Origin of the sequence: Archangium sp. (assembly GCF_036277355.1) — a bacterium.
In the GTDB taxonomy this organism is placed as follows: Bacteria; Myxococcota; Myxococcia; order Myxococcales; family Myxococcaceae; genus Archangium.
In genome coordinates this window covers 1-45,821 of the sequence record NZ_DASUNC010000183.1, presented here as the reverse complement: position 1 = coordinate 45,821, position 45,821 = coordinate 1, and the positions used below count along the sequence as shown (strand labels likewise).

At 68.6% G+C, this 45,821-nt stretch carries 43 protein-coding genes; 25 read left to right on the top strand and 18 right to left on the bottom strand.

Annotated elements, in window-relative coordinates:
- Positions 1-136: 136 nt before the first annotated feature.
- Positions 137-901 carry a viroplasmin family protein gene (locus tag VFZ09_RS45835; RefSeq protein ID WP_329734165.1) on the bottom strand — a complete coding sequence of 255 codons (765 nt, stop codon included), beginning with the start codon at positions 899-901 and terminating at the stop codon, positions 137-139.
- Between the two features lie 217 nt (positions 902-1,118).
- On the opposite strand from VFZ09_RS45835, the gene VFZ09_RS45830 reads away from it, so the two are divergent.
- From VFZ09_RS45830 to VFZ09_RS45820, 3 genes are all read left to right on the top strand, one after another.
- A complete protein-coding gene (locus VFZ09_RS45830) occupies positions 1,119-2,462 on the top strand; it encodes an AHH domain-containing protein (protein ID WP_329734164.1) in 1,344 nt (447 codons plus the stop codon).
- Positions 2,462-3,040 (top strand): imm11 family protein, encoded by a 579-nt coding sequence (locus VFZ09_RS45825; RefSeq protein WP_329734163.1) that lies wholly within the window; start codon positions 2,462-2,464, stop codon positions 3,038-3,040. Before VFZ09_RS45830 ends, VFZ09_RS45825 begins: the two co-directional genes overlap by 1 nt.
- A gap of 114 nt (positions 3,041-3,154) precedes the next feature.
- The gene (locus tag VFZ09_RS45820; protein WP_329734162.1) at positions 3,155-4,471 is read left to right on the top strand and encodes a hypothetical protein; all 1,317 of its coding nucleotides are present in this window, start codon (positions 3,155-3,157) and stop codon (positions 4,469-4,471) included.
- A gap of 58 nt (positions 4,472-4,529) precedes the next feature.
- Here VFZ09_RS45820 and VFZ09_RS45815 read toward each other — a convergent pair whose 3' ends face one another.
- Together VFZ09_RS45815 and VFZ09_RS45810 are read right to left on the bottom strand one after the other, a co-directional pair.
- Complete coding sequence (locus VFZ09_RS45815) at positions 4,530-6,335, bottom strand: choice-of-anchor X domain-containing protein (RefSeq protein ID WP_329734161.1); 1,806 nt, start codon at positions 6,333-6,335, stop codon at positions 4,530-4,532.
- 247 nt (positions 6,336-6,582) lie between these two features.
- Positions 6,583-7,503 (bottom strand): hypothetical protein, encoded by a 921-nt coding sequence (locus VFZ09_RS45810; protein WP_329734160.1) that lies wholly within the window; start codon positions 7,501-7,503, stop codon positions 6,583-6,585.
- 223 nt (positions 7,504-7,726) lie between these two features.
- Between VFZ09_RS45810 and VFZ09_RS45805 the strand changes: the two genes are divergently transcribed.
- Positions 7,727-8,689 (top strand): LysM peptidoglycan-binding domain-containing protein, encoded by a 963-nt coding sequence (locus VFZ09_RS45805; RefSeq protein WP_329734159.1) that lies wholly within the window; start codon positions 7,727-7,729, stop codon positions 8,687-8,689.
- 3 nt (positions 8,690-8,692) lie between these two features.
- Here VFZ09_RS45805 and VFZ09_RS45800 read toward each other — a convergent pair whose 3' ends face one another.
- The 3 genes from VFZ09_RS45800 to VFZ09_RS45790 are packed head-to-tail and all read right to left on the bottom strand — an operon-like array spanning position 8,693 to position 11,618.
- Positions 8,693-9,472, bottom strand: a complete 780-nt coding sequence (locus tag VFZ09_RS45800) for an alpha/beta fold hydrolase (RefSeq protein WP_329734158.1) — start codon at positions 9,470-9,472, stop codon at positions 8,693-8,695.
- Positions 9,473-9,489: 17 nt separating this feature from the next.
- Positions 9,490-10,434, bottom strand: coding sequence for a magnesium/cobalt transporter CorA (gene corA, locus VFZ09_RS45795; protein ID WP_329734157.1), 945 nt, complete (start codon positions 10,432-10,434; stop codon positions 9,490-9,492).
- Positions 10,431-11,618, bottom strand: a complete 1,188-nt coding sequence (locus VFZ09_RS45790; protein WP_329734156.1) for a triacylglycerol lipase — start codon at positions 11,616-11,618, stop codon at positions 10,431-10,433. The genes corA and VFZ09_RS45790 overlap by 4 nt, the downstream gene beginning before the upstream one ends.
- 112 nt (positions 11,619-11,730) lie before the next feature.
- Between VFZ09_RS45790 and VFZ09_RS45785 the strand changes: the two genes are divergently transcribed.
- Positions 11,731-12,894: a hypothetical protein gene (locus VFZ09_RS45785; RefSeq protein WP_329734155.1), complete on the top strand. Its 1,164-nt coding sequence runs from the start codon at positions 11,731-11,733 to the stop codon at positions 12,892-12,894.
- Between the two features lies 1 nt (position 12,895).
- Here the strand turns inward: VFZ09_RS45785 and VFZ09_RS45780 are convergent, their stop codons facing one another.
- Positions 12,896-15,193, bottom strand: coding sequence for a hypothetical protein (locus tag VFZ09_RS45780; protein ID WP_329734154.1), 2,298 nt, complete (start codon positions 15,191-15,193; stop codon positions 12,896-12,898).
- Positions 15,194-15,593: 400 nt separating this feature from the next.
- On the opposite strand from VFZ09_RS45780, the gene VFZ09_RS45775 reads away from it, so the two are divergent.
- The 3 genes from VFZ09_RS45775 (at position 15,594) to VFZ09_RS45765 (ending at position 19,608) form a co-directional block, all read left to right on the top strand.
- Entirely contained in the window at positions 15,594-17,465 is a 1,872-nt protein-coding gene (locus tag VFZ09_RS45775) for a M4 family metallopeptidase (protein WP_329734153.1), read from the top strand.
- A gap of 128 nt (positions 17,466-17,593) precedes the next feature.
- Positions 17,594-18,415: an HAD-IIB family hydrolase gene (locus VFZ09_RS45770; protein ID WP_329734152.1), complete on the top strand. Its 822-nt coding sequence runs from the start codon at positions 17,594-17,596 to the stop codon at positions 18,413-18,415.
- A complete protein-coding gene (locus VFZ09_RS45765; RefSeq protein WP_329734151.1) occupies positions 18,412-19,608 on the top strand; it encodes a class I SAM-dependent rRNA methyltransferase in 1,197 nt (398 codons plus the stop codon). Before VFZ09_RS45770 ends, VFZ09_RS45765 begins: the two co-directional genes overlap by 4 nt.
- Before the next feature lie 28 nt (positions 19,609-19,636).
- Here VFZ09_RS45765 and VFZ09_RS45760 read toward each other — a convergent pair whose 3' ends face one another.
- Complete coding sequence (locus tag VFZ09_RS45760; protein ID WP_329734150.1) at positions 19,637-20,494, bottom strand: fibrinogen-like YCDxxxxGGGW domain-containing protein; 858 nt, start codon at positions 20,492-20,494, stop codon at positions 19,637-19,639.
- A 45-nt stretch (positions 20,495-20,539) separates the two neighbouring features.
- Positions 20,540-21,340 (bottom strand): DUF4261 domain-containing protein, encoded by an 801-nt coding sequence (locus tag VFZ09_RS45755; protein WP_329734149.1) that lies wholly within the window; start codon positions 21,338-21,340, stop codon positions 20,540-20,542.
- A gap of 183 nt (positions 21,341-21,523) precedes the next feature.
- Here VFZ09_RS45755 and VFZ09_RS45750 point away from each other — a divergent pair, with 183 nt between their 5' ends.
- Both VFZ09_RS45750 and VFZ09_RS45745 read left to right on the top strand, forming a co-directional pair.
- Positions 21,524-21,901 carry a hypothetical protein gene (locus tag VFZ09_RS45750; protein ID WP_329734148.1) on the top strand — a complete coding sequence of 126 codons (378 nt, stop codon included), beginning with the start codon at positions 21,524-21,526 and terminating at the stop codon, positions 21,899-21,901.
- Entirely contained in the window at positions 21,895-22,215 is a 321-nt protein-coding gene (locus VFZ09_RS45745) for a hypothetical protein (protein WP_329734147.1), read from the top strand. Before VFZ09_RS45750 ends, VFZ09_RS45745 begins: the two co-directional genes overlap by 7 nt.
- A 21-nt stretch (positions 22,216-22,236) precedes the next feature.
- Here the strand turns inward: VFZ09_RS45745 and VFZ09_RS45740 are convergent, their stop codons facing one another.
- Positions 22,237-22,656, bottom strand: coding sequence for a hypothetical protein (locus tag VFZ09_RS45740; RefSeq protein WP_329734146.1), 420 nt, complete (start codon positions 22,654-22,656; stop codon positions 22,237-22,239).
- A 182-nt stretch (positions 22,657-22,838) separates the two neighbouring features.
- Between VFZ09_RS45740 and VFZ09_RS45735 the strand changes: the two genes are divergently transcribed.
- The 6 genes from VFZ09_RS45735 (at position 22,839) to VFZ09_RS45710 (ending at position 26,907) form a co-directional block, all read left to right on the top strand.
- Complete coding sequence (locus VFZ09_RS45735) at positions 22,839-23,216, top strand: HEPN domain-containing protein (protein WP_329734145.1); 378 nt, start codon at positions 22,839-22,841, stop codon at positions 23,214-23,216.
- Complete coding sequence (locus tag VFZ09_RS45730) at positions 23,210-23,515, top strand: hypothetical protein (protein WP_329734144.1); 306 nt, start codon at positions 23,210-23,212, stop codon at positions 23,513-23,515. The genes VFZ09_RS45735 and VFZ09_RS45730 overlap by 7 nt, the downstream gene beginning before the upstream one ends.
- A 1-nt stretch (position 23,516) precedes the next feature.
- The gene (locus VFZ09_RS45725) at positions 23,517-24,035 is read left to right on the top strand and encodes a hypothetical protein (protein ID WP_329734143.1); all 519 of its coding nucleotides are present in this window, start codon (positions 23,517-23,519) and stop codon (positions 24,033-24,035) included.
- A gap of 39 nt (positions 24,036-24,074) precedes the next feature.
- On the top strand, positions 24,075-24,707 hold the full coding sequence (locus tag VFZ09_RS45720) for an alpha/beta hydrolase (RefSeq protein ID WP_329734142.1): 633 nt from the start codon (positions 24,075-24,077) through the stop codon (positions 24,705-24,707).
- 140 nt (positions 24,708-24,847) lie between these two features.
- The gene (locus tag VFZ09_RS45715; RefSeq protein ID WP_329734141.1) at positions 24,848-26,695 is read left to right on the top strand and encodes a S8 family serine peptidase; all 1,848 of its coding nucleotides are present in this window, start codon (positions 24,848-24,850) and stop codon (positions 26,693-26,695) included.
- Positions 26,692-26,907 (top strand): DUF5818 domain-containing protein, encoded by a 216-nt coding sequence (locus VFZ09_RS45710; protein WP_073563525.1) that lies wholly within the window; start codon positions 26,692-26,694, stop codon positions 26,905-26,907. Before VFZ09_RS45715 ends, VFZ09_RS45710 begins: the two co-directional genes overlap by 4 nt.
- A 39-nt stretch (positions 26,908-26,946) precedes the next feature.
- Here the strand turns inward: VFZ09_RS45710 and VFZ09_RS45705 are convergent, their stop codons facing one another.
- From VFZ09_RS45705 to VFZ09_RS45695, 3 genes are read right to left on the bottom strand one after another with little or no spacing between them, the layout of a single operon-like run.
- Entirely contained in the window at positions 26,947-27,345 is a 399-nt protein-coding gene (locus VFZ09_RS45705) for a DUF3037 domain-containing protein (RefSeq protein ID WP_329734140.1), read from the bottom strand.
- Positions 27,323-28,108, bottom strand: a complete 786-nt coding sequence (locus VFZ09_RS45700; RefSeq protein WP_329734139.1) for a HipA family kinase — start codon at positions 28,106-28,108, stop codon at positions 27,323-27,325. Before VFZ09_RS45700 ends, VFZ09_RS45705 begins: the two co-directional genes overlap by 23 nt.
- An 18-nt stretch (positions 28,109-28,126) precedes the next feature.
- Complete coding sequence (locus tag VFZ09_RS45695) at positions 28,127-29,284, bottom strand: type II CAAX endopeptidase family protein (RefSeq protein ID WP_329734138.1); 1,158 nt, start codon at positions 29,282-29,284, stop codon at positions 28,127-28,129.
- A gap of 130 nt (positions 29,285-29,414) precedes the next feature.
- On the opposite strand from VFZ09_RS45695, the gene VFZ09_RS45690 reads away from it, so the two are divergent.
- From VFZ09_RS45690 to VFZ09_RS45680, 3 genes are read left to right on the top strand one after another with little or no spacing between them, the layout of a single operon-like run.
- Entirely contained in the window at positions 29,415-30,794 is a 1,380-nt protein-coding gene (locus VFZ09_RS45690; protein WP_329734137.1) for a hypothetical protein, read from the top strand.
- Positions 30,795-31,970 (top strand): cytochrome c3 family protein, encoded by a 1,176-nt coding sequence (locus VFZ09_RS45685; protein ID WP_329734136.1) that lies wholly within the window; start codon positions 30,795-30,797, stop codon positions 31,968-31,970.
- Positions 31,970-32,404 carry an Ig-like domain-containing protein gene (locus tag VFZ09_RS45680; protein WP_329734135.1) on the top strand — a complete coding sequence of 145 codons (435 nt, stop codon included), beginning with the start codon at positions 31,970-31,972 and terminating at the stop codon, positions 32,402-32,404. The genes VFZ09_RS45685 and VFZ09_RS45680 overlap by 1 nt, the downstream gene beginning before the upstream one ends.
- A 4-nt stretch (positions 32,405-32,408) precedes the next feature.
- On the opposite strand, the gene VFZ09_RS45675 is transcribed toward VFZ09_RS45680, so the two are convergent.
- The 5 genes from VFZ09_RS45675 to dnaJ all read right to left on the bottom strand — a co-directional run bounded on the left by VFZ09_RS45675 (position 32,409) and on the right by dnaJ (position 40,772).
- On the bottom strand, positions 32,409-34,961 hold the full coding sequence (locus tag VFZ09_RS45675) for a 1-acyl-sn-glycerol-3-phosphate acyltransferase (RefSeq protein WP_329734134.1): 2,553 nt from the start codon (positions 34,959-34,961) through the stop codon (positions 32,409-32,411).
- Between the two features lie 31 nt (positions 34,962-34,992).
- Positions 34,993-36,711 carry an arginine--tRNA ligase gene (argS, locus tag VFZ09_RS45670; RefSeq protein ID WP_329734133.1) on the bottom strand — a complete coding sequence of 573 codons (1,719 nt, stop codon included), beginning with the start codon at positions 36,709-36,711 and terminating at the stop codon, positions 34,993-34,995.
- A gap of 76 nt (positions 36,712-36,787) precedes the next feature.
- A complete protein-coding gene (locus VFZ09_RS45665) occupies positions 36,788-38,467 on the bottom strand; it encodes an ATP-binding protein (protein WP_414640809.1) in 1,680 nt (559 codons plus the stop codon).
- 291 nt (positions 38,468-38,758) lie between these two features.
- On the bottom strand, positions 38,759-39,484 hold the full coding sequence (locus VFZ09_RS45660; RefSeq protein WP_329734131.1) for a HEAT repeat domain-containing protein: 726 nt from the start codon (positions 39,482-39,484) through the stop codon (positions 38,759-38,761).
- 103 nt (positions 39,485-39,587) lie between these two features.
- On the bottom strand, positions 39,588-40,772 hold the full coding sequence (gene dnaJ, locus VFZ09_RS45655; protein WP_329734130.1) for a molecular chaperone DnaJ: 1,185 nt from the start codon (positions 40,770-40,772) through the stop codon (positions 39,588-39,590).
- A 113-nt stretch (positions 40,773-40,885) separates the two neighbouring features.
- Between dnaJ and VFZ09_RS45650 the strand changes: the two genes are divergently transcribed.
- From VFZ09_RS45650 to VFZ09_RS45625, 6 genes are all read left to right on the top strand, one after another.
- Entirely contained in the window at positions 40,886-41,623 is a 738-nt protein-coding gene (locus VFZ09_RS45650; protein WP_329734129.1) for a hypothetical protein, read from the top strand.
- A complete protein-coding gene (gene rimI / locus VFZ09_RS45645) occupies positions 41,620-42,135 on the top strand; it encodes a ribosomal protein S18-alanine N-acetyltransferase (RefSeq protein ID WP_329734128.1) in 516 nt (171 codons plus the stop codon). Before VFZ09_RS45650 ends, rimI begins: the two co-directional genes overlap by 4 nt.
- Positions 42,136-42,340: 205 nt before the next feature.
- Positions 42,341-42,712 (top strand): 30S ribosomal protein S12, encoded by a 372-nt coding sequence (gene rpsL, locus VFZ09_RS45640; protein WP_043408969.1) that lies wholly within the window; start codon positions 42,341-42,343, stop codon positions 42,710-42,712.
- A 144-nt stretch (positions 42,713-42,856) separates the two neighbouring features.
- Positions 42,857-43,327 carry a 30S ribosomal protein S7 gene (gene rpsG, locus VFZ09_RS45635; protein WP_071900193.1) on the top strand — a complete coding sequence of 157 codons (471 nt, stop codon included), beginning with the start codon at positions 42,857-42,859 and terminating at the stop codon, positions 43,325-43,327.
- Positions 43,328-43,467: 140 nt separating this feature from the next.
- On the top strand, positions 43,468-45,543 hold the full coding sequence (gene fusA / locus VFZ09_RS45630) for an elongation factor G (RefSeq protein WP_329734127.1): 2,076 nt from the start codon (positions 43,468-43,470) through the stop codon (positions 45,541-45,543).
- A 116-nt stretch (positions 45,544-45,659) separates the two neighbouring features.
- Positions 45,660-45,821: GTP-binding protein (locus VFZ09_RS45625; protein ID WP_329734166.1), on the top strand; the 162-nt coding region annotated here is incomplete at its 3' end.

Here is a 45,821-nt window from a genome sequence, read left to right as displayed (position 1 = left end):
TGCCTCTGCCAGAAGAACACCGGCCTGGCTCTGCTTCGCACTACCGCATGAGCGCTGGGTTCGCTCCTTCCCCCCGGCGGCTCCTGATCCAGCCCCCTCTGGCTCCACCGCTGGCGAGCGATTTATCGACTGCCCTTCAGTCCTCGGACTGGACGTCCTGGGCCTTGAAGCCCCACTCCTCGAGCACCTTGGCCTCGTCCTGGGCGCTGCGCGTCTTCTTGAAGCGGGCGCCGGGGACGCCCTTCACCCGCCGCTCACACGCGGCCCAGGTGGTGTGACGCTTCACGGTGCGGCCCACCTCGCTCAGGTAGGAGTACGCCTTGGCCTTGGCGGAGCCGTCGCGGGGCTTCTCCTCGGGCAGGGACATGTCCTCGGGGAGCTCGTGCACGGCGATGCCGTATCCGGTCAGCGGACCCACGTAGAGCTTCACGCTCCGGCCCTTGGAGAAGCAGACGGCGATCTCGTCCACCCGCTCGTTGCCCGGCACGCCCACGTGTCCGCGCACGTACTTCCACTCCACGGCGGCGGCCTCGCCCGGGTGCTCCTGCTTGCGCTGGGCGAGCAGCGCCATCAGCCGCTTCCAGTAGAGGGTATTGGCCACCTCGCCGCCGTCGGCCGTCTTCCACCCGCGCCGGGCCCACCCGAACGCCCAGCGGGTGATGCCCTGGATGACGTAGGTGGAGTCCGTGTGGATGTGCAGGGGCCCCGGGGTGCGCTCCAGGTGGCGCAGCGCCTTGCCCACGGCCGTCAGCTCCATGCGGTTGTTGGTGGTGTCCGGCTCGTGGCCTCCGAGCTCCGTCACCTGTCCATCGGGCGTGACGATGAGGGTGCCCCAGCCTCCCGGGCCGGGGTTGCCGGAACATGCACCATCAGCGAAGACCAGGGTGGGGCGGTTCTCCATGCCGCCCCCCTATAGCCCTCACGGCCTCCACCCGCCAGGACGGCGAATGGCACGGCGGATGCCTAACGAGGGCGGAGAGGTGACGTCCGAGACGCTGCACTGGAACGGCGAGGCCTACGAGTAGAGTGCCGCTGTGCCCCCCCGGTATCCAATGAACCCATTCCACTCGTTTCCACGAAATCTGGCCACTGCCCACCGGCATCGTCATGTCGCTGCCGTGTGCCTGCTGCTGGTGCCGTTCTTGGTTCGAGCAACCCCAATGGAGAGTCCATCGAGATCCATTCTCGAGACCGTCACGGTGCGCGAGTACCACGATCGTCACGAGCGATCTGGTCTCGAACTCTCTTTTCCTTCGCTTGGGCCAGATCCGAAGTTGGTGACGCTGACCGTGGAAGAGGCACGGGCGCTGGTGGTGAGCCTGGAGAAGGAGTTCGATGCCCCGAAGCCGAGGCGAAAACCCTCGACCCTCGCGACGTGGTCCCTGGGCACGGTGGCAACGGGCCTGCCGGTCACGGCCCTCACGGGTTCGGAACTGATGGGCCTGGAAAGGCGTGTGCGTGCGGAGTACCTGAAGTTCTACGGGTCGCCCATGCAAGGCTTCCCGTTACCGGACAACCTCGAGAGCGCCAGATGGTTTCAGGCTCTCAAGCTATCGCCGCGGTACATGGGGGAGGGCGTGCACGACGCAGCTGTGGAGTTGTTCTCCTCGCCCACGTTCAGCCTCTCCGTGGGCTTCTCCCTCATGCTGTACGGTCTTGCATGGGCAGCACCCGAGCCGCTGTTCTCCAAGGCATTCGCGGCGGCAGTCACGGTGACCTTGCTGATGACCTATACCATCGCGGAGGTCGTCAATGTGGGCAGGGCCTGTCTGCAACTGTACCGTGAGGCGGAAGCCGCTCGGAGCATCCCGGAGTTGGAGGAAGCCGCCCGGCACTTCGCGAGGAGCATGAGCGGAGTCGGATTGAGGGTGCTGGTGACCATGGCGGGAGCAAAGCTGGCGAAAGCGCTTCCGGAGGTGCCCAAGGGAGGCATGGGGGGACTGCTCTCGACGCCTCGCTATTCCCTCGGCGGACCCGCGCGCGGGCGGCTCTCCTTCAGCCCCGGTTCCAGCGCACAGGTCTCCGTGGCCAATGGGACCGTCACGCTCATGAGCGTCACGGCGAACACGGCGGCCGCAGCGGCCAGTTCGGCCCTGAATGCCCGCACGAGCGGGGCCTGCGCCGAGTCCAAGAAGGACGACAACCAGGCACATCACCTCGCCACAGATAAGAATGACATATTGGATGCCAGGGGAGGCCCCTGGACCCCACGGTTCAAGAAGCTCTTCGATCAGGTCGGGATGAGCCTCGACGATCCCGCGAACATCGTCTATCTCCAGGGCCACAAAGGTCCGCACCCCGAGGATTATCATGTGGAGGTCTTCAAGCGGCTCCAGGCGGCGCTCATGGATTGTCAGGACCAGCGGGAGTGCCAACGCAAATTCCTGAATGCCCTGGATGAGATTGCAGGTGATGTCTGTACACCCGGGTCGAAGCTCAACAAGCTCGCCACGAAGACGTGATGAAATCTCGAAACAGATACTTCGAGCTGCGGGACGACATGAGCTTTCCTGGCCGTTGGGTCTTGGAGCAGACCGGCCTCGATCATCAGGGCCGCCAGCAGGATCTCTGGCAGTTCACGCGGGGAACCCCTCTCGTCCTGGAGGGAAGACCCGTTCTCGACATCACCCACCCCGGACAGGCGCTCGAGTTCAGCCTGACCGCGATGGGTACGCCCGTGGTCGCTCAGCGCGTGGTCTCGCTTCTCGAGCCTCTGGGCCTCCAACAAGAGGTGCAGTTCATCCCAGCGCAGGTGGAGGGGCGTCCGGAGCCTTACTTCATCCTCAACGCATTGCGGCTCATCCGGTGCATCGACGATGAGCGGTGCGAGGAGGTCCGATTCTGGGAACCCAGGCATGGAGATCCCAAGAAAGTGGGCCAGTACCGCAATGTCGTCGGACTGAAAGTCGACCCGGCGAAGGTGGGGGACACCCACGTCCTGCGCCCCTGGGGCTGGAGGGGAACGCTCATCGTCTCCGAGCGGATCAAGCAGCTCATGGAGCAGGCGGGTATTGCCGGGACGAAGTTCGTCGAGGTCTGAGGCGTATCGCCTGCTGCTGTGGACGAGTCCCCGAAAGGGGCTGCAGCGGCCCTGCGCTGACACCCGTTTGCTTCTGCAACGCAGGTCATGGAATCGTGATGACAGGAGGCCGTCATGACGAACCCCATTGGCCGTGCCCTGTTCCAGATCGCGCAAGTGGCTCGCAACGTGGTGGAGAAGAACCTGCCGAGGGTCGAGAACCCGCAGGTGCGCAACACCGCCCAGGCGGCGGTGGATACCTTCGATCGCTTCCAGAAGCCGCTGATGGATCTGAGCGGCGGCAACGTGCCCTCCGCGGTGGTGGGGGCCATGGTGGGGGTGGCCCGGTCCCTCGTCCCCCAGCTCCCCGCGACCACGGGCGTGGTGATGACCACGAGCGCCTCGGCCAACGTGCGCGCGGAGACGACGACGGGTTCCGAGAAGCTCACCCCCACGGCCCTGCCCTCGGGCACGCAGGTGCTCGTCACCGGCCCCGCCCAGACGGGAGAAAGGGTCGAGGGCCTCGGCGATCAGTGGGTGCCCGTCACCCTTCAGCTCCCGGGGGAGGAGCCGCGGGCGGGCTTCATCAACGCGGGCCTGCTCAACCCCCTCCCCGAGGGCCAGCAGCCCCTGCCTGGCAGGCTGAACCCGGACGGCTCCGTCTCCACGGTGCCCACCCTCACCAAGGACGGGCTCCCCACGCCGGAGCACGTCGGCGCGCGCACGCCTCCCTACCTCCAGGGGGACTCGCGGTGGGCCAACCTGCCGCTCAACAACAACCAGGCGCAGCTGACGCAGACGGACGAGCAGGGCAATGTGAGCCCCCGGTTCAACGCCGATGGCACCCCCATGTACGCCAACGACATCGGCGCGGTGGGCTGCCTCATCACGTCCTCGGCGATGTCCATGTCCAACACGCTCCAGGCCTATGGCTACCCGCCCGTGACGCCCGCGGACCTGGATGCCCGGGTGGATCAGGCCAACGGGTACAACGAGTACAGCGGCCTGGCCACCACCGAGCAGGCCAACGCGGGCGCCGTGCCGCTGGAGGTCCGCCAGAACGTCATGGACACCGGCCTCATCGACGAGGCGCTGGCCGCGGGCCTCACCGTGACGCTCGAGGTCCGGGTGGGCCGCACGGAGGACAACCCCGGCTCGATGCACTTCGTCACCCTCACCGGGCGCACCGAGAATCCGGATGGCAGCGTCAGCTACACCGCCCTGGATCCGGGCTACCGCACCGGCGATCAGGCGCGGGAGATCTCCTTCTCCGTCGATGCCGAGGGCCAGCTCCACTCGGAGTTCCCCGAGAACCCCGGGGTCGAGAACAGCGGCCTGGTGACCTATGACACGGCCCCCAGGGTGGACGGGGGGGACCGGGGCACCGGGATGCGCGTGTACTGGCCCACGCAGGAGATGATCGACAACGCGCGGGCCGCCTCGGGGGGCTGAGTCCCGGGCCGTCCAGGGAGCCGGCCCGGAGGTCCAGGCCGGCTCCGCGGAAGGTGAATCAGTGCGGGAAGAACACCGGCCGGTCGAAGCGGCGGATCACGCACGACTGGTTGGCGGCGCTGTCCAGGTGCTGGGCGCGCTCACGGATCTCGAAGAAGCTGCGCACCTGGCCGCTCACCGGGTCCGTGACGTTGTAGGGCGTGTTCATGTTGGTCATGCCCGTGGCCAGGAAGGGCGAGAGGCCGCCGGTGACGCCCACGTGCGTGAACTGGGTGGCCGTCTCGCCCGCGTGGCAGCCGGTGCAGGTATTGAGCGAGAACTTGTGACGCGCGGTGAAGCCGTTGGGCACCGTGCTCAGGTTGGGCGCGTTCCAGATGAAGCTGGGGGTGGGCATCTGCGGGAAGGCTCCCAGGAAGTTGAGCGTGGCGCCGAAGTCCAGCGGCACGTCATGGGTGCCGGCGAGGATGGCCGCGTTGTTGGCCGTCAGGAAGTTGGTGAGCGTGGCGGAGTTGTTGAACATGTCGAAGGGCGTGCGCACGGTGACGTGCTCGACCAGGTGGCCTGGCGCCGGAGAGGAGACGGTGAAGTTGCGCGGGTTGGCCGCCGTGGAGAAGAGGCGGAACTCCCGCATCTCCCACCACGGGCTGCTGAGCATGATCTCGTTGGTGCGCACCTGGTTGATGGCGCTGCCGTTGGGCTTGTTCGGCGCCGCGTTGCGCAGCACCACCTGCTGGGTGAGGCTCTGCAGCTGCGTGTTGTAGGCGGAGCTGCCCAGGGCCAGCAGCGGGTTGGACAGGGCCATCCACGACTGGGCCCACGACTTCACCTGCGCGCACTGGGGCTTGGGCACGCCGTACTCGAAGATGACCAGGAAGCCGTTGTAGGGGCGCAGGCAGGTCTGCGAGGTCATCACCGAGAAGACGAAGCGCAGCTCGCCCGCGCCGCTGGTGCCGTACGGGCCCCCGTTGCCGCGGCCCAGATCCGCCCGGTTGACGATGGCCACCAGCTTGAAGGGCGAGCGGTTCAGGTCCAGCTCCCCCGTGCTCAGGCGAGGCCAGGCGTTGAGGATCTGCGTGGCCATGGCCCCGCGCGCCGGCACGGTCCGCCCGTTCACCGTCTGGTTGGCCAACCACTGCTGCAGCCAGCGCTCGGTGAAGAACGGGGCGGGGGCCGTGGTGTTGGCCATCTCCGTCATCAGGTGCTTGAACGTCCACACGCCATTCGGGTTGCCGGTGCCGGTGCAGGGATCCCAGGTGCGGGTGGGATCTCCGACCACGGAGGGGTGGGTGATGATGAGGGACTTGCTGGGATTGACGGCCCGGGCGATGCCCGTGATGGGCAGGGGGATGATCCGGCCCGGCGCGAAGATGTCCGCCGGCAGCGGGGAGAGCGGGCTCTCGCGCACCAGCACGCGGTCATCGAACGTGGCGACGGTGAGCGGCTCGGTCGTCTCCTTCTGGAAGGTGGCGATGCGCTCCTGCGTCTTGCGGTGCTCGTCGAGGTCCACGACACCGAAGCCGGAGAAGAGGCCGTCTCCGGCCTTCTCGTCGCCATTGAGGCCGTCGTCGCGCAGCGCCAGCGGCTTGCCATCGTCGCCCGTGAGATCGATCTGGGTGGCCTGCTCACCCTGGGCCAGCCGCGCCCTCAAGAGGCCGGGAGTGAAGGCCGAGGGAGTCTGGGACGGGATGAACTCCAGGTTCTCCAGCACGGGGGCGCTCGGAGCCGGCGCCTCCGCCGATTGCCGCACCTGTCCCGCGACCTGCTCCGGAGCCGGTTCCGCACCGCACCCCGCCATCAGGCTGCCCAGCAGCAGGCTCCCCGCCAGTGTTCCAAAGCGCTTCTTCATGTCCTTGCCGTTTCTCATAGGTGCCCCCAGGTTCGTGAGAACGGCTCAATTCATATCAAGAACAGATGTGCTCTGAAAGAAGGATTAATCCGTATAGTTTGTTGTTCCTGTGGCTACGAATGACAGGGAATGGCCGGGTGGATGTGTCATTCATTGACAGTAAGTGGCCGGAAATCCAGGCGGGAGGCCGTGCGTGTTGCCTGGCGGGCTACGAGCGGGGGCGGATGTGGCCCTCGCCTGTAGCCTGTCAGGCAATGCTTCCGCGTCACCGCAGGTCGTCGAGCGACAGCGGATTCTGGAGATCGACGGGGTTGGTCAACTGCTGTCCCAGCCCGGCGGGGGGACGCTGCAGCTCGGGACGCCCTCCCGGGGCGCCGCCGTTCTTCCAGTCGTTGAGCTGGGCCACCAGGTTCCACTTCTCCGAGGCCTTGTCGTAGTGGGCGAACGCCGTGGCGCCCGTCTCGATTCCGTGCTTGCCCGTGGGGTGCGAGTAGTCGTTCGGCGTGAGGCTCTGTACCAGCTGGAGGTTGTTCTGCTTCAGGAAGTTGTCCAGCTGCTGCTTGCCCGTCTGGGAGCCGTGCTTCGTGAAGTCCGCCTGGTGGACGAAGGACAGGGTGTCATTGGCCGGGTTGTGCAGGGCGTGCACGGCACAGCCATTGAGGGGCCCCGTCACGATCATGTCCGGCTGCCCGTGGCCGGGGCGGAGGGGCACGTCGGAGATGCCCGCGAACGAGCCCTGGCTCTGCGTGCCCTGTCCCGACGAGAGGTAGTGCAGGTAGTTCACCTGCGGCCCGTTTCCGCCGGGGGAGGACAGCGAGAGGTTCGCGTTGCCATGCTGCTGCTGGACGTTCAGGGTCGCGGTGGACTGGTGGGCCGGCACGAACGGCTTGTTGGGCGTCGGGAGCGCCACGCCCTGCGGAGGCTTCCCCTCGGGGAACAGCTTGTACCCGTTCAGGATGTTCTGCCCCGAGAACTTCGCGGGGTTGGCGGCGAACGAGTCGGCCTGCGACGGGCCGAACAGCCCGCGGACCGACGAGCTGATCCTGGAGCCCACCGTGTCGAATCCATCCTGGGACGCGCCCGGCTTGGAGGCCGGGGCCGTTGGCGTGCTCGGCCGCGGAGCATCGGCCTGCGGTGCGCGGGGAGGGGAGAAGCTCTTGGGGCCGCTGATCTTGAAGCTCTTCATGGGGGGTCTCGTTCTGGAAGGGATGTGAACCGCTCGCGAGACTCCCTATTGCGCCTTCCGTGCCAACGTCCCGGCCACGTGATTTCAGGGGGATGGAGGCACTCGTTGGGCACGGGGGGTGACCGCCGCCTGGTGACTGCTGTCACCACTGGTGACTGGAGTCACCAGGTCCCGAGGTGGGGTTTGACGCTCCGTCGCGGCGTGTGGTCAGCTTTCCGGTCATATGTTCCAACGGAACCGGCTGCGAGACGGGCTCGGCGAGTATGCCCTTCTCGGGTTCCACGAGCCGCTGCCTTCGGGGCACGAGCTCGTGGCAACAGGGGGAGCGGCACAACTGGAGGGTCGGCTGCGCGCGCTGGCGCAGGACTTCTTCAACCTGCAGACGTTGCGCGAGGTGGCTCAGGGCCACGGCTCGGCGGCGGAGTTCGGACCGCGCTCCACGGAGCAGCTCGTGCGGCAGGTGGCCTCGCTGGTGTTGCTCGGGAGCCTGCGGCTCGTGCGCGTGCCTCGGGCCCCGGAGCCCACCGGGCGGTTCCTGCGCCACAAGCCGGAGGAACTGACGCTCGAGGACGTCGTCGAGGAGACGCAGTGGCTGCGGCTGCAGGTCGTCGACGATGTCTCGGACGAGCCGATCTCCGGTCTGAAGCTGAGCATCGGGCTCCCCGATGGCACCCAGAAGCAGGCCACGACGGATTCCTCGGGCCGCATCGAGCTGTCGGGCGTTCCGCCCGGTTACGCCCAGGTGGACGCGCCGCTCGATGGGGCGACGCTGAAGGAGACGCTGACCTTCGTGAAGGCGGGAATCCTGGCGTCCAAGCAGCCGGCGGGCCGGAGCCGCAAGCGGAAGGGCCCCTCGGGGCGCTTCGTGGCGCGGGTGGTCGAGCACCGGGTCGCCGATGGCGAGACGCTGGAGGGCCTCGCCGAGCAGTACGGGCTCACGGTGGACGACATCGCCCGGTTCAACTGGGACACGACCGACCCGGACGAGATCCAGCGCCACCTGTACATCGACGTGGGCTGCACCGCGAAGGACGAGGGCGGGAAGTTCGTCTTCACGCGTGACGACGACCCGGGCGTGCTCTCCATCCCGCGCCCGTTGGCGATGAGCGGGCTGGCCGTGGAGCAGAGCCACATCCTTCGGGTGCGCAAGCCCGCGCGCTCGGCGGGGTTCCTGTTCTCGGTCTGAGCGCTACAGCCCGGACAGGAAGCGGTCGAGCACCGCGTTGAACCTGTCCGGCTGCTCCTGGTTGGGCAGGTGGGCCGCGTCTGGAATCACCTCCAGGCGCGCCCCGGTGATGAGGTCCGCCATCTGCTTCGCCTTCTCCAGGGGCGTCACCGGATCCTTCTCGCCCACCACCACCAGCGCGGGCCCGGCGTAGCGCGCGAGCATGTCCTTGCTGTCCGGCCGCAGCGCCATGCCCCGCTGCGCCGCCGCGAGGCCCGCCGGTGTGGCCGTCCGCATCATCGCCGCCACCTCGCGTCCCGCCTCCGAGTCCGGCGCGGCCACCACCTTGGGCAGCAGCGCCCGCACCACGGCCTCGGGCCCCTCGCGCAGGGCCTCCTGGGCCGAGGCCTCCCGTCGTGCGCGTCCCGCCTCGTCATCCGCCGTGGCCTGCGTGTCCACCAGCACGAGTCCCCGCACGCGCCCCGCGTCCTCGCGCAGCAGCGCCATGCTGGCGTAGCCGCCCATGGACACTCCGCCCACCACGGCCGAGTCCACCTTCAGCGCGTCCAGCAGCGCCAGCGCGTCCTGGGCGATACGGGCCATCTCCGTGGGGCCCTCGCCGAGCCCGCTCCGCCCGAAGCCCCGGATGTCCGGGATGATGAAGCGGTAGCGCCCCGACAAGGCCTTCCATTGCTTCTCATATGCCTCCCCATTCAGCGGGAAGGCGTGCAACAGCAGCACGGGCAGTCCGTGACCTTCGTCGCGGTAGTGCAGGGGAACGCCGTCGACGGTGATGTGGGGCATGGGGTCCTCCAGGGACGTCAGAGCCACCGGTTGCGCCTGAACCAGAACACCAGGGCGACGGGCAGGCCGAAGACGGACACGAGCATCACCCAGAAGAACTCCCGCTGGGACAGGATGTCGAAGTTCTGTCCGAAGAAGCCCGTGATGAACGACAGCGGCAGGAAGATGGTCGCGATGATGGTGAGCTGCTTGCTGATCTCACTCGTCCGGTTGGCCATCATGGACAGGTAGCCGTCCATCACGTTGCCCACGAGATCGCGTCCCGCGTCGATCTGCTCGTACAGCCGCACCAGGTGGTCATACACGTCGCGGAAGTACAGCGCCGCGCGCTCCTGGACGTTGGGGATGCCCCTCCGGGCCAGGAAGCCCAGCACGTCCCGCTGGGGCGACAACACCCGCCGCAGCGTCACCAACGCCCGCTTCAGCTCGAAGATGCGCTGGAGCTGCTCCGGCTGGGGGTTCTCGAAGACCGCCGACTCCAGGTCCTCCAGCTCCTCGTTGAACTCGTCCAGCACGGGGAAGTTGCGGTCCACCAGCGCGTCCGCCAGCAGGTACAGCATGAAGTCCACCCCGCGCTCCATCGTCGCCTGGGGCTCGTCGTGCACGCGCTGCCGCACCTGCTCCAGCCCGTCGAAGGGCAGCTCGTGGACGCTGATGAGCCAGTCCGGCCCCAGGAAGAAGTGGTGCTCGTGCAGCGTCAGCTCGCACACGTTCTCCCGGCTGGCGGTGAAGCCCTGCAGCACGATGAACTGGTGGTTCGGGTACTCCTCCAGCTTGGGCCGCTGGTCCACGTGGAGGCAGTCCTCGATGGCCAGCTTGTGCAGCCCGTAGCGGTCCCCGAGCCGCTTCATCTCCTCCTCCGTGGGGTGGAGGACGTCGATCCACTTGGGGCCGGGCAGCTCGAGCAGATCCTCTCCCCCGATGAGGGTCTTGCCTCCATTCGACACGACGACCTGGATCATGGGCCCACCTGGCTTCCGTCCACCATGAAGTCGAGCACCCGGTCCCACAGCCCGTTGAGCTGGGGCGCCCGGAAGTGCGAGCCGGATTTGAGCCAGCCCACGTGCTCGGGGGGCTCGTCGAAGTGGCCCAGCACGTCCAGGTGGTCGGCGGAGACGGCGGTGATGAGCTCGCCCCACAGCTGGGTGCGCGTGGGGACCACGCCATCGCTCCGCTGCCGGTACTCCTCGCCGAAGACGTCTCGCAGCAGCCGGTCGTGGGTGGGGGAGGGCTCGGGCGTCCGCAGTGCCCGCGCGTCCGGCCCGCTCTTCTTGTAGAGGAAGGAGTAGGCGCCGTACATGACCTCGGGCTGGGGATCCAGCATCCGGAACGACACCAGGTCCCCCATGCCCGGGTCCTGCTTGCCGGTGATGGCCCGGAGCATGCCCAGGAAGCTCGGAGGCGGCGCGCCGGTGATGACCGAGCCGTAGCGCACGCCCGGCCGGTCCGGGTTGGCCTGGTTGAAGCCCACCATCTTCTCGGGGGTGAGATCCCCGATGATGGATTGATCCTTCCCCACCTGCTCCAGGAACTCCTCGAGCGTGGCCTGCTCGGTGGGCGAGAGGTGGGCCATCAACCGGGTGATCTGATCCAGCAGCGTGGCCTGGAAGCCGAGCTGATGGCCCTTCTCGCTGAGCGCGTAGAACAGGCGGAAGGCCAGGAACATCATCGGCCGAGGGCCTCGCCGCAGGGCGAACACGGTGAAGAGCCACAGCAGCCGCAGGAGCATCTCGCCCCGGCGATCCTGCTGGAAGAAGCTGGCCATGGGCGCGCCGTGGTGCGGCGTGGCCACGCACACCACCGAGCGCACGCGCTCCATCAGGTGGGGGGCTCGCTTGGGAATCCAGGTGGACACCAGGCCCCGCGCGTCCACGCCTCCGGTGGAGTGCCCGATCAGGTGGATGGCCGCGTCATCTCCCGAGGCCGTCTCCTCGAGCGTCCGGAGGATGAGCCGGGCCCGGACCTCGAGGCTGGCCGTGGGGTGCCCCGTCACGGACTCCACCTCGGCGGTGTGGCCGCGCTTGCGGAAGCCCTCCAGGAGCACATCGCGGACATGCCCGAAGTAGACGATCCGCTCGGCTGGCTTCTCTCCCATATGGGTGAAACCGAAGAAGCCGGGAATGAGGTACACGCGGTGCTTCGCCATCCGGGCAGTCTAGGAGGGCGTGCGACCCTCGCAAGGGAAATGCCCGGATCCACACGCTCCGGGAGCCGAAGTCCGCGACGGGGCGCATGGGAACCGATAGAGTGGGTACGCCGTGGCCGCCGATACCCCTCCGCTCGCACTGCCTCCCAAGCTCGAAGAGCTGCTCCAGTCCCTGTCCGATCGCGCCTTCGCCGAGCGCTTGCGCCTGGTGTACGCCGCGGCGGGACAGGCCATCACCCGGCTGAGCGACCTGGACCTGCTGAAGTACGAGACGGCCCATGTGGAGGACAGCCCGGACCTGTCGCTGTGGGAGGAGATGGCCCCCGTCATCCGCGACACGGTGATGGACGTGAACCTCCTGCTCAACGTGGTGCGCGAACAGTTCGCGTCCAGACCCACGGGAGGCGCGGGCTCCGGGGCGCCGCTGGCGGCCACCGTGGAGGCGCGGCGGACCAAGGACGCCTCCGAGCTGCTCCTGGGGTGGATGCAGCAGCTGGCCCAGGGCATCACCCAGCTGGGCGAGACGATGCGCAACCCCTCGGTGGTGTCGGACCGGTGGACGCTGCTGGCGGAGATCCAGCGCCTGCGCGAGCGCTTCCGCGAGCAGATGGGCAACCTCGTCTTCGAGTCCGCCAGTGCCTTCGGGCCGGTGACGCGGCAGCAGGTGGTGCCCGGCCACGAGGCGGAGGTGAAGGCGGCGGTGATGGTGCGGGCCATCGTGGCGGATTTGTCGCGCATCGTCTCGGCGCGGCTCACCAAGGTGCGCGAGGCCGAGCCCGAGGACGTGCAGTGGAACGCCCAGCAGCTGCAGACGGAGCTGGACGCCTTCGGCCGCACCGCCGCGTACAGGCACCTGCGCGCGCAGGACAAGCGGCACATCATCGAGCTGCGCGTCCGGGCCGGGCGCATGGCCATCCAGGACAACCCCAGCAAGCAGGAGGTGTTGTCCGTGGTGGAGGAGCTGGACACCATCGTGCGCTCGCTCAGCCACGTGAACCAGCGGCAGCTCCTCATCGCCCATGACCGCGAGGTCTGGGCCGGTTGTGGGGTGCGGCTGGAGCGGTCCATGGGGTTGCTGAACACGGATCCTCCAGGTGCCGCGCGGGCCCTGGCCGAGGCGGCCGCCAGTGCCCAGTCCCTCTACGGGCGGGAGCCGCGGCTGGATGCCTTCCTGCGCAAGGCGCGCAAGACGCAGCTGTCCCAGCTCGCCGGCGCCGAGCTGCGCGCCAACGTGGAGACCCTCCAGTCCCTGCTGGCCGGACTGGAGATCGGCTGAGTCACCGCCGCGTCGTGTGACGGGCCACCTTCCGGGCCCCTCCGCCGCGTGTTCCGCCCCGGGTCGGGGTCCGCTCGCGGCGGGTCGTCCGGGGCGGGGGCGCCTCGTTCTGGAACACCAGATCCCGGAGCCAGTTCGACGGCAGGAAGGTCGGGTCGCTGTAGAGGACCCGCAGGGTCTGGGGCTCCACGGGGCCGAGCAGGTGGGCCGGGATCTTCGTGCCGCCACCCTCCCGCCACGCACTCTCCCAGAGCATGGCGAGGCACAGCGCGCCCCGGGCCATGCAATCGCACGTGCGCTCCCCGAGCACTTCCCACATGTGCGGAATCCGCTGGCGTCCGGTCTGGGCGTTGTAGGCCTCGACCACCTCCAGGGGGGGCAGGGTGTCGAACGTGGCCTGCATGAGCTTCACGACGGCATCCGCCGCCGCGGCTCCGCCCCGGATCGTGTCCGTGACGTGCACGCCCTTCACGCGGGTGTTCACTCCGGAGATCAGCTCGGCCGCCCGCAGATCCAACATCTTCGTCTCGTAGACGGCGTGGACGTCCTGCTCATCGGCATGATCGGGCCGGCCGTGGTGCAGGAACGAGACGTGGAGGGGCTGGCAGGCATCCCCCACGTAATGGGCGAGGAGACCGGCGGCGCACAGGAACTCGGCCACCTGCTGCCGCTGGGCGAAGCCCACCATCGCTTCGTGGATCTGCCACACCCGGAACGGCAGCGCGCCATGCCCGGAGTTCTGTTTGACGCCGATGCTCTCGTAGAACTCGCGCCAGACGGCGGGCGAGCGGGTGGAGGGATCCGTCCGCCACAGCTCGAGCAATGTCTTCCCCGCGAAACGGCCCTGGCCCGGTTGATCCATGTCGGCGAAGTGGTTGATGGCGTCGCGCTTGCGCGTGGTGCGCCACACCAGATCCGCCACGTCCGCGAGCGCGACGAAGTGCGTGGTGCCGGCGCCGGGCAGCTCGCCCTGGGCGATGGCCTCGTCTCCCACCGAGATGCGATCCGCGTTGGCGGTCATCAGGTGCGCGAGCCGGCGGTTGGACACGAGCCCGCAGGCCGTGATGCCCACCTTGTAGTGGCCCACCTTTCCCCAGTACTCGCTCAGCCCGATGTCCCAGTCGCGCACCAGCTCCACGTCCAACGCGCGGCAGATGGAGCTCAGGCTGGTGGCGAGCGCGAAGGCATAGGTCTCTCCGCCGCCCGGCGTCATCAGCCGGTGCCCTCCCCACTGCAGGGCGATGGGCCGCCATTGCCGGGCCCGGGCGCCGGTGGGCAGTGCGGCCCGCTCGTCCGGAGCGTGTCTGGGCTCGAAGAACCAGAGGGTGCCCGAGTCGCCGGGCCGCGTGGGCAGGGGTCCCCGGCCCTGGCGGGGGCCGATCATCAGGTCCGCCACGTAGTCGAAGCCTCCCAGCGAGCGGTAGCGGTAGAAGAGCGCGTGGATCTCCCCCTCGAGCGGACCCGAGGCGCCGCCGAAGGCGCGCACGAAGCAGCCGATGAGATCCAACGAGAGGGTGTCGCCGTTGAGGTCCACCAGGGGACCGAGCTCGCCCATGCCGAACACCTGGGCCGTCCATCCGCTCACGTCATCCAGCCGCACCAGTCCCGCGTCGAGGTTGGAGTACGTCCGGCTCCCGGGCCAGCCCGGGTACACCTGCGAGAAGGGGCGCTTGCCCACCTGGCGCTCGTGGCTGACGCCCACGCGGCGGCGCTGGCCCTGGATGAGGGTATGGACCTCGCGGCCCGGCTCTCCCACCACGTGCCGGTTGGTGAGCGCATGGATGGAGTCTCCATCCGTGACCAGGCATCCGAACGTCCCCAGGTGCTGGCGTCCCTGCACGTCCGTGAGCGCCGGGTAGCCGCCGCCCACCAGCCCCGAGGTGAAGGCGAGCGTCCGCAAGGGCGCGGGCTCCCGCTGCTGGCGCTCGGCGAGGATGACGCAGGTGGGCACCACCCGGCCGTCCGGCAGGTAGAGCAGCGGGGGGACCATCTGCTCGGGCAGATGGGCGAGCTGCTCCGGCGTCATCCACTCCTCCACGAACACCAGCACGCACGGCCAGGACCAGTGCCGCACGACCGTGTTGGACAGCGTCCGGGGCTCCGTGCTCCTGCTCGGGGCGGGGGCACCCGGACTCTCCGCGTCGGGATCTCCCCGGCGGATCCGGTAGCGCCCGATGGCCGTCGCCACCACCGAATCCAGGTGCGCCAGGTGGACGTGGTACGCCTCGCGCGCCTCCAGCAGATCCTTGATCGACAGCGAGCTGAAATCCCTCGCGCTCAGCAGGCCCTTCTTCCCCATGGCGTCACCTCCCGGACGATCCACTTCCAAAGATGGGGGGCGTGGGGGGAGACGGAAACGTGACGGCCCTGTGTCGAGGGCTCGTTCGATCGCCGTCTTTTCGCTTGCAGGACAAACAATTTCAGGGCAAACTATTGGGTGTCTTGAGTCAGGACACCTCTGTCTGAAATCAGGACGCCTCCTGTGGGGGGGATGAAAGTCATTGGAATCAGGAGACTTTCATCGAGAAGTGTAAACACCTGATGCAGAGCGGAACGCGTTGAGGGTGACATCCGCGCTCCACTGGCTGAGCTGGGTGATGTGTAAAGGCTGGTATTTCCACGATTGATAGGTTGGCCCGGTTCCTGCTCATAGCTCCTCCGTCCGACGGCACCCCGCCGTTGAACAGGAGGAAACCCCTGTGTTTCGCACTCGCTTCCTTGCCGCCGCGCTGCTCGCCCTTCCCCTCGCTGCCTGCGAGGCCGACAACTCGCAGCTGCCCGATGGCGCTCCGAAGTCCGATGTGACCGCCGACTCGCTCGGTGACGTGCGGGCCGCGCTCGCCGCGCTGCCCTCCGCCCAGATCGCCGGCGCCAACGAGGACGGCGTTCCCTTCATGCTCAAGGGCAACCTGGACAATGCCAATGGCCTGCAGGGCATCGCCGCGGCCTTCCGCCTCGACGCCGCTGACCTGGTGATGAAGCGCACCACCGTGGATGAGCAGGGCAACACGCACATCCGCTATGGCCAGACCAAGAACGGCCTGCCGGTGTTCGGTGGCGAGCTCATCATCCACAAGGACCCGAGCGGCAAGATCTTCATGGCCAACGGCTCGGCGCGTGACGGCGAGATCGTCCCGGCCAAGGCCCGCGTCTCGGCCGAGGCCGCCAAGGCCGCCGCCCTGGACAACACCGTGGGCCGCCACATCGCCACCGAGGGCGATGCCAGCCTCATGTACGTCCGCTCCGAGAAGGACAACCGCCTGAAGCTGGTGTACGAGGTGGTGGTGACGGGCGAGGGCCGGGACCTGCCCATCCGCGATCACGTGTTCGTGAACGCGCTGACCGGCGGCGTGGAGATGGTGGCCTCGGACATCCACGCGGCGAAGAACCGCGCGGTGTACTCGGCCAACAACGGCACCAGCCTGCCCGGCACCCTGCGCCGCTCCGAGGGGGGCGCGGCCACCGGTGACACCCACGTGGACGACAACTACAACCACCTGGGCACCACCTACGACTGCTACTCGGTGAACTTCGGCCGTGACTCGTACAACGGCACGGGCGCGCAGCTGCGCAGCACGGTGCACTACAGCAGCAACTACACCAACGCCTTCTGGAACGGCACCCAGATGGTGTACGGCGACAGCGATGGCGTGCAGTCCGCGCCGCTGGGCAAGTCGCTGGACGTGACGGTGCACGAGCTGACGCACGCGGTGACCAGCTCCGAGTCCAACCTCACCTACTCCAACGAGTCCGGCGCCCTCAACGAGGGCCTGAGCGACATCTTCGGCGCCTACTGCGAGTCGTGGAGCCGCGGCTGGGTGGTGGACGCGGCGGTGTGGATGGTGGGCGACGACGTGTGGACGCCCAACACCCCGGGTGACGCGCTGCGCTACATGGCCAACCCCACGCAGGACGGCTCGTCGAAGGACTACTACCCCACGCGCTACACGGGCACGGCCGACAACGGCGGCGTGCACTGGAACTCGGGTATCGCCAACCTGGCGTTCAAGCTGCTCACCACGGGTGGCTCGCACCCGCGCGGCGTGACCAGCACGGTGGTGACGGGCATCGGCATCCAGAAGGCCGGTCAGATCTTCTACCGCGCCAACCGCGACCTGTTCACGGCCTCCACCACGTTCGCCCAGGCGAAGACGTACACGGAGCAGGCCGCGACGCAGCTCGGCTACAGCTCGGCGGACGTCGCGTCCGTGTCGGCGGCCTGGCAGGCGGTGGGCGTGGGTGTCGCGACGCCTCCCCCGGCCTCCACCGCGCTGACCAACGCCGTGGCCATCACGGGCATCTCCGGCGCCTCGGCCTCGTCCAAGTACTACCACCTGGATGTGCCGGCCGGCCGCGCGGTCTCCTTCGTGATGAGCGGTGGCACGGGTGACGCGGACATGTACGTGTCGTTCGGCTCGGCGCCGACCCTGTCCTCGTACTCCTGCCGTCCGTACCTCTCCGGCAACAACGAGACGTGCAACATGACGGCTCAGGCTGCCGCGGGCCGCTACTACGTGATGCTGTACGGCTACACCTCGTACTCCAGCACGTCGCTCAAGGGCACGTACTGAGCCCGGGTTCGCTGAACCTGGAGTGAGATGAACGGCCCCTGGGAGGCACTGCCTCCCGGGGGTTTCGTCTTTGCGGGCTTCCTGCGGGCTTCCCGTGGAGCCGGGAAGGGTGTAGTGGCGCAGCCCGTATGGTTGCCCCTCGCCCCCTGCGCCACGCGGACCTCTCCCGGGTGGAAGCGGTCTTCACGGATGTCGATGGTACCCTCACCACCTCGCACCAGCTGCGCTCGACGACGGTGCGGGCGCTCGAGCGCCTGGGGGAAGCGGGCCTCAAGCTGGTGCTGGTGACGGGCCGCCCGGCCGGTTGGGGCGAGGCGTGGGCCCGCACGCTGCCGGTGGATGGGGTGATCGTCGAGAACGGGGGCCTGTTCTTCCTGCGGGGAGCGAAGGGGAAGCTGCGCAAGGTGTACGCCGAGCCTCCGCGCGTCCGGGAGCCGAACCGGCGCCGGCTGGAGGCGGAGGTGGCGGCCGTGCTGCGGCAGGTGCCGGGGGCCCGGCTGTCCATGGACAGCGCCTTCACGGAGGTGGACCTGGCCGTGGACTACAACGAGGAGGCGCGGTTGGGCGAGCAGGGGGCCGAGCGGATTGAAGCCCTGCTGCGGGCGCGGGGGGTGACGGCGGTGCGCTCGTCGGTGCACATCAACTGCTGGCTGGGGCGGTTCGACAAGCTGTCGGCGGTGAAGCGCTTCCTGAAGCTCGCCTGGGGTTGGCGGCTGGAGCCGGGGGATGGGCGCTTCGTGTACGCGGGGGATAGCTTCAATGATGCCCCGATGTTTGGAGGGTTCGCCCTGAGTGTCGGGGTGGCCAACGTGAGGCGGGTGTTGGATCGCATCGACACGCCGCCGGCCTTCATCACCCGGGCGGAGGAGGGGCGGGGCTTCGAGGAGCTCGCCCGTGCCCTTGTCGCCCAACGGGCCCGCCGGGCCCCTCGCCGAGGAGTGGGAGCGTGAACGTCGTGAAGCTGGAACTGGCCCCGGGACTGGGCCGTCACCTGCGTGCGGGACACCCGTGGGTCTTCCGCAAGGCGCTGGACAAGGTGCCGAAGATTCCCCCGGGCAGCGTGGTGGACCTGGCGGAGAACGGGAAGTTCGTGGCGCGTGGGTATTTCGATCCGCACTCGGCCATCGCGGTGCGGGTGCTGACGCGCAACCCGCGGCAGAACATCGACGCGGCCTTCTTCGCCGAGCGGGTGAAGCAGGCGCTGGCCGAGCGGCGCTCGCTGATCGATCTGACGGACACGGACAGCTTCCGGTTGATCCACGGCGAGGGGGATGGGCTGCCGGGCGTGGTGGTGGACCTGTATGGGCGGTACGCGGTGCTGAAGCTGTACTCGGCGGGGCTCACGCCGTACCGCGGGCTGATCGTCGAGGCGTTGAAGGCGGCGGTGCCGGAGCTGAAGGGGATTCTGGGCCGGGACGAGGTGGGGCGGGACGACGCGGAGGAGGACGAGGGCCGGGGCGCGGGGCGGATGCTGTGGGGGGAGAAGGCGCCGGAGGTGTTGGAGATCCTCGAGCGGGGGGCGAAGTTCGGGGTGGACGCGTGGAGGGGGCAGAAGACGGGCTTCTTCCTGGACCAGCGGGAGAACCGGTACCTGATCCGGCGGCTGGCGAAGGGGAGGGACGTGCTGAACTGCTTCTGTTTCAGCGGCGGGTTCTCGGTGAACGCGGCGCTGGGCGGGGCGAACAGCGTGTTCTCGGTGGACCTGGATCCGGATGCGATCGCGCTGGCGCGGGAGAACTTCACGCGCAACGGGTTGCCGGCGGAGAAGCACGACTTCCTGGCGGCGGACGTGTTCAAGCTGCTGGCGTCGTTCCGGGAGGAGGGGAGGACGTTCGATCTGATCATCCTGGACCCGCCGGCGTTCGCGAAGAGCCAGCGGGCGGTGCAGGCGGCGATCGACGGGTACGCGTCGCTGAACCGTCAGGCGTTGGGGTTGCTGCGGCCCGGGGGCCTGTTGGCGACGGCGTCGTGCTCGGCGCGCGTGGGCCCGGATGACTTCATGGGCGCGGTGAAGGAGGCGGCCTTCAAGGCGGGAGTGGATCTGGCGATGGTGGAGGAGCGCTATCAGCCGCCGGATCATCCGATCCGGCTCCAGTTCCCCGAGGGCCGCTACCTGAAGTTCTACGTGATGGTGGCGGTGTAGCCGGCACCGTGGGGCCCGTGCGCGGGCCCTACCACTTCACGAAGCGCGAGATGCGGCGGACGCGGGTGTAATTGCTTCCGTCCGTGCTCAGCCCGATGGAGGTTGCGGTGGCTGAATACACATGGGGTCCAACCCTACCGTCCTCGATCGTCGAATCCGCGTCCGCGCCGAGGTTGTAGTACCAGCAGTTGCCATAGTGCTGGGTGACCGCGTAAGTGGTTGCGCATTGTCCGGAGTAGAGATCCCCGTCGAAGTCAGGTGCGGACCAGCCTCCAGCGAACTGTTGGGAATAGATTCCCCAATGGCCAGATACGTACCGCGGGGAAATGAACCTCATTGAATACAGGTCGATCCCACTCGCTTCCGCCATCAGCGCAACGACGCTCTTGCCCCGGAGATCCTCGATGACATCCATGTAGATGGTGCCGTATCGGTAGAGGCTTCCGTCGTAGAAGGGTGATTCGAGGCCCGGGCGTCCTCGGCGGTTCAGTCTTTCCCAGTGAGAGATGTTCCAGAAGTCAGTGGTGTTGATGCCCAGGGTGCTGTTGTAGACGAGCGTCCACCCTCCGCCATTCGTCTCCATGTCACAGTAGGCGGTGATGGCGGCGCCCCCTGCTGGCCGGATCCAGTAGGTACCGGACAGGGCCACTCCGGCTGACTGCAAGGCCCGGCAGTTCTCGAGCGCTGTCGAGGGCGAGGAGCCAGGAGTGGCGTTCTGCGCCAGCGCGGACGGCGCGGCGAAGAGAAGGACCGCGAGACTCAGAATCTGCGATTTCAATACGTTCATGACAGCCTTTCGGGCAGTGGCCAGAACAACTCCCGAGAGGATGGTAATGAGCTGTTTCCCGGCAAGCCTTGTCTGGGTCGCCCCAAAGGCTTGCCGCATTGTCGGCTGGTCATCTTCGCTGCGTTTCCGGCCGTGTGTCTGGCCTCACAGCTCGATGCGGTACACCGTGCGGGAGGGGTCGACAGCGGAGGGCACGTGGCGGATGCGGAAGCGCTCCTGTGCCGAGAGTCCGATGGTGTCCCCGTCCTTGAGCACGGGCCCGTGATCGAGCAGGTAGTGGGCGAAGTTGAAGGCCCGGTCCACGAGCGTCGCGGGCTTCTCGCGGAGCGCCACCAGTTCCAGCTCCATGAAGCCGAACGAGCGCATCCCCGAGGTGGCGAGCGTGAAGGTGCCGTCCGGGTTGCGCGAGAGTTGGAAGGCCAGCCACAGGTAGAGGGGCAGCCGCTCGCGTGAGGTCCGCTTCGCCTCCTCGACGAAGTCGTCCGGTGCGTTCACCACCGGCCCCTCCCCCCAATACACGCCGTTGGCGTCGGTCGTGGCGGCCACCGCGGCCACCACCCGCGTCAGCAACAGCATCGTCGCGATGCGATCCATCCCCGGGGCGAGCACGGCGACGATGACGTGCGCCTGATGGGCCTTCAGCCTCTCGATTGCCTCGGGCCAGTGCCAGGCGGCACGCGCCGGCTCCTCCAGGTCTCTCCAGGGAATGGGGGCGCGCATCATCGTGAGGGTGACGACCGCGCCGTCCAGCTCGAAGCTCAGCGTGTCCCCCTCCTGGCGGACCTGCTTCGCGCGTGGAAGCTCCGGCCAGTTGTCCTGCAGAAAGGCCAGCAGCGCGCCCTCGGGCACTGTCCTCGCGCGATCGAGCGTCACCATCGCCAGCCCCAGGTTGCGCTGAGGCTTCGGCGCGTCCACTTCCACCGATTTCTTCCGGAAGAATCCCATCCGTCCTCCTCGTGTCCAGCGCCGCGGACCCTCTCCGCGGACACACTCACGGGCCCGGCCTTATAGCCCACCCACGGCGAAGCGCACTCTGGAGTCGAGGGCCAGGGTGACCGCTCGGGTGGGGGCGGGGCGCCCCATGTCGGAGGTGGGTGATAGAGAAGGGAGGCGTGGGAGGGGCAGGGGATGGAGCGGAAGGCGTGGGAGAATCTGGCGGCGGCGCGTGTCCTTCTGGAGATCGAGGATCCGTGTCCCAACGCGGCGGCCTCGCGGGCCTGCTACGCGGCCTACCATGCGTGCTGGCATGCGATGAACGAAGCGGGTATCCCTACTCCAGAAGTCAGGCCGGGTGTATATTACTTCTTGCATGACCCTCTGCCTGCAGATGCAATCGAGGCAGGAGTGCTCGATAGGCAGGCGGGCAGCGCGTTGAGGTGGTTGGCCGAACTGCGAGTCGTAGCGGACTACCTTGGAGATGAGTTGACGGTGGATCTGGTGAGAAGGGCGCTGGAGAAAGCCACGGCTTTCATCCAGCGACTTCTGGGCGAGGAACCGACATGGTGAACGAACGGGAAGAAATCCGGCGGAAGGTGATGGCGGCCGTGGGGGGCAGACCCGTGCGGTGGACGGATCATCGGACCACGAAGGGCGACTTCCCGGGGCGCGATTGGGCCTTGGAGATCTTCGACGTGCCCTTCGATGAGCAGGAGGAACTCCATGGCCGTCTGTTCGAGGAGTTCTATCTGCCGCTCTATCAGGAGAAGCGCCTGGCGCTCACTCTTCTCTTCCACACCCCCGAGAACACGGATCGCTTCTACGCCTGGGTCCGCGAGGAGCACGCCGCGGAGCGGGCGGGAGCGGCACGCGCCACTCCCTGAGGCGATGCGGGGGCTCGTGCCTCAGCGCTTGAACACGCGCGAGGCCACGCGGTCCATCACCTCGTCACTCCACACGAGGCTCGCCTGGGTGAGGCGCTTCATGTCCTCGCGGAAGGCCGCCTCCGAGGGCACCGAGGCGTAGGTGCGGCTCAGGAAGAGGCTGTTGTTCTCGGTCTCGTAGTCCACCGCGCCACCACCGGTGTCCGTGCCGGACTTCTCCTCGGCGCGGAAGCCCTCGAGCACGCCGGGCTTGGGAGCATCCCGGAACTTGTAGATGAGGGCGCTCGTCTCCAGCGTCTGCTTGTCCGCGTGGTACTCGAAGTAGAGCTGCGCGTTGCCGACCGCCGCTCCACCGAACCCCTGCGGGTTGAGGCCCTCGCTCGCCTGACCGAGGGATTTCATGAACGCCTGCACCAGTCGCTGCGCTTCGTCGCGGGTCATGGGTCCTCCGCCTCTCAGGAGGCGTCGTTCTTCCGAGCGGACGTTAGCAGCAGCCCGCCCGGCGTCGCGAGGAATGGTGGGCACGGGAAGGCACCGGGCTTCGGGGTGACCGCTGGAGTGGGGGCATGCGGCCCCATGTCAGAGGTGGGCGGTAGGAAGGAGGCAGGGGGAGGGGAAGGGCGATGGAGCGGAAGGCGTGGGAGAACCTGTCGGCGGCGCGTGTGCTTCTGGACGTTGAGGATCCGTGTCCCAACGCGGCGGCTTCGCGGGCGTACTACGCAGCCTACCATGCGTGCTGGCATGCGATGAACGAAGCGGGTATCCCTACTCCAGAAGTCAGACCGGGTGTATATTACTTCCTACATGAGCCTCTGGCCTATGAGGCATACAGGGCCGGGGTGCTCGACGATCAGACGAGTGAGGGGCTTTACGAACTGGTACGGCTGCGAGTGTCCGCGGACTACCTCGAGGAGGAGCTGACGGTTGCGCGTGCCAGGGAGGCGCTGGAGAGGGCCACGGCCATCGTCCAGCGGGTGCTCGGGGAGGAGCCGATATGGTGAATGAACGTGAGGAGATCCGCCGGCAGGTGCGGGAGATCGTCGGAGATCGGCCCGTGCGGTGGACGGATCATCGGACCACGAAGGGGGACTTTTCGGGCCGGGACTGGGCCTTGGAGGTCTTCGATGTGCCCGATGCGGAGCAACGCGAGCTCAGCCACCGTCTCTGGGGCTTCTTGAAGAAGCTCTATGCGGAAAAGCGTCTGGCGCTCCTCGTGCTCTTCCACACCCCCGAGAACACGGATCGGTATTACGCGTGGGTCCGCCAGGAGCATGCGGCGGAGATGGCGGGAGCGACCTGACATGAGAAACCTGGGAATCGCCGTGGTGCTCACCGTGCTCGCCGGTTGTGGGGGTGGAGACGAGATCCGGCGTTACCGCGTGGTGGTGGACCCCGCGCCGCTCTCGGCGCTCCCGGGCTCCTGCTACCGCGGCGGGACGCCTCCCTCCTCCCGGGTGGAGGATCGCAACCTCTACCGGGACTTCACCTGGACCGTCTGGGAGGCCGGCAGCGCGGATCGCGCCTTCCTGGAGCTGGACGCGCCCGAGGGGGTCTGGCGGCTGGGGGATGCCCCACCGGTGCAGCTCTCGGGAGCCATCGCCGGCACGGGAGATTCCTTCTCGGCCGAGCGGGTGCAGGTGTCGGCCGACGGCCAGGTGCTCGAGTCCACCGCCCTGCGCATCGTCTTCGAGGACCTGGACACCGTCTCCCGGGGCGTGGTGGAGCTTCGGTCGAGCTGCGGCTCGTGCGCCGGAGGCCTTGCCCTGACCTGCGAGGCCCGGCTGGCGTTTACCGCCCGGCAGGAAATCCTCCAGGAGTGAAGCACTCGGACACACTCCACGTTATCTTGAGCCCCGTCCATGGTCCTCAAAGGTCAGTTCCTCGAGCGCTCCACGCTCATTCCCGTCGGCAGCGAGGTGATGGAGGGTGTGGCGCACCGGGGGGATGAACGCCCTCCGTTGCTCGTCCTCCCGCCCCGGCCCGAGGACGGCGGTGGCATGGACCATGTCATCGGCGCCGAGCTGGCCTTCGCCGCGGCGTCGGCCGGCCACCCGACGTTGCGCTTCAACTACCGGGGCGTGGGGGGCAGCCAGGGAGAGAGGGGCTCGGGCGAGGCGCTGGTCGAGGATGCCGGGGCCGCGCTGGGAGTGGTGCTGGAGAATGCCCACTCGCCCGCTGCGGCGGTGGCCGCGCTCCACGGCAGTGCCCGGGTTGCCCTCGAGCTCCGGGCGCGCCATCCCGAGGTGGCGGGCCTGTGCCTGGTGAGCCCCAGGGCCGTCACGGCGCGGGAGCTGGCGGGGCTCGGCCGGGCGCTGCTGGTGGTGGTGGGCGAGCAGGACTCGACCCTGTCCCGGGCGGAGCTGGCCGAGGCGGTGGCGGCGGCGGGAGGCGAGCTGGCGGTGGTGGAAGGCGCCGGGGCCCATTTCCATCACGCCCTGCCCATGGTGGGAAAAGCCGTACGCACCTGGCTGAAGATGCTGTCGGGCAAATGACCGATGTCGCGTAACCCGTTGAATTGACGAAGGTTCCTCATCCCGGAGGGGTGCTTGTCCGCCGGGAGGGGCGTCGAACAGACTCAAGAGACCCAATCGTTCCGCCGTTCGTTCGTAGGGGTCTGCATCAAGGAGCGCTCATGAAGCGTTGGATCCTGGCAAGTGCGGTGCTGGCCCTGGCGGCCTGCGCGTCTCCCTCGGACTCCGAAGGGACGGCGGCGAAGGAGGCCCCGGCGGTGGACACCTCGCGGCGTGTCCTGGCCGAGGAGGCACCCGGCGGCATCGTCGTGGACTTCAAGGACGGCACCACCAAGGCCGAGTTCGATGCCTGGGAGGCCGAGTGGGGCGTCAACCTCGAGTTCAACTCCATGGAGGGCGCGCAGACCGGCGTGACGATCGCCCAGGGCGTGGAGGACGTGGACGCGGTGCTCGCGCGCATCCTCCAGAACCCGGCCGTCGAGTCCGCCGAGCCGCTGCGCGTCTACTCGGTCCCGCCCGGTGAGGAGGCCGTGGAGCTGGACTCCTCGCTCGAGGAGGACAGCAAGGACGGCTACACGCCGAACGATCCGGACTACCCCAAGCAGTGGAACCTCCGGATGATCCACATGCCGAGCGCCTGGAAGGAGAGCCGGGGCAAGGGCGTGGTGGTGGCGGTGCTGGACACGGGCATCGCCTACGAGGACCACGACGACTTCAAGCAGGTGCCGGACCTGAAGGGGGCGAAGTTCAAGAAGGGGTACGACTTCGTCAACGACGACGAGCACGCCAATGACGACCACGGGCACGGCACGCACGTGGCGGGCACCATCGCGCAGGTGACCAACAACGGGCAGGGCGTGGCGGGCGTGGCCTTCGAGGCGACGCTGATGCCGGTGAAGGTGCTGAACCACTTCGGCTCCGGCACGTCGGCGGACATCGCCGAGGCCATCCGCTTCGCGGCGGACAACGGCGCCAACGTCATCAACATGTCCCTGGGCGGCGGCGGCTACTCGAAGGTGATGGCCGACGCGGTGGAGTACGCGCGCAAGAAGGGCGTCACCGTGGTGGCCGCGGCGGGCAACGCCGGGCGCCCGCGCGTGGAGTTCCCCGCGGCGTACCCGGGCGCGGTGGCGGTGGCGGCGGTGGGCCCGGGTGGCTCGCGCGCCCCGTACTCGTCCTACGGCAAGGAGCTGGACATCGCGGCTCCGGGTGGTGACAAGCGCCAGGGCGACGCGGGCGGCATCCTGCAGAACACCATCGACCCGAGGGATCCGTCGCGCTCCGTCTACGCCGCCTACCAGGGCACGAGCATGGCGACGCCGCACGTGGCCGCCGTGGCCGCGCTGCTGTACGCCGAGGGCGCCAGCGGGCCGGACGAGGTGGAGAAGGCCCTCTACGCGGGGGCGAAGCGCGTGGGTGACCAGGCCTGGACGGAGGAGTACGGGCACGGGCTCCTGGATGCCCAGGCGTCGCTGAACGCGCTCGGGGGTGGGGCCTCGCGCTGGCCGTCCATGTGGTGGGCCCTGGCGCTGCTGGCGCTGGTGCTGCTGACGATCCGGGGGCGCGAGCGGCCCGGCTACCTCAACGTCCTCATCCGCCCGAGCTTCCTCGTGCCGCTGGTGCTGGCCACCGTGGGCGTGTTCTTCGCGCGCTCGTGGTTCGGTGGGGCCTCCGGGGCGGCGGGTGACGTGGTGGACGCGGCGTACCTGCCCATCCCCGACTGGCAGCGCATCATCTTCGGCCGGGGCAAGGTGGCCAACCCGCTCTTCTACAGCTCGCTCATCCCGCTGCTGCTGTCCTTCCTGGCCATCAAGTTCAAGGGGCTCCGGTCCGCCATCGGCGGGCTCGCCCTGGGCTTCGCGGGCTTCCTCGCCTACGCGGCCTGGTCCAAGGCGCCCTCCCTGGCGTGGATGCCCTTCCACTTCCTCGCGCTGCCCTGGCTGGTGGTCAACACGTTCATCTGCCTCATCATCGCGCGGGCCATGCTGCGCAAGGAGACGGCGGGATGAAGCTCACCGGACGCGTGGTGTTCCGCGACATCGAGACGGGCGTCTGGGTGCTGGAGGGGGATGACGGCCGCACCTACCAGCTCGCCGGGGGCGATCGGAAGATCAAGAAGGACGGTCAGCGCGTGGAGGTCGAGGGCGATGTGGCCCGCGACATGCTGACCGCCGCCATGGTGGGGCCCGTGTTCAACGTGGCCTCCTACCGTTTCATCTGAAGGACGCGGGGGCTCTTCTCCCGCGGGGGCCCCTCTCGATCAGCTGCGCGAGGGGGGCCGCACCATCCGCTGCATCAGGTGCTCGAGTGCCTTCGCCGGCTCCTCGCACAGGCCCGAGTGGACCGGTCCCGTCTGGAGCATCGTGCTGCGCGGCGCCACCAGCCAGTGGAAGCGCTCCTTCTGCGGCAGCTGGCCGATGGGCCCCGCCGCCTTGCCTCCCGCGCACAGCCGGGGAATCGACTCCAGGTGGCTTCGCAGCAGCTCCACGTCCGCGTCCGGCGCGAGCGCCAGCAGCCGCCGCTCGTCCAGCTCCACCCGCGCACTGAGGAACCGGTGGGTGAGGCAGTAGAGGATGACCCCCGCGTTGATGAACTCCTCGCGCTCCACGCGCGGCACGATGCGGATGATGGCGTAGTCAAACGAGCTGTGCGCGGGCACGCTGTGCCTCCTCGATGAACGCCGGCACCGCTTCCAGGCGCTTCCGCAGGTAGGTGACGTAGGCCTCCCGGTGCTCGGCCGCCGTCGCGAAGCGGGGCTCCGTCGCCGGACCCAGCCACGCCTCGGGCACGCACCCGACGATGTGCCGGATGACGTCCTCCGTCACCCGCTGGCGCAGCGCCGCCTCCGCCTCGGGCAGGGCCGACGCCCAGGGCAGCAGCACATGGTCCTTCACCGCCGGGAAGCGGCTCTGGCTGCGCTCCAGGTAGTCGTCCCACGCGTGGTGGAAGTACAGGGACGCCCCGTGGTCGATGAGCCACAGCGCCTTGTGCCAGCTGAGCAGGTTCGGGTTCTTCGGCGTGCGGTCCACGTTCGTCACGTAGGCGTCGAAGCAGACGATGGCCGAGGCCTCCTCCGCCTTCGGCGCCGGGCCCACCGTCGGATCGAACGTGATGGAGCCCGGCAGGTAGTCCATGCCCAGGTTGAGGCCCGCGCTCGCCTTGAGCAGATCGCGGATCTCCCCGTCCGGTTCGGCGCGGCCCAGGGTGGGATCCAGCTCCACCAACACGAGCTCCGGCATCCTCAGGCCCAGGGCCCTCGCCAGCTCGCCCGAGATGATCTCGGCCACGAGCGCCTTGATTCCCTGGCCCGCTCCCCGGAACTTCAGGACGTACAGCCCCGAGTCTTCCGCCTCGACGATGGCGGGCATCGAGCCGCCCTCGCGCAGCGGCGTGACATAGCGTGTCGCGGTGATCTTTCTCACGCGTGGACCCTCACCCGTTCAACGGACATCCGGCCTCTTTTGTTTGGATTGCCTCGCCCGCTCCTGGGCGTACTCGCCGAGCGGTATCTCGCCCCGCCGGGCGCGGACGCGGAGCTCGTACAAGGCCTGACGCTCGGCATGCAGCGCGTCCGGTGCGTCCTCGGGGATGCTCCGCAGCGGGAAGTCCCGGTCGATCCGGCTCAGCTGGATGCCCAGCGGATCCAGGGCCTTGTAGGCGCCCAGGGACAGCACGGCGGCGAGCATCCACGGAGCGGCCAGCCGCAGGAGCTGGGGCGCGGGCTCCAGCGCGACAGGGGGCTCCGGGGCCTCGAGGTCCTCGCGCGAGCGGGGAGGGCCCAGCAGGGACGGGAAGCGGCGCGCGGCGGCCAGCAGGGCCCAGAGCACCGCGCCGCCAACGATCACGAGCATCAGCATGGCCTTCGCCTGCTCCTGGGAGGCCGGCTCCTCGGGCATATCGAGGTACCGCTGGGCGAAGAACAGCACCATGGACACGGAGTTGTTGGCCGCATGCGCGAGGATGGCCGGCCAGAGCGAGCCGGTGCGCACCAGCAGCCAGCCGAACAGCACGCCCAGCTCCACGCGGGCGAAGAAGCCCACCGGATCCAGGTGGAACATGCTGAAGACGACCGCGGACAGGAGGACGGCGCGCATGGCGGGTCCTCCGTGCGCCCTCAGGCCCTGGAAGAAGACGCCCCGGAAGAAGAACTCCTCGCAGATCGGCGCCACGACGGTGACGCTGGCCACGATGAAGGCCATCTCGACTGAGGACTGGCCGCGGAACATGTCCGCGACGTCGTAGATCTCCCGCCACGCCGGGGGCAGCAGCGACTGGGCGACGTACTGCACGGGCGCGACGATGGCGAAGAAGTTGGTCACGCCGAGCACGAACGCGAAGGCCACCGGCGCCAGCCCCGGGAAGGCGAGGCCGGTGTAGCGCACCGGCTTCCTCCCGGTGGCGCGCAGCACGTACCAGCCCAGGCCGAGGAAGACGAAGAGCTGGGTGAACCAGATGCCGAAGGCCACGTTGAGGGTCTGCACGAGCAGCCCCGAGGCCAGGAAGGCCACGAACACGGCCGCTGCGGCGACCACCGCCACGGTGCGTGGATCGCGCAGGTGCGGCGAGGGTGTAGGGGGGCTGGGGCTGACTTCTTCCAACGGCTTTCTCCAACGGCGAGGAAAGTGAACGACGAGGAAGGTGCTCGAAACCCGACGCACGGGAACGAGGCGCTTCTATAATGCCCCCACTTTGGCGCGCTTCCCGGGACGAACGCAGCGAGGGTTGACCGTGGTGGGCGCTTTGACGGCGCTCGTGGTGTCGGACACCGCTTCGGCATCCGCGTTCCAGCTCGAGGCGCGCACCGAGGCGCAGATCTACCAGATTCGCGCGTGGAGGGACGCGTCTCCTGGCGAGCCGGTGTTGTTGCCGCGCCGGAGGATCGTCCAGTACCTCGGGCTCAACGGCTACGAGCTCGTCACCGGGCAGGACGTGGGCTTCGAGTCCAGCTTGCGCGTCTTCGCGGACTTCGGCCTGCCGCGCGGCGAGGCGGCGAAGATCGACGGGTTGCGCTCGGAGGACGCGGACCTGCTCTATGCCTTCGTGCGCTACGGGGGCAACGGCTTCGAGGGGCGGCTGGGGCGGCAGCTGTACGTGGACACCGCGGACATCCTGGCCTTCGATGGCCTGCGGGTGCGCTACGTGAGCCCGCTGGGGCTCGGGGCCGAGGTGTACGGCGGGTTGTGGGTGAAGGGGGCGGGGTTCCTGGCCTCGTCGGTGTACCAGCCCGATGGCACGCGCGAGAGCGACGCGCGGCGGCTGGAGCAGGGCGTGGCTGGAGCGGATCCCACGCTGACGGCGCTCGAGCCGGTGTACGGCGCGAAGCTGCTGCTGGAGGACCTGAAGGGAATCTCCGCGTCGCTGGGCTACCGCCGGTCGCTGGTGGAGGGGAAGACGGACCTCGAGCGCGCGACGCTGGAGGCGCGGTACGGGCGGGGGCTCGGGCTGAGCGCGCTGGCGGGAGTGGACTTCGACATGCTGGGGCGCCGGCTGGCGCAGGCCCGCGCGCAGGTGCGCTGGGACGGCGAGCAACTGGCGGTGAGCGGTGAGGCGATGCGGCTCTCGCCCGTCTTCTCCGCGGACTCCATCTGGTACTGGTTCGCCTTCGCCCCCCGGGACGAGGCGCGGGTGCGGGTGGACTTCTTCCCGCGAGGCCCGCTGCGCTACTACGTGCAGGGCGTGGGGAGCCTGTACCACACGGAGCTCAACAGCACCCTCGCGCTGGCCGAGGCGGCGAAGGAGCCCGGAGGGCCTCCGTCCCAGACGGTGGGCGGCTCGGCGGGCGCGGCGCTGCGGTGGGGGCGCTTCCGCTCGGGGTTGGACCTGTCGTACCGGCAGGGCTTCGGAGGCACGCAGCTCTGGGCGGATCTCACCGCCGGGTACGGCTTCGGGCAGGGGCGCTTCACGCTGGACGGGCGGCTGTCCGCGGCGCACATCGACGATGGCTTCAACCCGCTGTTGGCGGGCAACTTCCTCGGCGCGCAGCTGTGGGCCAGCCAGGCGCTGTCCCGGGCCGCGCGCCTGTCCCTGGTGCTCGAGCAGAACGTGAACCCGTTCACCCGCTGGGACTCCAAGGTGTTCTTCCTCTTCGACCTGAAGGCGAGCCTGTAGATGGAGCGCCGCTCTCGTACAGCCCTGGGCCTGGTGGCCCTGTCCCTCCTGGTGGCGGGCCTCGCCTGGGCGGCCACCGCGCGCGAGCGCAGCCTCGCCGTCTACCCGGCCCAGCACATCCCCCTGAAGTTCGACCACGCGCAGCACCTGGCGGGTGGCGCCGAGTGCGTCACCTGCCACGAGGGCGTGACGTCCAGTGACTCGGCGAAGGAGCGCAACCTGCCGGGCCACGCGGAGTGCGAGACCTGTCATGACCTGGAGGCGGCACGGAAGGGGGCGAAGACGGACCCGCCGTCGGGCTGCAACACGTGCCACCCGGGGTTCGATCCCACGGTGCGCGTGGCGCCCGCGAAGGTGGACGTGCCCCCGGCGAACCTGCGCTTCAGCCACGAGGTGCACGTGGCGAAGAAGGTGGAGTGCACGGCGTGCCACGGGAGCATGACGGACGTGAAGCTCGCCACCCGGCAGCAGCTGCCGAAGATGGCCTCCTGCTTCGAATGCCATGACGGCAATGTGGCCACGAAGCAGTGCAAGAGCTGTCACCCGGCGGAGCCCTCGGGGCGGTTGCAGCTCTCGTTCCCCTCGGGGGTGCTGCGGCCGATGCAGGGCAACCCGCTGGGCCTGGATCACGGGCCGCGCTACGAGTTCACCCACGGCAACCGCGCGTCGGTGGACCGGCAGACGTGCATGTCGTGCCACGCCGAGTCCTATTGCCAGTCGTGCCACGACGCGCTGCAGAAGCCGCTGCCGGTGCACCCCAACGACTACCTCACGCTGCACCCGGTGCAGGCGCGGCAGGACAGCGCGCGCTGCTCGAGCTGCCACCGGACGCAGTCCTTCTGTGCCTCGTGCCACGAGCGCACGGGCGTGGGCATGGACGCGGACCGCTCGCTGCGCTCGCGCAACGTGAAGGTGCACCCGGACTACACCGCGTGGGTGGAGACGCCCGGGCCCCAGCACCATGGGGTGGTGGCCTCGCGCGACATCCAGCAGTGCGTGTCCTGCCACCGCGAGGAGTCGTGCATGAGCTGCCACTCGGAGCGCTCGGTGCGCAGGCAGGTGAATCCGCACCCGGATGGCTTCGCCGCGGCGTGCAAGCGGGTGGCGGCGGCCAATGACCGGGCGTGTCTCAAGTGCCACACCGAGGAGAGCCTCGTGGGGAAGGGGTGCCGCTGATGCGCCGGTTCCTGTGGGTGGGCTTGCTGGGGTGTACCGCGTGCCTGGATCCGGGAGAGCCCTTCCTCGCCGCGCGCGACACGGATCCGCCCGACGTGGTGTCCACCGAGCCGAGCGCCGGAGGCACGCTGCCGGCGACCGGCACGTTGGAGATCCTCTTCTCCGAGTCGATGGATGTCCGCACGTTGCGCCCGGGCATCGCCGTCTTCGAGGGCCGGGTGGAGATTCCGTTGAAGCTGACGGTGCCGCCCGGCTCGGACGAGGGCGAGAGCATCGAGCGGGGAGACGTGCCGTACACCGTCACCGTGGGCACGGAGACGGGGGCCTTCACGCCGGGCACGGCGTACACGCTGGTGCTGCGCACGTCGTTGACGGACCGGGAAGGGAACCCGCTCGGGCAGGAGGTGCGGGTGCCCTTCCGGACGTCGCCGTGAGGGCTCAGCCCTGGTGGCGCAGGTAGCGGCGGATCTCCTCGGCGAACTGCTTGCTCGCCGCCACGTCGGGCGCCGCCGGCCCCAGCTTCAGCTTCTTGTCCTCTTCCACCAGGTAGCGCTGCTCCACCATGTAGGCCACGGCGTTCTCCAGCGTCACCTTGGCCAGGGACTCGGCCGCGGTGATGCGCCCCGAGTGGTACTCGGCCCGGCCCAGGTCCAGCGCCTGCTTCACGAAGGACTTGCGATCCTGCGCCGTGCCCGCGGCCACCTCCTGCAGCGTCTGCGCGGCGATCAGGTAGGCCTCCAGGTAGTCGCGCAGCAGGTCCGCGAGGAACTCCAGCTCCGGCCGGGCATGGGGCTCCGGCGCCACGCTCAGCGTGTCCCCCTCGTGGAGCACCAGCCCCATGCGCACCAGCCGCTCGACGACCTCGGCGAAGATGGTGTCGAAGCTGGCGCCCACCCGGTAGATGAACTCCACCTTGAAGAGGCGCGAGAGCCACAGCGCCCGGGCCTTCACCTCGTCGAACGGCGCCGGGGCCCCCACCAGCAGCGCGTTGGCCACGAGGCTGCGCGCCGCCACCAGGTTCATCAGCGTGTTCTTGTAGAAGGACATCTCGCCGCGGCGGTTGTCCTCGGTCTGGTAGATGACCTCGCCGTGCGCCTTCTGCGTGCGCACCATGCCGTCCGAGCAGAAGGTGCGCATGGCGTCCTGGATGGCGCCCATCGCCTCCGGGTTGCTCGGCGAGTCCTTCAGCATGGTGGACAGCGGTGCCTGATCCTCCGCGGCGATGCGGCGCAGGATGGTGATGCGGTCCGTGAGCTCGCGGCTCGTGATGCCGCGGCGGCGGTGGGCGAGCAGCGACGCGCTCACCAGCGCATGCGGCGTCACGGTGGACACCTTGCTGATGCCGTACATCACCCGGTTGCCCAGGGCGCGCACGAGGCCCTTCTTCTGATCGTCCGTGATGGGCTGGGCCGGGTCGAGCCCGCGGCTCTTCATCAGCTCCACGAGGGACAGGGGCTCGTCGAAGGTGAGGTGGATGCGGCCGTAGCGCGCCGCGAGCACCTTGGGGGTGCTGAGCAGGGCCTTGATGTCCTCGGGCTTCTTCTCGCCGCCGGCCAGCTCCTTCGAGTAGCTGCCCGACTCCACGACCTTCTCGTAGTCGATGGACACGGGGACGAAGATGAGATCATTGCGAGCGCCCTCGAGCACGGCCTCGAGCTGCCAGGTGAACATGCCCAGCTTGGGCTGCAGCAGCTTGCCGGTGCGCGAGCGGCCGCCCTCGGGGAAGAACTCCTGGTGCACGCCGTCGTGCACGAGCTTCTTCACGTAGCCCTTGAAGGTGGCGGCGTAGACCTTGTCGTCCTTGAAGGAGCGGCGCAGGAAGAAGGCGCCGCAGCGGCGCAGGAGGAGCCCGAGCGGGAAGAAGGACAGGTTGGCGCCCGCGGCGACCAGGGGCACGGCGTAGCCGCGGTTCCAGAGGATCCAGCTCATCACCAGGTAGTCCACGTGGCTCTTGTGCGAGGGGCACAGGACGAGGGGGGCCTTGCTGGCGGCCTTGAGGGCGCGGTTGAGGCCGGCCTCGTCCACCTCGATGCCGTCGTAGATGCGGTTGAACACCCAGCCGAGCACGGGGGCGACGAAGGACAGGGTGGTGGGGCTGGGCTTGCCGGCGATGGCCTGGAGGTTGCGCCGGGCCTGGCGCAGGACGCTCTCGGGCTTGCGGTTGCTCTCGGCGGCCACGGCGTCGAGCGACTTGCGCAGCGTGCGGTCGCGCAGCGTCTCCTCGAGGATGCGCTCGTGCGGCTTCACCGGCGGGCCGAAGACGGCGCGCGTCTCCCGGGCCAGGTGGTGGTTGAGCGCGCTGCGCACCTTGCGGGCGATGAGCTCGTCCGAGTCCTGCGGGTTCTGCTCGATGAAGCGCTTGAGATCGATGGGCTCGCCCACGCGGAACTGCGCGCGGCGGTAATTGCGGAAGAACGCCACCATCGAGTGCACGAAGCCGGGGGCGTCCGGGCTGCCGAAGACGTGGTCCAGGACGCTCGGCTTGATGCGCGAGGTGCGCTTCTCCCAGACGAAGAGCTCGGGGACCAGGAAGATGGTCTTGTCGCTCTTGCGCGCCATGGCGACCAGGGCGGGGAAGGGGTTCTCCTCGATGTCCTTGCCCGCGGCGCTCAGCAGGGCCGTCTTCTTGAGGAAGATGAGGCCGCTGCCGGCCTGGCGCCGGGCGTAGGTGAAGCGCACGTCGAAGTCGCCGCGCTGGGCCGTCTTGCGGAACGGGCGGGTGAACCAGGGACGCAGGTTCACCACGGCCCGCACGGGGGGCAGGGCCCGGCGCACCATGGCCCAGGCCAGGTAGAGGAAGTTGATCCACGCCGTGGTGCGCATGACGTGCACCACGAACCCCTTGGCATGGAGCGCGCGCAGCTCGTCCTCGGCCTCGGCGGGGAAGCGCACCCCGTCGAAGTAGCGCTCCCCCAGGATCCGGGAGATGCGCCCGAACTCTTCCTTCAACGCCTCACTGTGATTCACAGCGGGTGTCAATGCGGTGTCCACGTGCGGCCCCCCTTTATCCACGCGAGCCTCGTTACATGTTCTCGGGAGTAGCGATACCCAGCAGCGTCAGGCCGGAGGCCAGGGCCGCCCGCGTCGCATCCGTCAGCGCGAGCCGCGCGGCCTTCACGGGCTCGTTGTCCTCCACGAGCACGCGCTTGCTGCGATCCTGGTTGCCCAGCGTGTAGTAGCGGCTGAACTCGGCGGCCAGGTCCAACAGCCACCGCGCGACGAAGCTGGGCTCGATCTGCTCCGCCGCCTCCTGCACCACCACCGGCAGCCGGGCGATGGCGCGCAGCACGGCCTGCTCCTCCGGCAGGGTGAGCAGCGACGCGTCATACGAGGCCGGAACCCCGCCGCCCTTGCGCAGGACGTTGCAGGTGCGCGCGTGGGCGTACTGGAGGTACGGACCGGAGTGACCCTCGAAGTTGACGACGTCCTCCCAGTCGAAGGTGTAGTCCGTGGTCCGGCGGTTCTTCAGGTCCCCGAAGAAGATGGCACCCATGCCGATCTGCTCGGCCAGGCCCTCGGGGTCGTCCGTCTGCATCTTCCCCGCCTTGATGTTCTCCTCCACCTTCTCGCGCGCGCGGACCTTGGCCTCGTCGAGCACGTCGGTGAGGAGCACCACGTTGCCCTTGCGCGTGCTCATGCCGTGCACGCGGCCGAAGTTGACGTGCACCATGCGATCCGACCACTCGCGGCCCATGGCCTTGAGCACGCGGAAGAGCTGCCGGAAGTGCAGCGCCTGGTCCGTGGCCACCACGTACAGCGCCTTGTCGAAGTGGAAGCGCTCGTACCGGTCGATGGCCGCCGCCAGATCGCGCGTGGCATACAGGGTGCTGCCGTCGTTCTTCTTGAGGAGCACGGGCGGCTCGTTCTCCTCGTAGGGCAGGTCCACGATGGTGGCGCCCTCGGACTGCTTGATGCCGGGCTTGCGGGCGATCTCCTCGATCACCGGCTCCATCTTGCCCTGGTAGAAGCTCTCGCCCTCCATGTGCTCGAACTTGACGCCGAGCCGGGCGTAGACGCGCTCGAAGTCGCGCAGGGACGTCTCGCGGAACTCCTTCCACAGCGCGAGCGCCTCGGTGTCATTGGCCTCCATGCGCCGGAAGAAGTCGCGGGCGCGCTCGTCGAAGGCGGGCTCGGCCTCCGCGCGCTTGTTGGCCTTGACGTACACCTCCACCAGGTGGGGCATCTCCTGGCGCCGGGCCGGGTCGCCGTACTCCTGGAAGCCCACGGCCACCAGGCCGAACTGCTTGCCCCAGTCACCCAGGTAGTTGATGCCCTCGACCTTGTAGCCGAGCGCCCGGTGCAGGTTGGCCACGCTGTGGCCGATCATCGTCGAGCGGATGTGGTGGAAGGCGATGGGCTTGGCGATGTTGGGCGACGAGTAGTCGATGACCACCGTCTTGCCGGCGCCCACGTCGCCGCCGCCGTAGCGCGCGCCCTGCGAGCGCACCGCGTCGAGGACTTCAGAAGTGAAGGGCATCAGCGCGAACTTCGCGTTGACGTAGGGGCCGGCGGCCACCACGTCGAGGCCCGGGACCTTGATGCTCTGGGCGAGCGAGGCCGCGATGGCGGGAGGCGCCTTCTTCTGGGCCTTGGCCAGGGGGAAGGTGGGGAAGGAGAAGTCACCGTGAGCCGGGTCGGCCGGCTTCACCTGGGACTCGAGCTCGGAGGCGGGGACGCCCAGGGCCTGGGCGAGCGCCTCGACGAAGGCAGTCCGATAACGGGAGTAGACGGAAGGATTCATTGGATCGCGCGGATACTAAGCGAAGCGGGGCGTATTCCGCGCACCTTCTGTCAACGCATCGGGCCGGAATTCCCTTTCAGGTGACCGCGGGGTTGCGGCGGCTGGGGCGGACCACGGCGGCCACGGTGTCGAGCAGCCGGGGCAATTGCAGTGGCTTCTCGAAAAATCCGTCGATGCGGTCCAGGCCCTGGCCGGCGCCGAGGGTGGAGACCTCGCTGGCACCGGAGATGATGTAGACGGCGATGTCCGCGAGGGACTCGGTGCCGCGGATGAAGCGCAGCACGGAGCGACCGTCCTCCTCGCTGAGGCGCAGGTCCAACAGCACCATGGCCGGGCGGATGTGCGAGAGGATGGAGCGGGCCTCGGCGGCGCCCGAGGTGGACATCACCCGGTAGCCCTCCTGCTCGAGCACCTGCTGGAGCACCTCGCGGCAGTCGGCGTCGTCCTCGACGAGGAGGATGCCACCGGCGCGGGGGCCGGCCTGGGCGCTCTCGGGGGTGCTGACGGCGCCGGCGAACATGGGCAGCACCATCTGGAAGGAGGTGCCTTCACCCAGGGTGCTGGAGGCCTCCACGCGGCCGCCGTGCAGCGCGAGGATCTTCGCCACCAGGGGCAGGCCGAGGCTGCGGCCCTGACCGCGGGTGGTCTCCGGGCGGTAGAAGGGATCGAAGACGTGCTCCAGGTCCTCGTTGCCGATGCCCGGGCCGGAGTCCTTCACGGTGAGCAGGGCGAGCCCGTCCTCGACGGAGACGCGCAGCTCCACGGTGTCATCGGCCTCGCAGCGGTGGATGCCGCTCTCCACGAGGTTCTGGATGGCCTCGGCGATGCGCTCGCGGTCGCCGCGGACGAAGACCTCGCCGCAGGGGGGCAGGGTGAGCTGCACCTTGGCCTGCTCGGCCATGGGGGTGAGGGTGCGGAGGACCTCCTCGGCCACGGCCTTGAGGCCGAAGGGGCGCTGGTTGAGCTGCATCTTGCCGGCCTGGAGGCGGGACATGAGCAGCAGATCATTCACCATGCGCAGCATGCGGTCGGCGCTGCGATCGCACACCTGGACCGCGCGGCGCTGGGAGTCGGAGATGGGCCCGAGCTTCTCGCGTCCCATCATGGCCAGGTAGGCCTTGAGGGTGGTGAGGGGGTTCTTCAGGTCGTGCGAGACGTTGCCGAGCAGCTCGTCGCGGCTCTGCTCGAGGGCCTTGAGGCCGGCGATGGCCGTCTGGAGGTCCTTGTTGCGGCGGGCGCTGTCGTCGCGCAGGCGGGCCACCTCGTAGGCGGCGGAGAGCTGGCCGGCGAGCGCCAGCAGCATGGAGTCGGAGACGGCGCGGCGGGGCGCGAGGATGGCGAGCACGCCGCTGACGCCATGGGGGCTGTCGAGCGGCACGGCGACGGTCTCCTCGTCGCGCTGGATGGACTTCTCGGCGAAGGCGCGGCCGATGAGGCCCTGCTCGGGGGTGGCGGCGGTGATGCGCTCGTCGTAGCGGCCGCGCACGTGCTCCACGTGGAGCTGGTTGCGCGAGGGCTCGAAGCGCGCCACGTAGCAGGCCTTGGCCTGCATGAGGCCGTGGATGATCTGCAGTTGCGAGCGGAGGGCCTCGGTGGGGCCGGCGCTGGAGGAGATGTGCTGGGACATCTCCACGAGGGCGCGCTCGGCGGCCTCGCCGTCCACGGGAGGCTGGGGCTTGACCGTCCGCCGGGGCTTCTTCACCTCGGGACGGAGGGTGACGATCTCTGCCAGATGCGGAACCTTCTTCTTCGGCACGGAGCTACCTCGGCAACCAGGGGGCGGCGCGTCCATCCCCGTCCATGAGTGGGGGCGGCGCGATCGCCACGCGAGCCGATCCTGCGCCACCGGGAGCCGGGGTGGGAACCCTTCCCCGGGCCCTCTCGGAACAGGGGACGACCGCAGGACAATTGCCGTGTCGGATAGGTGACATCAGGGCGGGTGAGTGGCTCCCCACCCGTGGGGTTCTGGACAGTCCCATGCCGCGGTCCGCTCCGGGTGGAGCGGGGACGCACGCGGCGTCAACCCGGGAGGCTCGGGGCCAGCGGATCAGCCGCGGCGCTGCACGTGGCCGCTGCCGTCGAGGTAGTAGGGCTCGTTCATCACGGCCTCCACCTTCTCGCGGTAGCCCTGGACGCCGAAGCCGCTCTCCTGGAGCGCGGCGAGGGCGGCCGTCTGCACGCGGCGGGCGGTGTCGCCGGAGGTCAGCAGGCGGAGGATGGGCTCGCGCGCCGGCTCATGCTTCTGGGGGCCGAGCGCCTTGAGGGCGGCGATCTTCACCTCGTCGGCCATGTCGTCGAGGTGGGGGAGCACGGCGGGGGCGATGCGCGGATCCTGCTTGCCGGTGACGAAGTGGAGCAGGACGACCTTCTTCTCGGGGTCGCGCATGTACTGGGTGCTCAGGGTGTTGAGCGTGTCCACGACGATGGAGACGACCTCGGGCTCGGGCAGCAGCGCCTCGAGGATGCGGAGGGCCCAGGAGGTGGCCTGCTCGTTCTTGCGCAGGAACTCGGTGACGGGGGCCACGGCCTCCTTGTCGAAGCTCTTGATGAGCTCGAAGACGTGCTCCTTCTCGTCGGCGTCGGTGGTGAGGGGCTCCACGGTGATGGTGTAGCGGTGGAGCAGGACGGTGACGGCCTCGGGGATGCGCATCTCCCCGAGCTGCTGGAGGGCCTTCTGGCGGGTGGTGGGGTCCCCGTACTTCTGGGTCACCTTGGACTTGAGCTTGAGGGCTTTTTCGGGGCCGGAGCCGCCGAGGAAATCGAAGATGCCCATGAGGAAAGAGGCTCCGCGGGGTGGATACGAGTGTCTTGGGCGCCGTGTAGGACGCGGCGCAAGCTAACGCAAGAAGCTTGGATGGCCAGTGACCAGCCGTCGATTAGAGCTGCAGGGAGCCCCGCACATCTCCCTGGTAGGCCCGGGCGAGCGCCTCGGCGGCCTTGCGGGCCTCGTTCGAGAGCTGCTCGGGCACCTTGACCTGGAGTGTGAGGTACAGGTCTCCGGCGGGTCCGCCCTTGAGCGAGGGGGCGCCCCGGCCGCGCAGGCGCATGCGGCGGCCGGACTGGGAGCCCTCGGGCACCTTCACCGTCACCTCGCCCTGGAAGGTGGGGACGCGGACCTCGGCGCCCAGCATGGCCTCGGAGACGGTGACGGGCAGGTCCATGTAGAGGTCGTCGCCCTCGCGGCGCACCAGGGGGTGCTCGGAGACGATCGTCTCGATGTAGAGGTCCCCGGGAGGCCCCCCGCGCGAGCCCGCGGCGCCCTGGCCGGACAGCCGGATCTTGGAGCCGGTGTGGACACCGGCGGGGATCTTCACGGTGAGCCGGGCCGTCTCGTCCACGACGCCCGAGCCCTGGCAGGAAGGGCAGGGGGGCGCGGCGCGGCCGGAGCCCCGGCAGGTGGGGCAGGTGCCGCTGGTGTTCATGCCCAGCACGCCGCTGCGGCGCACCCGTCCGGTGCCACCGCAGGTGGAGCACGTGGAGGGAGTCCCCACCTGGCCCGCGCCCTGGCAGCGCTGGCAGCGGCCGGGGCGCTGGAGCGAGATGCCGCGCTCGACGCCGGTGAGGGCCTCGTTGAAGCTGAGCGTGAGGGTGGCCGTGATGTCCTCGCCCGGAGTGGGACCGGCGGCCCGGCCTCCCCCGGCGCGTCCGAACATCTCGCCGAAGTCCACGCCGCCGCCCCCGCCGCCGCCCGCGCGGTTGAAGATGTCGCCCAGGATGTCGCCGAGGTCGAAGTCCACGCCGCCGCCCCCGCCGCCGCCGCCGAAGGGCATGCCGCCGCCGGCCGCCTGGGCGGCCTTGTAGGCGCGGTACTGGGTGGCCTTCTTTTCGTCGAAGCCGAACTGGGCCGCCTCGTTGCCGAACTCGTCGTACAGCTTGCGCTTGCGCTCGTCCGAGAGCACCTCGAAGGCCGCGTTGAGCTGCTTGAACTTCTCCTCGGCCGCCTTGTCGCCCGGGTTGACGTCCGGGTGGTACTTGCGAGCGAGCTTGCGGAAGGCCTTCTTGATTTCGTCGGCCGGCGCCGTCCGGGACACGCCGAGAATCTGGTAGTAGTCGTCCGCCATGGTGTGACCGCCCTCCGAAACAGCAACAACGTAACCTGCCGTGCGGCGATCGCCAGCAAGGCGTGTGAGCCAGGGTCGGGATGTATAAAGTGGCCGGAGGCGCGAGGGAGAGCATGTCAGCGCGGTACCGACAGGGGACGAAGACGGTGCTGGTGGTGGGCTGGCTCGCGCTGGTGCCCGTGGCCGCCGCCCGGCCGCCTGCCCCCGAGCCTCCTGCCGAGCCCTCTTCTGGCGCTTCGGGGGGCGGGAGCCGGGTCATCGACCGGGTGGTGGCGGTCATCGGCACCCAGGTCCTGACCCTGAGCGAGCTGGAGTTCGAGGCCCGGGTCTCGTTGGTGCAGCGAGGAGGCATGCGAGCGGCGGATGCCTCGCTCGACGAGAAGACGCTCCGGGGAGCGCTGGAGCTGGCCATCAACTACCGGCTGCTGGTGGCGGGGGCGGACCGGCTGCAGGCCTTCCAGGCGGAGCGCTCGGAGGTGGATGCGCGGCTGAGGGCGTTCCGCGACCGCTTCGAGGACGAGACGGCGCTGCTGGCCTTCCTGGCCCGGCACGACGCGGACCTGGAGCAGCTGACGGCGGTGCTGGAGCGGAGCGTTCGGGCCGAGCGCATCCTGGACAGCCGGATCCGCCTGCGCGCGCAGGTGAGCGACGCGGAGGTGCGGCGGTACTGGGATGAGAACAAGGGAACGCTGGGTGGTCCGTTCGAGGCGGTGCGGGACACGATCCGGGAGAAGCTGTTCCGGGACCGCTACAACAAGCTGGCGGGGGAAGAGTTCAAGCAGGTCCGGGAGAGCGCGAGCATCCGGCGGGTAGCGCCCTTCGCGCGGATCCAGGAGGGGGAGCAGCCATGAGACGCATGCGCGAGGATCTCCGTCCCGGGAGCAGGCCCAGGCCGGAGTCTGCGTTCCTCATCCGCAGGATGACGCGGGAGGATCTGCCGGCGGTGATGGAGCTGGAGAAGGCCTCGTTCCGCAACCCCTGGTCGTTCGAGCTGCTGCAGCGTGAGCTCAGCCACGACTGGTCCGTGATCTTCCTGTTGGAGGAGCCGCTGCCGGAGGGGGGGAAGCGGCTGCTGGGCATCTCCATCTTCTGGATCGTCCACGACGAGGTGCACGTGCTGAACGTGGCGACGGCGCCGGAGCACCGGAGGCGGGGGGTGGGGCGGGAGTTGATGGAGGCCACCCTGGCCGAGGGGCGGGCGCGCAAGTGCAGCCTGGCCACGTTGGAGGTGCGCAAGAGCAACGAGGCCGCCATCAACCTCTACAAGTCGTTCGGCTTCCGCCCGGTGGGGGTGCGGCCGAACTACTACGTGGACGAGGGCCAGCCGCCCGAGGACGCGATCGTGATGGTGCTCGACTTCTAGCAGCCGGGGGAGTAGAGGACCGACCCCGTTGTCAGAGTGTAGGAATGGATGCCCGTGGGGTTCACGGTTCATGCCGTGGGCCAGCAGTCGCTTGACACAGGGTGTCCCCTCCCTATACTCGCGACCCTTTTTCAAGCGCAGTTGTAGGTTTGTATGCGCCCCCGGGGACACCCCCCCGGATCAATCGGGAAGGAAGAGGAGTTCAGTGCCGACTATCAGCCAGCTGGTCCGCAAGGGCCGCGAGAAGTTGAACATCAAGGGTAAGAGCCCCGCTCTGAAGGAGTGCCCCCAGAAGCGTGGCGTGTGCACCCGCGTGTACACCACCACTCCGAAGAAGCCGAACTCGGCCCTCCGCAAGGTGGCGCGTGTTCGTCTGACGAACGGGATCGAGGTCACCTCGTACATCCCCGGCGTGGGTCACAACCTCCAGGAGCACTCGGTGGTGATGATCCGCGGTGGCCGTGTGAAGGATCTCCCGGGCGTTCGCTACCACATCGTCCGCGGCACGCTGGACTCGGTGGGCGTGGCCGGCCGCAAGCAGAGCCGTTCGAAGTACGGCGCCAAGCGCCCGAGCTGAGTTCCGCTCGAGATCACCTTCGTTTCATTTCATTGGGATGCTTGCCCCGCACCCTGGGGAGCCTTCCTGAGTTCACCAACGCAGTTCGAAGCCCCACTTTAGACTCCCGGGTGCAAGGGAGCGGGGCGTAAGGGATACAGAGCAATGCCTCGTCGTCGCGTAGTAGCCAAGCGCAAGATCCTTCCCGATCCGAAGTTCCAGGACCGCCTCGTCACGAAGTTCGTGAACGACCTGATGCGCAAGGGGAAGAAGTCCATCGCCGAGCGGGTGTGCTACGGCGCCTTCTCGCTCATCGAAGAGCGTGCGAAGGAGGACCCCCTCAAGACGTTCAAGAAGGCCCTCGACAACGTCAAGCCTGTGCTCGAGGTGAAGAGCCGCCGCGTCGGTGGCGCCACCTACCAGGTGCCCGTGGAGGTCCGTCAGGATCGCCGCGTGGCGCTGGGCATGCGCTGGATCATCACCTACGCCAAGGCGCGCGGTGAGAAGACGGCCATGGAGAAGCTGGCGGGCGAGATCATGGACGCCGCCAACAACCGTGGCAACGCGGTGAAGAAGCGCGAGGACACGCACAAGATGGCCGAGGCCAACAAGGCCTTCGCCCACTACCGCTGGTAGTCGTGCGTCTCCTGTAGTATCCGGCACCCGGATGCGGACCTCCGCGTCCGGGTGTTTCAGGTCTTTGACAACCGTTTCGTTGGTTTCGTGGTTGGAAGGGCAGGGGAACCGCCCGTCCTGTTCTGGAGAGGTTCGGAGAAATGCCTCGCGAGTATCCGCTCGAGCGCTATCGCAACATCGGCATCATGGCGCACATCGACGCCGGCAAGACCACGACCACGGAACGGATCCTGTTCTATACGGGAGCCATCCACAAGATGGGCGAGGTGCATGAAGGCACCACGACCACGGACTGGATGCCCCAGGAGCGCGAGCGCGGCATCACCATCACCTCCGCCGCCATCACCGCGTTCTGGAGCAGGAGCGACCAGAAGTACCGCATCAACATCATCGACACCCCCGGCCACGTGGACTTCACCATTGAGGTGGAGCGCTCGCTGCGTGTGCTGGACGGCGCCATCGCCGTGTTCGACGGCGTGAATGGCGTGGAGCCCCAGTCCGAGACGGTCTGGCGTCAGGCGGACAAGTACAAGGTCCCCCGCATCTGCTTCATCAACAAGATGGACCGGGTGGGCGCGGACTACGTGATGTCCGTCAACTCCATCCGCGAGAAGCTGGGTGCGCGCCCGGTGCGCCTGCAGTTGCCGCTCGGGACGGAGGAGAAGCTCCGCGGCGTCATCGACCTGGTCCGGATGAAGGCGCTCGTGTTCCACGACTCGGAGCAGGGCAGCCGGTACGACGTGGTGGACATCCCCGAGGAGTTCCTCGAGGAGGCCACCGCGGCCCGCGCCGAGCTCGTCGAGACGGCGGCCGAGCAGGACGACGCGCTCACCGAGAAGTTCCTCGAGGGCACGGAGCTGACCGAGGCGGAGATCCGGGGCGCCATCCGCAAGGGGTGCCTGGGGATGAAGATCTTCCCCGTGTTCTGTGGCTCGGCCTTCAAGCACAAGGGCGTGCAGCCGCTGCTGGATGCGGTGGTGGACTACCTGCCCAACCCGCTGGAAGTGCCCCCGGTGCACGGCAAGAGCCCCAAGGGCGAGGACGAGACGCGGCCGACAGATGACAAGGCGCCGTTCAGCGCGCTGGCGTTCAAGATCATGAACGACCCGCAGTTCCCGTCGCAGACGCTCACGTTCCTCCGCATCTACTCGGGCAAGCTGGAGGCGGGCACGGCGGCGTGGAACTCGGTGAAGGGCAAGCGCGAGCGCATCAGCCGTCTGGTGCAGATGCGCGCGGACAAGAAGGACGAGGTCCAGGAGTGCTACGCCGGTGATATCTGCGCGGTGGTGGGCCTGAAGCTGGCCACCACGGGCGACACGCTCTGCGACGACAAGCACCCCATCATCCTGGAGCGGATGGAGTTCCCCGAGCCCGTCATCGACGTGGCCATCGAGCCGAAGTCCACGGCGGACCAGGACAAGATCATCACCAGCCTCAACCGCCTGATGATGGAGGACCCGTCGTTCCGCGTGAAGACGAACGAGGAGACGGGGCAGACCATCATCGCCGGCATGGGCGAGCTGCACCTGGAGATCATCGTCGACCGGCTCCTGCGCGAGTTCAAGGTGGACGCCAACGTGGGCAAGCCCCAGGTGGCCTACCGCGAGACGGTCACCAAGGCGGTGGAGTCCGAGGGCAAGTACATCCGCCAGACGGGTGGCAAGGGCATGTACGGCCACATCAACCTGCGGGTGGCCCCCAACGAGCCGGGCGCCGGCTTCGCCTTCGAGAACAAGATCGTCGGCGGGGTGGTGTCCAACGAGCTCGTCGACGCGGCGAAGCATGGCATCCAGGAGGCCATGCAGAGTGGTCCCATCGCGGGCTACCCCATGCTGGACGTGAAGGTGGAGGCCTACGACGGCTCCATGCACGACGTGGACTCCAACGAGATGGCCTTCAAGATCGCCGGCTCGATGGCCTTCCGCGACGCCGTGCGCTCCGCGGCCCCGGTGCTCCTCGAGCCCATCATGGACTGCGAGATCGTCACCCCGGACGACTTCACCGGTGACGTGATTGGCGACCTGAACGGCCGCCGCGGGAAGATCATGGGCATGGAGCCCCGGCCGGGAGGCGTGCAGGCGATCAACGCCCAGGTGCCGCTCGCCAAGATGTTCGGGTACTCGACCGACCTGCGCAGCCGCAGCCAGGGAAGAGCCACCTACACCATGCGGTTCAGCCACTACGCGCCGGCACCCAAGGACGTGCTGAACCGTTGATGCACCCGGCCCCTCTCATGGGGGGCAGGCGATTTAGATTGACGTTTCTGCGGGTTTGGAGCACGACGCAGCACCTTTTCTCGATTCGGCCGGAATCCGGTCTGCGAGGAGCAGCAATGAGTAAGGAAAAGTTCGATAGAAGCTTGCCGCACGTCAACATCGGCACCATCGGCCACGTTGACCACGGCAAGACGTCCCTGACGGCGGCCATCACCAAGGTGCTGGCGAAGACGGGCGGCGCGACGTTCCTCGCGTACGACCAGATCGACAAGGCCCCC

Excerpts from the sequence above, each read along its gene's own strand:
- VFZ09_RS45800 (WP_329734158.1), bottom strand. The coding sequence starts at position 9,472 with ATGCCCCACATCACCGTCGACGGCGTTCCCCTGCACTACCGCGACGAA.
- VFZ09_RS45820 (WP_329734162.1), top strand. The coding sequence starts at position 3,155 with ATGACGAACCCCATTGGCCGTGCCCTGTTCCAGATCGCGCAAGTGGCT.
- VFZ09_RS45815 (WP_329734161.1), bottom strand. The coding sequence starts at position 6,335 with ATGAGAAACGGCAAGGACATGAAGAAGCGCTTTGGAACACTGGCGGGG.
- VFZ09_RS45735 (WP_329734145.1), top strand. The coding sequence starts at position 22,839 with ATGGAGCGGAAGGCGTGGGAGAACCTGTCGGCGGCGCGTGTGCTTCTG.
- VFZ09_RS45740 (WP_329734146.1), bottom strand. The coding sequence starts at position 22,656 with ATGACCCGCGACGAAGCGCAGCGACTGGTGCAGGCGTTCATGAAATCC.
- rimI (WP_329734128.1), top strand. The coding sequence starts at position 41,620 with ATGAGACGCATGCGCGAGGATCTCCGTCCCGGGAGCAGGCCCAGGCCG.
- VFZ09_RS45825 (WP_329734163.1), top strand. The coding sequence starts at position 2,462 with ATGAAATCTCGAAACAGATACTTCGAGCTGCGGGACGACATGAGCTTT.
- VFZ09_RS45750 (WP_329734148.1), top strand. The coding sequence starts at position 21,524 with ATGGAGCGGAAGGCGTGGGAGAATCTGGCGGCGGCGCGTGTCCTTCTG.
- VFZ09_RS45730 (WP_329734144.1), top strand. The coding sequence starts at position 23,210 with ATGGTGAATGAACGTGAGGAGATCCGCCGGCAGGTGCGGGAGATCGTC.
- VFZ09_RS45835 (WP_329734165.1), bottom strand. The coding sequence starts at position 901 with ATGGAGAACCGCCCCACCCTGGTCTTCGCTGATGGTGCATGTTCCGGC.
- fusA (WP_329734127.1), top strand. The coding sequence starts at position 43,468 with ATGCCTCGCGAGTATCCGCTCGAGCGCTATCGCAACATCGGCATCATG.
- dnaJ (WP_329734130.1), bottom strand. The coding sequence starts at position 40,772 with ATGGCGGACGACTACTACCAGATTCTCGGCGTGTCCCGGACGGCGCCG.
- VFZ09_RS45715 (WP_329734141.1), top strand. The coding sequence starts at position 24,848 with ATGAAGCGTTGGATCCTGGCAAGTGCGGTGCTGGCCCTGGCGGCCTGC.
- VFZ09_RS45810 (WP_329734160.1), bottom strand. The coding sequence starts at position 7,503 with ATGAAGAGCTTCAAGATCAGCGGCCCCAAGAGCTTCTCCCCTCCCCGC.
- VFZ09_RS45745 (WP_329734147.1), top strand. The coding sequence starts at position 21,895 with ATGGTGAACGAACGGGAAGAAATCCGGCGGAAGGTGATGGCGGCCGTG.
- VFZ09_RS45755 (WP_329734149.1), bottom strand. The coding sequence starts at position 21,340 with ATGGGATTCTTCCGGAAGAAATCGGTGGAAGTGGACGCGCCGAAGCCT.
- VFZ09_RS45760 (WP_329734150.1), bottom strand. The coding sequence starts at position 20,494 with ATGCGGCAAGCCTTTGGGGCGACCCAGACAAGGCTTGCCGGGAAACAG.
- VFZ09_RS45770 (WP_329734152.1), top strand. The coding sequence starts at position 17,594 with ATGGTTGCCCCTCGCCCCCTGCGCCACGCGGACCTCTCCCGGGTGGAA.
- argS (WP_329734133.1), bottom strand. The coding sequence starts at position 36,711 with ATGAATCCTTCCGTCTACTCCCGTTATCGGACTGCCTTCGTCGAGGCG.
- VFZ09_RS45680 (WP_329734135.1), top strand. The coding sequence starts at position 31,970 with ATGCGCCGGTTCCTGTGGGTGGGCTTGCTGGGGTGTACCGCGTGCCTG.
- VFZ09_RS45720 (WP_329734142.1), top strand. The coding sequence starts at position 24,075 with ATGGTCCTCAAAGGTCAGTTCCTCGAGCGCTCCACGCTCATTCCCGTC.
- VFZ09_RS45710 (WP_073563525.1), top strand. The coding sequence starts at position 26,692 with ATGAAGCTCACCGGACGCGTGGTGTTCCGCGACATCGAGACGGGCGTC.
- corA (WP_329734157.1), bottom strand. The coding sequence starts at position 10,434 with ATGATCCAGGTCGTCGTGTCGAATGGAGGCAAGACCCTCATCGGGGGA.
- VFZ09_RS45725 (WP_329734143.1), top strand. The coding sequence starts at position 23,517 with ATGAGAAACCTGGGAATCGCCGTGGTGCTCACCGTGCTCGCCGGTTGT.
- rpsG (WP_071900193.1), top strand. The coding sequence starts at position 42,857 with ATGCCTCGTCGTCGCGTAGTAGCCAAGCGCAAGATCCTTCCCGATCCG.
- VFZ09_RS45780 (WP_329734154.1), bottom strand. The coding sequence starts at position 15,193 with ATGGGGAAGAAGGGCCTGCTGAGCGCGAGGGATTTCAGCTCGCTGTCG.
- VFZ09_RS45790 (WP_329734156.1), bottom strand. The coding sequence starts at position 11,618 with ATGGCGAAGCACCGCGTGTACCTCATTCCCGGCTTCTTCGGTTTCACC.
- VFZ09_RS45805 (WP_329734159.1), top strand. The coding sequence starts at position 7,727 with ATGTTCCAACGGAACCGGCTGCGAGACGGGCTCGGCGAGTATGCCCTT.
- VFZ09_RS45650 (WP_329734129.1), top strand. The coding sequence starts at position 40,886 with ATGTCAGCGCGGTACCGACAGGGGACGAAGACGGTGCTGGTGGTGGGC.
- VFZ09_RS45685 (WP_329734136.1), top strand. The coding sequence starts at position 30,795 with ATGGAGCGCCGCTCTCGTACAGCCCTGGGCCTGGTGGCCCTGTCCCTC.
- VFZ09_RS45660 (WP_329734131.1), bottom strand. The coding sequence starts at position 39,484 with ATGGGCATCTTCGATTTCCTCGGCGGCTCCGGCCCCGAAAAAGCCCTC.